Here is a 48,133-nt window from a genome sequence, read left to right on the forward strand (position 1 = left end):
ACAACTTGCCACACGATGTCTTCTTTGAGAATCGTTATAGCGATAAAACACTATATACAATACAAATTGACGTCAGGAGCGTTAAAACTATCAAATATCGACTTACTGCTTAAAACTCAAAAATGAAAACAGTAATGAAATCGCAAAAGCTATAAAACAGAAGAAGGTGCCTTTTTAGACACCTTCTTTTTTTGTACCAGCCTGCTTTTGCTTAAAACCCTTTCAAAGCCCTTTCAAACCCCAATCAAATCCCAATCAAACCCGCTTGGAAGCGGGTTTGTTTGGGATTTGATTGGGGTAGTATTTAGTAGTTAGTATTTAGACCTAGGGCGGGCGAAAGATTTTAAAAAGGATGGGCAGGATCGGACGCCATAGGTCTTTATACTAAATACTAGCTACTAGTTCTGAACCAGGAAAGGAAGGATGCAAGGATTGGCAGGATCGAGTGGACGATATGCCTATATAGTTTGATCGGAATTTATTGGCGCTATATATGACGCCAATGCGTAGAGCCCTTTCACTAAAGGGCTCCGACATACAGGATAGCGGATATTTGTCGTTATGGATTTCTTGCATTAATAGAACCTGTATAATTTGCGCCGGTATAGTTTGAGCACTTTAGTGAAAGGGCTCTACGCAGTTCGTCCTAGTTAATGCCTATATAGCTTGAAACAGTTCCTATAAAAAATACAATCCATCCCTTCATATGTCACAATATCAGATCCTGACAATCCTAAAATCCTTCCTTTCCTGGTTCAAGACAAAACTTCCTGACCACCAAAGGTCTAATGTCTTATATCTAATGTCTTATATCTAATGTCTTATATCTAATGTCTAAAATCTAAACCTACAATTTAAACTCAAACTCCTGTGTTGCGCTTCTTTCGAAAGCTAGGTGTCTCGTTGCGGGGGAAATAGCGAAGAGTGGCGAGAATGTTTTTACTTTAACGGTTTTGCCGTCTGGGAGGAATTCAAGATAACGAAGCCAGCCGTCGCCGCCGTTGCCATGCCATCCGCCACCCATTGCTTGGGCGTTAAATGCCATCTGTACGACCGACTTGCCTGCGGCATTCTTGTCTTCGCGGAAGCCCAAGTGGCCGCCCCAGTTATCTGGTGCGCCGATATGCCCTGAGAATACCATACGAATGTTTTTAGAAGGTTTTACAAGTTTCTCGAAAAGGGCTTCGCCGTAATTTGCATCTTCAATTTTGTAGCCTTCTCTAGGCATATGTTTGCTATCTCTGTTTAGATAGGTGTGGGTCAATAGGAAAACGCTATGGTCGGCGTATTTTGGTTGATCTAAGGTCTTTTTAGCCCATTCAACGACTTCGTTTCGAGGAGCGAACTCTAGGACCATGACCAATAACTTTTGCTGATGTGGGGTCTTAAATTCGTAAACAGCATTCACCCCGGTTGATGCTCCATTAAGATTTGGTCCCACCTCGCGGATTGCGGCTGCATTAAGTGGATTTTGTTCCACGGAGAAATATTTATCGTATTGGGTAGCGCGATATTCGGCGCTTACATGTCCGTAGTCATGATTTCCTGTAGCGAGAACATAAGGTACCAGGCCATTCAAGCGATGGAAGGCAGAGCTGATGCTTGTCCACTGCTGCTTGCTTGTCTGATTTGCTTGCTTGCCGTTAGGGTTCAGCAAATCGTTTTGCTCCACGAGATCACCGGTACATAGGACGAATTGCGTATTCAAAGAATCCTTATTTTCCTTAATCCAGGAAATCATGGTATGAAAGGTTCCGAGGTTTCGTTCAAACTTCATATAGGTTTGTGGATCCGGGATCAAGATAAATGACCAAGAGTCGGGATTTGAAAGCTTCGGTTTTACATAGGCTTGCTGTGCGAAAGTTGGCAATGCAAAGATTAAAAGGCCCAGAATGAGGCCTAGCATAGGTCTAGGTAGTTTATTCATAACAATTCGAGTAATTGATTGTTTAAAGCTAACAATAATTGTATGTTTTTCCGAGTTTAATTGATCTTTCACATGAATTTAACATGGAAAAATCGTAGTTTTTTACTATTTTGAGGGCGATTCCCAAATTAACTATAATAATATTCATGCTTTTTACAATTTTATTTGGTTTAATAACTGCTTTATTTCTTGTGCCGTTTGGCAAAAAAATCAAATCGAAATGGAGTATTATCCTACCAATTGTGCCCGCATGTTTATTTGCATACTACCTAGGATACATTCCAAAAATATCGGCTGGCAGTACATTTATCCAACATTTAGACTGGGTTCCATCCTTAAATATCAATTTTGATTTTCGCCTGGACGGTCTTTCCTTACTTTTTAGCTTATTGATTACCGGAATCGGTACAGGAATCTTTTTTTATGCGCGGACTTATCTGAAGGGGCATCCCTATTTTGATCGCTTCTTTGGTTACTTGTTACTCTTCATGTCGGCGATGTTGGGGCTTGTTCTTTCGGACAACCTCCTGTTGCTATTTATTTTTTGGGAGCTAACGAGCATCAGCTCATTTTTCTTGATCGGTTTTAACAACGAACAGGCAGAATCTAGAAAAAGCGCATTGACCGCCCTCACAATAACCGGTATGGGCGGGTTCTTCTTGGTTGCGGGATTAGTATTGATTGGCAATATTGCAGGTACCTATTCTATTTCTGCTTTGATCAATGAGCGGGATATGATTATACAGCATGAGCTGTATCCATTGATATTAGGTTTTCTTTTTATTGGTGCTTTTACCAAATCTGCACAGTTCCCTTTCCATTTCTGGTTGCCGGGAGCGATGAAGGCACCGACACCGGTATCGGCTTATCTACACTCAGCGACAATGGTGAAAGCGGGTATTTACCTACTTGCTCGCTTCTTCCCTATTTTGGGAGGTACCGAGATGTGGTCTTATCCATTGATGATTGTCGGAGGTTTCACCATGCTGTTTGCAGCCGTACATTCCTTATTCCGCATCGACCTAAAATCTATATTGGCTTATACGACGATATCAGCACTCGGTATATTGGTGTTTCTGCTAGGCGTTGGAACGAAGGAAGCAATTATTGCTGCCAGTGTCTTCATATTGGTGCATGCTTTATACAAAGCGACATTATTCCTTGTTACGGGTATTATTGACCATGAAACCGGGACTCGGGATATTACCGTATTATCGGGACTACGGAAGGTACTCTTACCTGTTGGTATTGCTGCAGGTTTAGCTGCACTTTCCAGCGCTGGTGTGCCGCTGACTTTTGGATTTATCGGAAAGGACTTAATCTATGAGTCTACATTGCATGCCGTGCCTCATTTGAGCATTATATTGACGGGATTAGCCTTAGTGACGAATATTTGTTTGCTTGCTGCAGGTTTTATGGCGGGTTTCAAGCCCTTCTTTGGCGAGCTTCCGGAGAAATATAGTAAACTGCATTTACCTTATCTTTCGATGTGGCTTCCAGCACTGATACTGGGCATCTTGAGTGTACTTTTTGGGGTATTCCCGGGTATTGTAGGCGACTTGCTGAGTTATCAAACCGCTAATGCGATTTTTGGGCAGGATACGGAAATGCATCTGGCGATCTGGCATGATTTCAATACGGTATTATTGTTAAGTGGGATTACCTTAGTCGTTGGTACGATCCTATACCTGATCAATAAACCAAGTGAAGCGAAAGTGAGACTGGTAGAGAAATGGAATACTTTCTCTGCACAAACGTTTTTTACGCGTTACAGCAACGATATATTCAAGTTTTCGACCTGGTATACCAACAGCCTTCATAATGGCTACCTGCGATCGTATCACTTAAAGATTATATTATTCGCGGAGGCTCTTTTGATCTATAGGTTATGGCTCAGCGGACCTATTCAGATCAATTTCGATAATCTTTCTCCACTAACGATATATGAGGTAGCTGTGGCTATTATCCTGCTTGGCGCCCTACTGATCGTCATCATTACCCCATCTAGACTGACTTCCGTTGTTTCCATGAGTGTCATCGGCTATTGTATCTGTTTGATGTTCGTATTCTACAGTGCGCCGGATTTGGCAATGACGCAATTTACTATCGACACCTTGACGACCGTACTTTTTGTATTGGTTCTCTATAAATTACCAACTTTCTTGAGTTTAGCATCCCCACGGCAAAAGATCAGAGATATGTTCGTTGCTCTTGGCTTCGGAACCATACTTTCTATTATCGCTTTGAAGGTGCTTTACGAACCGGTGTCTAAGGATACGACGAATTTCTATGGCGAGAATGCCTATATCCTAGCAAAAGGCAAGAATGTGGTCAATGTAATCTTGGCAGACTTTAGGGGTATCGATACGATGTTCGAAACGGTTGTATTGAGTATTGCCGCAGTTGGAGTGTATAGTTTATTAAAATTAAGATTAAAGTCGTCGGAGAAAGAATAAGTTTATGAAGAGTATTATCTTACAGACCGCTACTCGGTATCTGCTACCGATCTTATTGCTGTTCTCTTTCTTTTTACTGTTAAGAGGGCATTATTTCCCTGGAGGAGGCTTCGTTGGGGGGCTAGTTGCGTCAATTGCCTTTGTGTTACATAGTTTTGCACATGGGACCGAAGAAACGATGAAATTATTAGGCAGAAAGCCTTTATCATTGATTCCTATCGGCCTTGGCGTGGCCTCATTGGCTGTTATTTCGCCTACCTTTTTTGGTCTTCCACCAATGACGGGCTTATGGTTTGAGGAAAAAATCCCTGTTATCGGCTCCATTGGTTCCGCGCTGTTCTTTGACCTGGGGGTTTATCTGGTCGTCGTCGGTGTGGTTCTTACGATATTGTTCACCATTTCATTAACCAAGGACTAAGCATATGGAGTTATTATTAGTCGTTGTTTTAGGCTTTCTATATGCTGCGGGGATCTTTTTGATTCTACGGCGCAGTATGGTGAAATTGCTCTTAGGGATTATGCTCTTAGGCAATGGTACGAACATCCTGATTTTCCTTTTAGGAACCATTACGAAGGGAAAGCCCCCTGTAATCGATCCGAACCACAATGTTTTCGAAGATATTTATGCAGACCCGATTCCACAATCCTTAATCCTGACGGCGATTGTCATCAGTTTCGCTTTAACGGCTTTTGCGATTGTATTGTTGAAAAGGGTGTACGCCTTGGTTGATTCAGACGATTTAGATGATTTAAATACGCCGGAAGAAGAAGATATATGATTGATAACCACATTTTAGCTCCCGTTTTTATCCACTTGTTTACGGCTATTCTGCAGCTTATTGCCTGGCGGAAGACCGTGACGCAGCGCTTTATAAGCGTCGGGGGAGCCTTTATCGGGTTGTTGATTGCAATCCGTCTTTTTGCAAAGGTCTACACAGAAGGAACTTTATCGATGAATGCTTCCAATTGGGAAGCACCATTTGGGATTGTCTTTGTTGCCGACTTATTGGCGGTCAGTATGGTCTTGCTAACCTCTATTGCAGGATTCGCTGTTTCGATATTTTCATCGGTTGGAATTGCTCGTCAAAGGATGCTGTATGGCTACTTCCCTATTTTCCACTTCCTATTAATGGGGTTGAATGGTGCATTTTTAACGGGTGATATCTTCAACCTCTATGTTTGGTTCGAAGTCATCATTATCTCCTCCTTTGTGTTGATGACGCTGGGAGGCCGTAAAGCACAGCTAGAAGGTGCCGTAAAGTATATGGCGATGAATATTCTAGCGTCGACATTCTTTTTAACCGGTATTGGTATTCTCTACGGTATCACGGGTTCATTGAATATGGCTGATCTTTCGATTCGAATTCGTGAATTCCATAATCAGTCATTAATTGATATTGCGGCGATATTCTTTCTATTAGGATTTGGGATTAAGTCGGCAGTGTTCCCGCTTTACTATTGGCTGCCTTCATCTTATCATACGCCGCCTTCCGCAGTTGCAGCAACCTTTGGTGGCTTATTGACGAAAGTCGGGGTCTATGCTATCTTACGGGTGTTCAGTTTGATGTTCATCCCGGATGAGTTTACGAAGAATTTGCTGATGGTGATGGCGGTTTTAACCATCTTGACGGGAGCCTTTGGCGCCCTGATCAAAACCAATATCCGCCGATTGTTTTCCTATTTGATTGTCTGTCATATCGGTTTTATGCTGGGCGGGATTGCGATGTTTACCAAAGCGGCATTAATGGGCGCGGTATTCTACTTGATTCATGATATTATGGTCAAGACGAATATGTTCTTGATTGCCGGATACATCCGCCAAGTGAGAGGAACGATGGACATGAATCGATTAGGGGGATTATATGCTTCCTATCCGCTGATATCATTGATTATCGCTTTGGTGCTCTTCTCCTTAGTTGGGGTGCCTCCATTATCAGGTTTTTGGCCTAAGATCTACCTTTTTCAGGAAGCATTCGTGGGCAAGCACTACTTTTTTGTTGGCGCATTGATTGTGGGTAGTCTAGTGACCATGTACGTCATCGCGAAGATGTGGGCGGACGTATTCTGGAAGAAATGCCCTGATGAGAGCGTGATGGAGGATAAGTTTATGGAGCTTCCTCCTTTTAAGAAAGTATTGCTAGTGATGCCAATCCTACTTTTATGTTCGGTAACTTTATACATCGGGTTAAATGCAGAGAACATTGTCATTGCTGTAGATCGCATTAGTAACGAATTGTTGGATACAAGCTCATACATACGTACCGTATTGGGTGATAAAGTTTTTGAGAAATGATTAAGTTTTTCTTGATGAACTTATTGCTATCCTTTATCTGGGTAGCATTATCGGGCTCCCTTTTATATTCAAACTTTTTGTTTGGCTATTTATTAGGGTTTGGCGTGCTGTGGATCATGAATAGGAATGAGACGGATCAGCGCTACTTCTATCGTGTACCGAAGATTATTTCCTTCTTTTTCTATTTCCTTTACGAGTTGCTCAAAGCGAATATTCAGGTAGCCTATGACGTTGTTACGCCGAAGTATTTCTTCAAGCCTGGCATCGTGCGCTATCCGGTGAATACCAAGACAGATTTTGAGATCAATTTGCTATCTACCTTTATTTCCCTGACGCCAGGGACGTTGATTATCGACATTAGCGATGACAAAAAGGCTATTTATATCCACGTGATGTATCTAAAGGATGAGCAGCAATTTATCCGTCAGTTAAAAACAGGGGTTGAACGAAGATTATTAGAGATCATAAGATGAGTTTAGAAGCGTATTTTGATTTTGTGATTTTACCCATCTTGACCATTTCGGTGTTGCTGGTCTTTATCCGTTTGTTCAAAGGGCCGACGGTGGTAGATCGCGTGATTGCACTGGATCTTATCATCACTATTGGTATTGGTATTATCACGGTTTATAGTATCCGACAAGAGCAGGAAGTGCTGTTGGATGTAGCTATTATTTTGGCGCTTATTGCCTTTTTGGGTACTATCGCCTTTTCGTATTACATAGAAAAACAACGCGATGATTGATATTATTTTAGCAGTATTAAGTACGGTAGGTGCACTATCCATCCTCTTTGCATCCATTGGTGTGCTCCGGATGCCTGATTTTTACCTTCGCCTATCTGTTACGGTCAAAGCATCGACCTTGGGCGTAGGTTTATTATTGATCTGCGCGGCCATTATGTTCCCTGATGATGTTTCGGTAACCACGAAGTCTATTGCCATCATATTCTTTTTAATTCTGACGGCTCCGATCGCCGCACATATGATTGGGCGTGCAGCTTATACAACGGACACGCCACTATGGAAAGGTACCATCATCGATCAACTGCAAGGCATGTATAATCACGAAAAGAATATACTAGAGAGCGACCCTAATAAAGCAGATAAAACGGAAGAGGATAATATTGCCGATACGGAAGATGCTACGGATTAAAAGATAATACAGACCGGTTTGGACAGCACGATTCTTCTACCGTGATCCGTCAGCAAGCCTGTTTTAGCATCTCTCGCAAACACCACGATTTGATCCGTCACTTGATTGGCAACCAAGACAAACTTCCCGTTTGGTGTTAAATTTAAGTTTCTAGGACCTGTCCCTAAGGCAGATACCAATTGCTTTAATTCTAAGGAACCGTCTTTTTTGATTGCAAAGACCGATACCGTATTTGCATCAGCACGATTGGTACTGTAAAGGAATTTGCCATCAGGTGATATTTTCAAGTCTGCAGCGCCATGTTGGCCTTCGAATTCTGCGGTAATCATATTGATGATCTGCGATTGCTTCCAGCCATTCTTTTCCTTGTTAAAAACTACGATATCTCCGGTTAGCTCTTGCAAGGAATACATCGTCTTTCCTTTAGGATGGAATGCAATATGTCTTGGTCCACCTCCCTTTGTAACAGTAATTGATTCTTTTTCTTTGAATTGGTACTTTGTTCCGTCTTTCACGACGTCAAAGACATAAATCATATCGGCACCTAAATCAGAGACATAGATTGATTTATCGGGTCCCATAAACGCCGAGTGGATGTGCGATTTGGTTTGTCGTTTAGGGTCGACGCTGCTTCCGTTAAACTCGCGATAATCGTCCATTTCGGATATATGTCCGTTTTCATCAATACTATATAATGCTAAGGATCCTCCGGAGTAATTGGAAACGACGGCATAGCGCCCATTGTCCCCCAATAGCACATGGCAGGGTGCTCCTCCCTTGGTCGAGACTTTATTTTCGAAGGTCAGGGTTTCATCAGCCAAGTTAAAAGATGAGATAGATTGGTTGCCATCGCCTAACTCGTTTACTGCCACTAAAAACTTATCTGTTCGTGCTAAAAATGATGGACTTGGCGTCTCTACTTCACTTATCAAATCGGAATTCCCAGTGACCTGATCGAACAAATAAGAATAAATTCCTCGGCTTCCGCCCTCGGAAGTATAGGTTCCAACGAACATGGGAACAAGTTGGTTTTGTGCATGTGTTAAATGTGCGGTCATCATCGAAATTAGTATTATCAGGCAAGTCTTTTTCATCTGTTAAATATGGTTAAAACACAGTAAGTTTATCTTCAAATAGGTATTTTAGCGCCAGCGTGAGGATAGCTTTTTTTATTTATATTATTTATTATGGTATAAATGTAGAAAAAAGGCATAATATTTAATAATTTTGCCCCTAGACTATCTCATTTAGATTGACTATAAAAGAATGAAGAACCTTTTTACTATAATAACACTTTTACTGACGTTCTGTTCCATCGGAGTGAATGCTCAGGAAAGGCTTATTGACCGTGTGGTTGCAACTGTGGGCTCGGGGATTATCTTACAATCCGATATTGATAACCAGTACATGCAGTATCTTGCAAACGGCGGAACACCGGACGACGATTTCAAATGTACGGCATTACAACAATTGATTATGACAAAATTACTTGCTCAGCAAGCGGTAATCGACTCAGTTGAAGTAACGGAATCGGAGGTTGATGATCAATTGAACGCTCGTATGCGGGAAATGGTTCGTCGCGCAGGAAGTCAAGAACGCTTAGAAGGATTCTTGAAACGTTCTTTGTTACAGTACAAGGAAGAGATGAGACCTATTCTTTCTGAACAATTGAAGGCTAATAAGCTTCAGGGTACAATCGTTCAGAAAATCACGATTACACCACAAGAAGTAAAACGCTATTTCGAGGCTTTGAATCAGGATAGCTTACCTAGTTTCAATACAGAGGTCGAGATTGGCGAGATCGTGGTTAATCCGGTATTGACAAAAGAAGAGAAAAATGTATTCCGTGAGAAAGCGGAGGGATATAGAAAGCAAGTAATCGACGGAACAGACTTCGGTACTGTTGCGCGTTTCTACTCTGAAGATGGTTCTGCCCCTTACGGTGGTGAGTTAGGTTTCGCAACACGTGATGCCTATGTAAAAGAATTCTCGGCAATGGCTTTCAAATTAAAAGAAGGTGAAGTTTCACCGGTGTTTGAGACACAGTTCGGATTTCACTTCCTACAGGTGCTAGAGCGCCGTGGTGAGGAGGTGAATGTAAGACACGTCTTGATCAAAACTAAGCCAACCGCAGCGAGCTTAGAGCGCACGAAAGCGAAGATCGATAGTATCTATGATAAAGTATCTTCAGGGAAACTTCCATTCCATACAGCTGCTTCGTTATACTCTGATAATAAAGAGACAAAATTTAACGGGGGTATGGTAATCAATGAACAGTCGCAATCCAGAACGACACTTATCCCGGTGGATATGTTAGAGAAGGAATTGTTCGTAGCGATTGATCCATTACAACCTGGAGAATACTCGAAGCCGTTCCAATTTACGGATAGAACAGGACAAGTGGCTTACAAGTTCAATTACTTAAAAACCCGTATTCCCCCACATAAAGCAAGCTTGGAGCAAGATTTTGCCAAGATACAAGAGGCTGCTCAAGAGGATAAGACCCGTAGAAAGCTGAGCGAGTGGTTTGAGAAAAAGACCAAAGCAACTTTTGTACACGTGAGCGATGATTTCCAGCAATGTGAAGAACTAAAAGTATGGCTTACTCCTACCGATAATGATATCGCCGCGAAGTAGACGGCTAATAGATAAAAAGAAAAAGCGAACCGATTGGTTCGCTTTTCTTTTTATGTCTCTTTTGTCAATTATCTCTCGAACATCATTTCTAAGATCACCTTCCACTGGAAGTCTTCTTTCAATTGCCAGATACGCACATAATTAAACTTAACGACATTATCTTTCATGCCGACTGTTGCCGTTCCGTTCGTATAGGCAAATTCACCGCTATACGCTCGTCCTACCCCAGTAGGGTCCGTATCGATCTCAATACGTTCTTTCTTCAGGAATGCTAATATTTTGTCTCTGCCTTCGATTTCTGATTGCCAAGGAAAGTAAAAGCGTGCGTCATCTGCCATAAACTCGTTATAGCCCGTTCTGGTGTCCGCTTTTAAGATTGTGGAGAACAATTCGTCCGTTTGTAGAACGACTTCTTCACGCTGTGCCAATCGCTTATCCGAGCGATGCTTAAGATAAGCCTTATCATCCGGCTCGTAATATTCTAATGGGCTTGCTTTGCCCTTTCCGAAGTTTTCTACTTCCGCACGGATATGCGCTTTCCAGTTTCCTTTTTTATCTCTTCTCCATACGGTTAAGTACTGGCCGTAGCGTTTGATGGCGCCTACTTTTTGAAACTCTAAAGGTCCTGACGTTACGCCCCAATCTAAGCTTCGGGATACCAATACGAAGTTGGGGTTCCAGGTCAATACATCTGGAATATTCGGACGATTATCTAAATAGTTTACCGCGTTTACCGGTGATGGCACGAAGAAAGTAGACTGTTTGTCTACCATGTATTTTAATCCGGTATGTGGATTTTCAGTTTTTGAAAGATTTGCTGCCGTTCTATCTACTGTTAACAGTCCGCCTATCTTGTCTGGTAATTGACCATAACTTGATAAGGCTATTAATGCAGTTGTTAATACAGTAAAGGCCTTTTTTTTAATCATTGTACAAATTTTACCTTACTAATCAAATCTTATTCCAAAGTGTTCCATCCTTGCTGTCCTTCAACTGAATACCGATAGCAGATAGATGTTCGCGGATACGATCTGAGGTAACAAAGTCTTTATTTTTCTTAGCGTCGTTACGCAAGTCAATGATGATTTGCATCAAATCATCGACGTTGTCTGTGTTTTCTAATTGATCATCCTTCAACCCTAGGATGTCGAATACGAAGGCGTGAATAAAGCTTTTTAAGTCTTCCAGATCAGCCTGGTTGATTGTTAGCTTACCATCGTAAATCGAGTTGATGATACGAACCACTTCAAATAACTCCGCAATAAGTACCGGGCTGTTGAAGTCATCGTCCATCGCGGCGTAGCATTTCTCTTTAATTGCTTTTAGATCTGCAAAGTTAGATTTAGCGGATACCGTAATCTTATCGAGCAAGCTGATCGCCGTCATTAGGCGCTTAAATCCTTTATCAGCAGCGTCCAAAGCTTCGTTTGAAAAATCTAAAGTGCTTCTGTAATGGGCTTGCAGCATAAAAAAGCGCACTGCCATCGGCGAATAGCCTCTATTCAATAGAGGATGATCTCCTGTAAACAGCTCGCCCGGCAAGAAGCCATTCCCTGCGGATTTCGACATTCTCGCTCCATTGACAGTAAGCATATTGGTATGCATCCAGTATTTCGCTGGAGTCGTGTGGTTACAAGCTTGCGATTGTGCGATTTCATTGGTATGGTGAGTAGCCGCTAAGTCCATTCCGCCGCCATGGATATCGAACTGATCGCCTAAGTATTTTCTGCTCATGGCGGAACATTCGATATGCCAACCGGGGAACCCTATGCCCCAAGGCGATGGCCAGCGCATAATATGTTCTGGTTTAGCCTTAATCCATAATGCAAAGTCTAGACGACCGCGCTTCTCATCTTGTCCGCCCAACTCGCGCGTGTTATTTAACAGATCTTCTAGATTACGATTCGTTAGGATCGTATAGTTATGTTCTTTAACGTATTTTTCTACATCAAAATAAACTGTGCCATCCACCTCATAAGCATATCCGTTTGCTATGATCTGTTGAACCATTTCGATCTGCTCGGAAATATGTCCCGTTGCCGTTGGTTCAATGCTCGGTGGTATGGTATTGAATAAGCGCAAAACATCATGAAAGCCTATGGTGTACTTTTGTACAATTTCCATGGGTTCCAGCTGCTCTAATTTCGCCTTCTTTGCAAACTTATCATCGCCCTCGTCATTGTCTCCTTCTAAGTGTCCCGCATCTGTGATATTGCGTACATAACGCACCTTATACCCTAGATGAAGCAGGTAGCGAAAGATAAGATCAAACGACACGAAGGTTCTACAGTTCCCTAAATGTACATCACTGTAAACAGTTGGACCACAAACATACATACCAACCAAGTTGGGGTGTATAGGTTCGAATTTCTCCTTTTTACGAGTCAGGGTATTGTACAATACTAAGTTGTGCTGCATACGATTGGCGGTAGCTTATTTTTGTCTAAAGAATATTTGAATAGGAACTCCTGAGAAATCAAAGTTCTCGCGCAGTTTGTTTTCAACGAAACGCTTATATGGATCTTTGATATACTGAGGAAGATTACAGAAGAAAGCAAACATTGGAGATCTGCCTGGCAACTGTGTTACATACTTAATCTTAATATATTTCCCTTTTGTGGATGGTGGAGGAAAGTTTTCAATGATATCCAACATCACGTCGTTTAGTTTCGACGTAGGGATTTTTTTCGTCTTATTATTATACACTTCCATCGCCGTTTCAACAGTCTTGAAGATACGTTGCTTCTCTGTTACGGAAGTAAATAAGATAGGGACGTCGGAGAATGGAGCAATCTTCTTACGGATGGTGTCTTCGAATTGCTTCGCTGTTTTATGATCTTTCTCAATGGTATCCCATTTGTTAACAAGAATCACAATACCTTTTTTGTTTTTCTCTGCCAGGTGAAAGATATTGATATCTTGTGCTTCAATACCGTCCTTGGCATCAATCATCAAGATAACAACATCAGAATCCTCTAAGGCCTTGATTGTACGCATTACGGAGTAGAACTCGATGTTCTCATTCACCTTCGACTTACGGCGAAGACCTGCAGTATCCACTAACAAGAATTCATGTCCGAACTGATTGTAATGGATGCGGATGGCATCACGTGTAGTACCAGCGATTGGCGTAACGATGTTACGCTCCTTACCTAATAGCGCATTTGTTAGCGAGGATTTTCCCACGTTTGGACGACCAACGATTGTAAACTTAGGTAGCGTGGATTCTTCTTCGTCTTCCAATTCGAAATGGCTAACCACCTCGTCTAATAACTCACCCGTTCCGGATCCGGTCATTGATGAGATATCATAAGGTTCGCCAAGTCCGAACGAATAGAACTCTGCCGAGTCATTCGCCTGCTTCGCACTGTCTACTTTGTTAGCGACAATGTATACCGGCTTTTTACTACGGCGTAGGATATCGGCAATCTCATCATCTAAGTCTGTTACACCTGTTGTTACATCAACGACAAACAAGATGACAGAAGCTTCTTCGATAGCGATATGAACCTGCTCACGAATTGCCGCTTCGAATACGTCGTCTGAACCATGTACAAAACCACCAGTATCTATTACTGTAAATTTCTTGCCGATCCACTCGGCTTGTCCATAATGACGATCGCGGGTTACTCCACTGAAGTCATCCACGATAGCCTTACGACTTTCTGTTAATCGATTGTATAAGGTAGATTTACCAACATTCGGTCTTCCAACAATTGCTACGATATTTGCCATATTATTCTATTGATTCGTTACCCTCTCGGCAACTTATTATTTCAGCTTTTTGTAAAGGTACAAAGTTACGATTTAATCGAACATCTTGGTGATACAATACCAAAATCAATGGAATATTTATTCAGAGATGACAGAACGGTAAAAGCATAAAGAAAGAGAGGCTGCTTGTGTGAAAAGCAGCCTCATTTCTCGTTTTGAACATTAATAGTTAGAGATTCTATTGAATAAAAACCGTTGATTTAAAAATTAACCGTTTTTATAGTTTGCATTTTTAAACTCTCCTAAACTAATTGGAACTTTCGTGCAAGTTTTAGCGAGTGATGGTAATAATAGTGTTATTAATTCACTGGAAATTATTTGTTGAAAATATTAAGTGCGGAAAAATGACGCAAGTCATTTTGATAATCCAGCGTAAATCCAGCAACACTAGCATTTTTAAATTTACAAGGTAGTCTTTACTTATTTTTTTAACCTTAAAAAATAACTCTTGTAAATTTTTTGAAAAAGATACAGTGAAATCACTTACCCGACAAGAAGAAAAGATTACGAAATCGATTTCGTAGAGTAAGCGATAGGATATTATTAACTAATTGTAGTATTACATCGACACTTACATTGGTTAAGAAAAATTAAATAATTTAAAAGGCAGTAGAATATATCGGGAGCTCCGGCTTAAATTTTCCGAGCGCATCGCCCTATTTCATCAAAATTCTTGAAAGGATTGGTAAAAATGAAGAGGAATCGACGTTTAGAACTTTAACTTTGTTTTAAGATAAGGATAAATAAACACCGCTACAAGAACAATAATTGCCCCGAAGTAAAACCCAGTACTCATCGCTTCTTTTTGCCCAAAGATCAGTAAAGCAAGAATTATCCCATAAACAGGTTCCATATTGGTGGTTAGTGCTACTGTGAAGGCGGATAGCTCCCTCATCACCGCAACTCCTAGAACATAAGCTATTGCAGTACATCCAACACCAAGGACTAATAGATACATTAAATCTGATTGACTTAAGATCATCTGCTCGTCAAACTGTCCCGATATAAGCAAGATCATGGAAACCCCAATCCATGCGCCAATCATTTCATAAAAAGTAATGGACGTAGGACTCCCCTTTTTTACCATACGCGCATTGAAGATGGAAAATATACTTGCACAAAAGGCACAAGATAGCCCATAGACTATCCCCCAAAAGTATTGGAATTCAAATTTAAAGATGAGGTAGATTCCGAAAATAATAACCAGCCCGATGAGTATATCGGCAATCGATATCTTCTTCCGATTAATGACAGGTTCGAGAATTGCTGTAAAGAGCGTAACGGATGACAAGGTGACCAGCGTGACGGAAACGGTGGAGATCTTTATCGCATGAAAGAACAGCACCCAATGCAGTCCCACAAGCATGCCTACGGCTAGATATTGAATCAATTGTGATTTGGAAACTAGAATAGGCTTCTTCGCTATCAAAAAGTAAACCCATAAGGAGATGGCAGCAATGAGTACCCTGTACCAAACGAGGTGCATCGCGGATACAGAAATCAATTCACCTAGTACACCGGTGAATCCCCAAATCAACACAGTGAAATGCAATATCAGGATATTGCGATTGATTGCCAATTTTGACATGTACGAAGAAACTATTTAGGGGCTTTTTTCAGTAGATAAAAGCTCAATAATAAGAAAATAACGTTTGGTATTAATACGGAAATTAGTGGATCTAGCCCCCCCTTCAAGGAGAACATACTGGAGAAACGCTCTAGAACGATATAAATACAGCTCAACCCGATACCAAGTCCTAAGCTTAGTCCAATACCACCTCTCACCTTCTTTGAAGAAAGGGAAACACCGATAAGTGTAAGAATAAACGCTGAAAAAGGGTTGATAAGTCGTTTATATTTCTCCAACAAGAGGTCGTTCATCATTCCAGTGCCTCGAATCTCTTCTTTGGCGATACGCTCTTCCAAGTCGAGTTGATTCATCGTTGTGAAGATATTTTCATACACTTCGAAATCCTGAGGTCGCATGTCTAATGTGGTATCTCTTTTCTCTCCGGACTCCATCGTTTCCTTAAAGCCATCAATCACACGATTGGTATAAGCATGGACGCTCCATTTGTTAGCAACAGAATCCCAAGATATCCGATCAGCCATCAGTTTCTCAACCATTTTATCACCATCGAATCGTTCGAGCGAGAAGTTATAGCCCACCTTACCCTGCGTATCAAAAGAACCCATATAAACGTAGGTATTTGAATCGATTTGCATGTGGGTCGAGGTAGACGAGGTGCTGACCTTATCAGGCTTGACATAGACATTCTCAAAATTTACTTTGATCGTGTTGGTAAATGGAATAATGTAGATATTGGAGACTAATGTCAGCGCAAAGATTATCCCCGCGCAAAACATGTACGGACGAAGCATGCGGTTAAAGCTCATGCCACCACTTAGGATTGGAACAATCTCTGTTTGATCCGCCATCTTCGATGTAAAGAAGATTACGGCAATGAAATTGAACAGCGGCGTAAGCATATTGATAAAGAAAGGCAAGCTGCCGAGTGCGTAGTATTCAAGAAATACGCGCGACATAGGGGCCTTATACTTGTTGAAATCATCAATCTTCTCTGAAACATCGAAGATCACAATAACCACACAAAAGATGGCTACTGTAAACGCAAATGTTGACAGATACTTTTTTATGATATAACGATCGATGATGTTCATTTCAATATTACAAGCGTTGGCCTAAGATCTTAACCATTTTATTTTTCCAATCATAGAACGTGCCATCAATGATTTTCTCACGCGCTTGATTGACTAACCATAGGTAGAAATGCAAGTTATGAAGCGAAGCAATCTGCGCTCCTAAGATTTCTTGAGAACGGATTAAATGGCGAAGGTATGCTTTGGTATGAATCTGATCGACTAATAAATCACTTTCTGCTTCAATCGGACTAAAATCGTCTTTCCACTTCTCGTTTTTGATATTGATGATACCGTTCTGAGTAAATAACATACCATTACGGGCATTTCTAGTAGGCATAACGCAGTCGAACATGTCAATACCCAACGCAATATTCTCCAGGATATTCACAGGAGTTCCGACGCCCATTAAATATCGTGGTTTTTCTTTAGGTAGGATATTCGTTACGACTTCAGTCATGGCATACATTTCTTCTGCAGGCTCACCTACCGAAAGTCCGCCGATTGCATTTCCTTCTCTATTGAAAGAAGCAATGGTTTCTGCAGACTTCTCACGAAGATCTTTATATACCGAACCTTGAACAATTGGGAAAAGCGTCTGATCATAACCATACAATGGTTCCGTTGAATCAAAGCGATCGCAACAACGTTTCAACCAGCGATGCGTCATATCTAGCGAACGACGAGCATAGCGATAGTCGCATGGATAAGGCGTACATTCATCAAAAGCCATGATGATATCAGCCCCAATTACGCGCTGAGTATCCATCACATTCTCCGGAGTGAATAAATGTTTTGAGCCGTCGATGTGCGATCGGAAAGTAACACCCTCCTCGCGGATTTTACGAACTTCAGTTAATGAGTAAACTTGATAGCCACCAGAATCTGTTAGAATTGGTCTGTCCCAGTTAATGAACTTATGTAAACCTCCTGCCTTATTCAACACATCTAATCCCGGGCGTAAATACAAATGGTAAGTATTCCCCAAGATAATCTGCGCTTGAATATCATTCACGAGCTCATGCTGATGCACGGCTTTGACGGTTCCAGCTGTACCAACTGGCATGAAAATCGGTGTTTTTATTGTTCCATGGGCGGTCTCGATCTCTCCTGCCCTGGCTCTCGAGAGTTTATCTTGTGCTTGAAGCGTAAATTTCATACTAATCCTTAATCAAGCGCAAAAATACTATAAAATTTCGAGCGTGGCGCATTTGCCTCATTTAATTCGCATTTATTAACATACAGTCGACAGAATTGCACGGATATACCGTATCTTTGCCCCAATTCTATGGACACCGAACTGTACATAAACATCATAATGAGCTACTTTCCTTTCGGAATTTTAGCAATCCTTCTATTATTTCAGTTATACTTCATTCTATTTGTCTACAGCAAATTAGCTCGGTATACTGTAAAATCTTATCAAGAGCAAGAAGAATATCCGGCCGTATCGGTCATCATCTGTGCGCATAATGAGCAAGAGAATCTCAAAGAATATCTACCCAGCATTCTGGAGCAAGATTATCCTGATTTTGAGGTCATCGTAGTGAATGATTGCTCTGAAGATGACACCAAATGGGTATTAAAGGATTTATGTGAACAATATCCGCAATTGCGGGTCGTAGAGATCAAAGAACATGTGCAATTGAAACACAGCAAGAAGTTTGCTCTGACGATAGGAATCAAAGGTGCTAAACATGAAACTTTACTCATGTGTGATGCAGATTGCCAGCCGAACAGTCCCAATTGGATAAAAGAGATGGCAGGCGCCTTCAAGAATAAGAAAGAAGTCGTATTGGGCTATTCACCATACTTTAAACATAAAGGTTTCCTGAATAAACTCATTCGTTTTGAAACCACGCATACAGCAATGAGCTATCTTTCTTATGCCTTGAAAAAGGATGCCTATATGGGCGTAGGAAGGAACTTAGCGTATTTGAAAGCTTTATTTTTCAAAGGCAAGGGCTTCAATGCACATATGCATATCAAGTCTGGCGACGATGATTTGTTTGTCAACCAGAATGCGACGAAATCCAACGTAGAAATTGCCATACACCCGGACGCGCATATTTATTCTGCGCCGAAATTAACATGGAAAAGCTATTACAAGCAGAAAGCTAGACACGCAGGCGCGTCGGTACTTTACAAGGGAAGGCATAAGCGTATGCTGGCGACCCAACTGATTACTGCGCTTTTGTTTTATATTGCTCTATTTGTGTGTCTTGCTGTATTTCCGAGTTTATGGTATATCAGTCTAAGTGCATACCTACTTCGTCTGATCTGCCAGTTCCTCGTATTCTATCCTATCTACAAGAAACTAGCCGTATTAGACATCTTGATATGGCTCCCAATACTTGATATATATTATTATTTTTACATATGTTTCAACGGCCTGTTCAATCGTTCAAAGCAACAGGTAAGTTGGAAATAATAACCAAATTGAAATAACGTGAATCCAACAGTCGACATAATCTATCAGCATTTTCCAAACCTTACTGAAACTCAAAAAGAACAATTCGCTAAGCTCGCGGAAGTATACCCATTCTGGAATGATCAAATCAATGTTGTTTCCAGAAAAGATATTGAAAGCTTATATCTAAAGCATGTACTGCATTCACTAGGTATAGCCAAGTTTGTCACTGAATTTACCCCTGGAACGCGCATTCTAGATGTGGGTACAGGCGGAGGCTTCCCAGGGATTCCTTTAGCTATCATGTTTCCGCATGTGCAGTTTCACTTAGTCGATTCGATAGGTAAGAAAATAAAGGTTGTACGTGGCGTGGCTGAAGCTATCGGGTTAACCAATGTGGAAGCTGACCATATGCGCGCTGAACAAATCGATTATAAATATGATTTCGTGGTTTCCAGAGCAGTTACAAGACTTGCTGAGTTTATACCTTGGATCAGAAATAAATTCGAAAAACAGGATAAGAATGGTATTCCGAACGGAATATTATATCTAAAAGGTGGAGACTTGAAAGAAGAGATCAAAGAAGCCAGAGTAAAGGCAGAATTACACCCACTATCTACATATTTTAAAGACGAGTTCTTTGATACAAAGTATGTAGTCTATGTTCCAATGTAAGTTGTTTTAAAACTTCTGATTTTCACAAAGTATAATAAAAGTTTTTTCTTAAAAATTACTTAACGTCTTTTTGTTCAAATTTAAATATGAAGGAAAAGACGTTTGAGATACCTTTAGATATAAACTTAGATATTGTACGAAATGAAAATTAATAAATCCAAGCATAATCAAAATAAGACTCCGCAGCTATTGTCAGGAATCTATATTGAAAAGAAACTTGATTTAATCAAAGACGTTTCCCATAGATCAGGTGTTCCAGAAAGAACAATGGAATTAATAAAAAGCTGCAAGATTGAGCTCAAAAAACTACCCTAAATTTTTGCTAATCGCTGTTCCGATCAGATTAATCTCCTCGTCCATACCAAACATCGGCAATCCTGTCTCTGGGTTTAGCTTCAACCAAGTGGTGTCAGTATCCTTAATAATCTGCACATACTCTTTCCCATCTTTAAAAACCGTATAAGTGTCTTTCTCATCCGGAAAAACCGAGTAAGTAATCTCTCCTACTTCAACATCAAAGGGCTCTTGTAACTCCATAATCAACTATTTAATCCAAAACAAAGTTAACTATAAAATTCAATAAGAGGCTTGCAGAAGGGAACCTGATTAATTATCTTTAACGGAACTAACCGTTTATGAGTGCAATAGAAAAGATTGCTTTGACCAAAATTAAGGGCATAGGCCCTAAATATAGCCGACTATTGTTGGCTTATTTCGGCAATGTAGCAGACCTTTTCGCAAGCTCAACCCAAGAACTTAAATCTATTCCCGGACTTAGTAGTTCTATCATTCAACAAATCCAGTCGAAGGCATGTTTTCAAGAGGCCGAGGAAGAACTTCATCACATTGAAAAACACGGCATTGATTTACTTTGGTTAGAAGACAAAGCCTATCCGCAACGCTTAAGACACTGTGATGATGCCCCGCTCGTGATCTACAGCTATGGAAATGCAGATTACAACAACCAGAAAGTAATCAGCATCGTCGGAACTAGAAATGCCACACACTATGGAAAGCGCATCATAGACGAACTATTAGAGGGTATTAGAGATCTCGATGTTCTGGTCGTAAGCGGACTAGCGATGGGTGTTGATGTCATGGCACATCTAGGCATTGTACAACGCAATATTAGCAATATAGCGGTACTTGGACATGGCTTAAGTCGAATCTACCCCGCACATCACCGCGATGTTTCCCGTGAAATCATCAATAACGGCGCCTTACTAACCGAATTTACCTTCAATACTATTCCCGACAAAAACAACTTCCCCATGCGCAATCGCATTATTGCGGGCATGGCGGATGTGACGGTCGTAGTGGAAGCAGGAGAAAAAGGTGGAGCCCTAATCACTGCAGGCTTGGCAAACGACTACAATCGTGATGTCTGTGCTTATCCGGGAGCCGTAGATCAATTGTATTCCGCAGGATGCAACCTGCTCATCAAAAATAACCAGGCACACCTTATACGAAATAGTCTGGACCTGCTCGATTTAATGCAATGGCATGATATCGACAATGGCAAGAAGGAAAAAGGCATACAGCTTTCTTTAATGCCCGACCTCTCCGACGATCAACGTATCGTTCATGAGTTTCTACGCGAAAGCGATGAAGCAAGTGTCGATGAGATTGGCTTCCACAGCGACTGGCCGCAAAGCAAACTCGCAATCGTGCTACTCGAAATGGAAATGGCCGGACACATCGTCGCTCTCCCCGGAAAAGTCTACAAAAACAACTAACAACGAATAATACCTAATAAACCTAAACTAAAATGCAAGAACAAGTAAGTAAGAAAGGAATCTGGAAAGTCATCGGCGCCTCCTCCTTAGGAACACTCATCGAGTGGTATGACTTTTTCATTTTCGGAAGTTTATCCATCGTCATCTCGACGAAGTTTTTCCCATCAGACAACCCCACAGCAGCGTTCTTATCCACGCTCGCTACCTTTGCCGCCGGATTTGTCGTGCGACCATTTGGTGCACTATTCTTTGGTAGGCTCGGCGATATGATCGGACGTAAATATACCTTTATGGTTACTTTGGTGCTCATGGGCGGTGCCACCTTCCTCATCGGATGTATCCCCAGCTACGACAGCATAGGCTACTTTGCACCCGCCATTGTACTCGTTCTGAGACTATTACAAGGGCTCGCACTAGGCGGAGAGTATGGAGGGGCAGCAACCTATGTTGCAGAGCATGCTCCTAAAGGTGAAAGGGGCTATTGGACCTCATGGATACAAACAACCGCCACTTTCGGACTCTTTATATCCCTCGTCGTAATTCTGGTTACTCGCGCATTCCTTAGTGAGGAGCAGTTTGACACCTGGGGATGGCGTGTTCCATTTTTACTATCCATCCTGATGGTTTATGTGTCTTACCTGATCCGGAAAAACATGGATGAATCTCCCGAATTCCAAAAAGCGAAATCAGAAGGTAAAACATCCAAAAACCCGCTTCAAGAAAGCTTTGGTAACAAATACAACCTTAAATTCGTATTACTCGCTCTATTTGGTGCAGCGATGGGCCAAGGTGTCGTATGGTACACCGGCCAATTCTACTCCATGAGCTATATGAAGACAGTCATGAACTTGGATTCTGACCAAGCAGATATGATACTGGGCATTGCGCTTCTGTTTGCTACACCTTTCTTTGTCGTCTTTGGTAAGCTTTCTGACCGTGTAGGTCGAAAATGGGTCATGCTAACAGGAATGTTGCTCGCCGTCTTGACCTATCGTCCTATTTATGAAGCCATGTATCAGGTCACCAATCTGCAAAACAAAACAGAACTTGCCGCACCGACAAAGTCAGAGCCAGTTGAAGTACCGACGGAAGGAGGATACGATAAAACAACAACAAGCGTAACGACCTATAGCGATGGAACCGTATTAAAATCAACCGAAATAGCGCACTTCTTCGAGGATGGCGTGGAGCGCAAAAACAGCGAAGGCGTCAATACGGTTGTTAAAAACACAGTCCACATCGAAGGGGCAAATTATTTCTATCTGATATTCCTGATCTTTATCCAAGTTATCTACATCACTTTGGTGTATGGACCAATTGCCGCCTTTTTGGTGGAAATATTCCCGGTAAAAATCCGCTATACCTCGATGTCTTTGCCATACCATATCGGAAACGGAATATTTGGTGGCCTGTTGCCGGCGGTTTCAACCTACTTAGCGAGCAACGCCAAACTATCAAATAACCCAACGTTCTATTTAGAAGGCTTGTGGTATCCGATCATAATATCGGCAGTCTGCTTTATTATTGGAGCATTGTATATTAACAAAAACATGGTAGCTAAAGATCTTGATTAACATGGAAGCACTAAAAAAACTATTAGGAATCGTTTGGATCGTCCTTGCAATTCTAACCGCATATTTCTGTATCGCCAAATTTGGTATCCCTAAAATTGTATCCGGACATCAAGAAGATGTTGTTTTCGGCATTATTATTCTGTTTATCCTGACACCGATTATATCCTGTGGCTTGGGAATATTTGGATATTATGCCCTCAAAGGCGAGTATCATAACGATAAAATGTAATTTTTCCTGACTGACAGTCAGCAGGATAAGTCGGCATTGCAAATATGTTTTCGGAAACATTAAAAATTTGTTAATTTTGCCGTGGGTAAGTCCTTTACGACCAGCTCCCATTGACTCCCCCAGGTTGGGAACAAAGCAAGGGTATTTGGTTGAGCGGTGCGATAAAGGGGGCTTACCCATTTTTTATTTATTACCTACCCACACCATCCTTCATTTCGATTTCACCCTCTACATATTAGATATTTTTTGTTTATTTGTAATCCGATTAACAATAGTCTATGAGTTGGTTTAAACGAAACAAAGCAGGAATTCATACTGCTACAGAAAACAAAAAAGAGGCTCCTGATGGCATGTGGAACAAATGTCCCAATTGCAAAAAGCCCCTTTTAAACGTTGAGCAGGTAGAAAACAAGTTTGTCTGCCATTACTGCGATTACCATATCCGTATAGGTTCTACCGCCTATTTCTCTATATTATTTGACAACAACGAGTACACAGAGCTTTTCCCTAATCTTAAAGCTGGTGACCCTTTAAACTTCGTCGATTCAAAACCTTACAAAGACCGTCTTGTTGAAAGCCAAGCGAAAACAGGACTTAACGACGCTTTGCGCTCTGCTGTAGGTAAATTAGACGGACAAGAGATTGTTGTTGCTTGTATGGACTTCTCCTTCATCGGGGGGTCTATGGGATCTGTAGTAGGTGAGAAAATAGCACGCTCTATTGATTATTGTATCGAGCATAAATTACCGTTTATGTTGATTTCGAAATCAGGTGGCGCACGTATGATGGAAGCCGCATTCTCATTGATGCAAATGGCGAAAACATCAGCAAAACTAGCTTTATTAGCGCAGGCTAAACTTCCTTACATCTGTTTATTAACAGACCCAACAACAGGAGGTGTAACCGCATCATACGCCATGTTAGGTGATATCAATATCGCAGAACCTGGCGCATTAATCGGTTTCGCAGGACCACGCGTCATCAAAGAAACCATCAAAAAAGATCTTCCAAAAGGATTCCAAACTTCAGAGTTCGTATTAGAGCACGGATTCTTAGACTTTATTGTTGACAGAAGACAATTGAAAGAAAAAGTATCTACCTTCTTGAAGCTAGTCAAATAAGCAAGAAGCATAAAATATTACAAAGCCGTCTATTCAGACGGCTTTGTTGTTTTAGAAGCTTTTCCTGCACGCCACTTTCCCACACATTGAATCAACTGATTTCCCAATAGCCGTGACCTTAAGAATATCCTGATAGCACAGGATGGCTAATCCCTAACTTTTCTTACTTTTATAACTTAAACCTATATCAAACCCAATGAAACTAAAATCACTAACGCTAGGCTTCATTGCCAGCATTGCCATGTTGCAAACTGCTGTAGCACAACTTCGCTTACCACATTTCCTATCCGACCACATGGTTCTTCAACGTAATACAGAAATCAATTTCTGGGGATGGGGAGGTGCGAATCGACCTGTTAAAGTCATCGGATCATGGTTTAAAGATACTGTATCGACTAAAGTAGATTACAACGGCAAATGGACGGTTAAACTTCCAGCAGGGCAAGCTGGCGGACCATACCAAGTAAAAATAATCTCGAATAATGAGACCATCAGCCTTAACGATATTCTATTGGGTGATGTATTCCTATGTTCAGGACAATCTAATATGGAATGGGGCGGGAATCAAAACCTCAAAGAAATCATGGACGAGCTGCCGACGGCCAATAATCCCAATATCCGTTTATTACAAGTAAGCCGCATCGCAGCAAATTATCCGCAAGAGGATATCAACAATAGCTGGACTACCCTGAGCGCTGAAACATTGAAACCTTTCTCCGCTATCGGATACTTTATCGCCAAGGAACTAAATAAGGAATTAAATGTCCCAATTGGTGTCATCAATGCCAGCTGGGGTGGAACGGGTGCTGAAGTATGGACGCCAAACCACCTGATCGTCAATGACCCTTTTCTACTGAAATATGCGAAAATGCAGGATGTAAACCCCTATCGTCCGCACGAAGGTGGCGTTTTATGGAACAGCATGATCCATCCTTATGCCGGATACAACCTGACTGCAGCGTATTGGTACCAGGGCGAAAGTAACGTCGGGTACTACCCTAGCTATGACAAACTTATGAAAGCTTTAGTAACCGCCTGGAGAAATGCATGGAACAACGACTTCCCTTTCTACTTTGTTCAGATCGCACCATACGCATACAATAGTAAGGGTGAACCAAAAGGTGCACTATTGCGCGAACTGCAATCAAAAACTGCCCTCGAACTCCAAAAAACTGGAATGGTTGTCATCACGGACTTAGTCGACGATGTCAAGAACATTCACCCCAACCAAAAGAAAGAGGTTGCAAAACGCCTATCTGATATGACATTAGCAGAAGTCTACGACAAACCCATCAAAAACTATAAATCACCGATATACAAATCCCACGAAATCAAAGGGAATCAAATCGAGGTATCCTTCTACTACGCCGAAGGCGGTCTTAAATCCAAGGGTGATATCACCGAACTGGAAATCGCCGGCGCCGACAATAAATATTACCCCGCAAAGGGAACCATTAAAGGCGATAAGCTGATTGTACAATCCAAAGAAGTGAAAAACCCAGTGTCTGTCAAGTTCGGATTCTCCGAGACAGCTATGCCAAATTTGTTTAACAGCAGAGGATTGCCGGTTTCGCCGTTTAGGTTTTAGATTTTAGATTAGATATAAGATTAAAGACATTAGATTTAAGACAGTAGAAGGGTGTCAATATTTGAAGGAGTAGTTTGTTTTGAAAGGAAGGATAGTTTGTTTTTAACCAGGAAAAAAAGGATATAAGGATTAGCAGGATCCTGTCAATCTTTGCATCCTTCCTTTCCTGGTTCAAGACAATCCCCCCTTGCCCCCTCCTTTCCTGTAAAAAAAATAAACCATACCGGAAAAGTCTAAAATCTAATGTCTATTCTCTAATATCTAGTGCCAATATGCCAAAAACCCAAATCGCTTCCTTTTCTTCAGGTAGTTCATATCGTGCTGATTGCTATAAGCCTCACGTTCAAAGGAGATATGGAAATACGCAGTATTAAAGTCTCGATGTTGAATATAGCGATATAAGAACTCGCTGAGATACCAGATATAGAAAGGGATGACGAGCAGCTCGAGGGCTTGGATAATATGTATCCTTTCGTGGTTTATAAGGATTTTATCCGCTTTATCGATACGATAGCGCAGAAAGATGAAGGGGAATATCGTAATGGCCTGTGCTTTTCCGAAGGAAAAAAAACGAGTCCAAAAGCTGCTGACAATCACCTTACCTTTCATGCTGTTAAATTTACAAAATAGGTACCAACTTTATAAAAGGCTCGCTTTTTTTGATTTTCAAAACTAGGTTGTATATTTGTTAATATCATCAACGCGGAAACACATGCCTTATAAAGATCGAGAAATTAATAAATTGTATTATACAATGGGAGAGGTAACCGAAATGTTCGGTGTTAATGCTTCACAAATCCGATTCTATGAGCGTGAGTTCGATATCCTACAACCTAAGAAGAACAAAAAAGGAAATCGCCTGTTCACGCAGAATGATATCTCTAATCTCAAGATCATCTTTAACTTAGTAAAAGATAAAGGGTACACCCTTCAAGGTGCGCGCGACTTCTTACGTAGCAACAAGAACGAAGCGAAAGAAAACCAACGTGTGGTAGATTCCCTAGAAAAACTAAAGAGTTTCTTAATTGAAGTCCGCGATAGCTTATAGGTCTAATAACGCGGATTCAGCTCAATCACTTCCAAATTTTCAATCTTATCGCCATTAATGTCAAAGCGCATCAGTGTTCTGACTTGATGCCAGCCTTGTTTCCCGGCAGCACCCGGATTGAGATGCAATAAACCTAGTTTCTGATCAAATTGAACCTTCAGAATATGGGAATGTCCGCATATAAAAAGCTTGGGCGGGTTTTTCTTGATCTCCTCACGAACCAAAGGCGAATATTTCCCTGGATAACCACCGATATGCGTCATCCAAACATCAACACCCTCACAGTGGAAGCGCAAGTTTTCTGGATATTCTAGTCGAATAGCCTTATCGTCTATATTACCAAATACGCCACGCAAGGGCTTAAAATCACGCAGTTGTTCAATGACCTCCATACTTCCGAAATCACCAGCATGCCAAATCTCATCGCAATGCTCAAAGTAGGTAAATACCGCTTGGTCCAAGTAGCTATGTGTATCCGATATCAGTCCTATCTTCATTTCTAAAAAGCTAAAAAGAAGGGTTTTAATAATTGTCTATAGGCATCTGAATGCTCGCCCCGATTCCTGTAGATCACAAAATCTTCCGATGAAATTTCTATTATCTGCGTTTTCGCGAAGCTTAAGATTAAGCGAATGGGCTCTGCGTCGTCGAATGAACGTATTTTAAGCTCCTCTAGCAAATGTAAACCCTGAGTTGCTGCCATGCTGACCAGAAAGTCTTTAAGCTCCACAGGAACGATTATCTGCAGTTTCCCAGTACTCTTTAAATGTAATGCGACGAAGCGTAATAAACCTTCGAAGAACGCAACATCCGTATGTTTGGCCGTTTTACGTCTAGCATCGGGGTTGTGCAGGGAATTGATGTAAAAAGGTGGATTCGAAACAATCAGGTCGTAATTAATTGAGGGATTCCAAAGGAAAATATCGGAGTTTACCAATTCTAAACGATCTACGAATGGAGATGCCGTAAAATTCACTTTGGCGGTATGCGCGGCTAGTTCATCGATCTCTACCCCGGTAACCGTAGCGTCTTCAAAGCGCTGTGCCAACATTAAAGCAATCACACCGGTCCCCGTTCCAATATCCAAAATATGCTGTGGGGAATCTGCAGACGCATAAGCGCCCAGAATCACGCCATCCGTATTGATGCGCATGGGGCAATCCTGTTGATCTACCGCAAACTGCTTAAATTGGAAAATACTTCCCATCGATCGATTCCTTAATTCTTCAGCAAGCGCTGAATCTCATCCAACTTCATCAACGCTTCTACCGGTGTCAGGGTGTTGACATCAAGATTGTTCAGCATATCACGAATCTTCTCCAATACTGGATCATCTATCGCAAACATCTGCAGCTGATACGCCTGCTTCTGAATCTTCCGCATGCTATCCTTGATTTTCTCTCCACCGGTACGCTCCTGCTCCAAACGTTTCAAAATCTCACTCGCACGTCCGATAAGCTTTGGCGGCATACCAGCTAACTTGGCTACGTGGATACCGAAGCTATGCTCCGATCCGCCAGGAACCAACTTACGCAGGAAGATGACCTTATTGTTCACTTCCTTCACGCTGACGTTGTAATTCTTGATACGAGGCATGGAGTTACAAAGCTCATTTAGCTCATGATAATGCGTTGCGAATAAGGTTTTTGCGCGCGCCGCAGGATGCGAATGTAAATATTCTGCAATAGCCCATGCAATGGAGATACCATCGTAAGTACTTGTGCCACGACCAATCTCATCCAATAAGATCAGACTACGATCCGAAAGATTGTTCATGATGCTCGCTGTCTCGTTCATTTCCACCATAAAGGTCGACTCGCCCGAGGACAGGTTGTCAGAAGCACCCACGCGGGTGAAGATTTTATCCACTACCCCTAGCTCTGCTTCTTTGGCAGGCACGAACGATCCAATTTGAGCCATCAGCACAATTAATCCCGTTTGTCTCAACAAGGCAGACTTACCCGCCATGTTCGGACCGGTGATAATGATGATCTGTTGTGTCTCCGGATCCAGGTAGGTATCGTTAGTAATGTAATCCTCACCAATAGGCAGGTTCTTCTCAATAACGGGATGTCTACCGCCCTTAATATCCAAGGCTTTGCTATTATTGACTTCCGGTTTCACGTAGAAATTCTTCTCCGCGATGGTCGCGAAATTCAATAACACATCCAGTTTCGCAATCAATTGCGCATTCAGTTGAATCGGCTTGATATACTCCGCAATTGAAATTAATAGTTCGCGGTATAATCTATTTTCTATTTGCTGAATCTTCTCTTCAGCTCCTAGAATCTGTTCTTCATATTCTTTAAGTTCCTCGGTAATGTATCGCTCCGCATTCACTAAAGTCTGCTTTCTGATCCAACCCTCAGGAACCTTGTCTTTATGTGTATTCGTAACTTCTAAATAATAGCCAAATACATTATTGAAGGCAATTTTCAACGATGGAATGCCCGTCGCTTCCGATTCGCGCTTTTGGATCTCCAAGAGATAATCCTTACCTCCAAAAGCCACCTTACGCAATTTATCTAAGTCCGCATCAACGCCATCAGCAATTACATTACCCTTGTTCAGCGCTACAGGAGGTTCGGCTTGTATGGTCGACTCAATCTTCTCACGTATCAAAACGCAAGGATTCAATTGCTCCGAGATAATGCGTAAAGACTCCGATGCCGGTACATCGCATAATGTCTTTAATTTCTCTACCGCGTACAGGGCCCGCTTCAACTGGCTTATCTCACGTGGGTTTGCTTTCTGCAAGCCTATCTTACTGATCAGACGTTCTAAATCGCCGACCTGCTTGATCTCGCCGATCAATTGCTCGCGCAATTCGCGGTGCTTATGGAAATATTCAACCACCTGCAGACGCTCGTTGATCGACTTTACATCTTTCAGCGGCATCACGATCCAGCGTTTCAGCAAACGCGCCCCCATCGGTGAGGAGGTCTCATCTAAAACGTCCGAAAGCGTAGTTGCATTTTCATTCTGCGAGCCGATCAACTCCAGATTCCGAATCGTAAAGCGATCCAGCCACATATACCGATCCTCCTCGATCCGCGAGATGTTCGATATATGCTGTAGATTACGGTGCTCCGTTTCATTCAAGTAATGTAGGGCTACACCCGCAGCGATGATACCAACTGGCAGTCGATCTATACCAAAGCCTTTCATCGAATTGACTTCGAAATGCTTCAACAAGCATTCCGTTGCATAGTCACCTGTATAAGGCCATTCGTCTAGCGTATAGGTATAATAGGAAGAGCCAAAATGCTCCACAAATTCTTTATATTGTTTTTTCGGAAGAATAATTTCCGTTGGTTTAAAACCTTGAAGCAATTTATCGATATAGCCAAAACTGCCCTGTGCAACCAGATAGTCACCCGTTGAAATATCCAAAAAAGAGATGCCAATGCTCTGCTTATCGATAAACAGGGATGCCAAATAGTTATTCGATTTCTGTTGAACGATATTCTCGTTGTAGGAGACCCCTGGCGTCACCAATTCTGTCACCCCACGCTTCACAATTGTCTTGGTCTGCTTAGGATCCTCCAATTGATCACAAATGGCAACCCGCTGTCCTGCACGCACCAACTTCGGCAAATAGGTCTCCAATGAGTGATGCGGAAATCCCGCCAAAGCAGTCTCCGATTCCGAGCCATTCCCACGCTTCGTTAAAACGATTCCTAATATTTTGGCCGCCTTCATCGCATCCTCTCCAAATGTCTCGTAAAAATCGCCCACTCTAAACAACAATAACGCGCCAGGATACTTCGCCTTAATCGTGTTATATTGCTGCATTAAAGGGGTTTGCTTCTTTTCTTTTGCCAAGGTAGTCTCTTTATTTATCTAAGCTGTAAAAATAGGAGAATTGTGCCGATTTGCCAAAGATTTTAGAGCTGACATTAGATATGAGATTTTAGATGTGAGACATTAGAGGTAAGACTTTAGAATCTAGATTTTACAACTTTGCAGGATTGAGAGTCGTGGGATGTAGATGGAGAGGTGAGCGGCGCAGAGCAGTTCAAAAATGCGGGAAGATTATTGTTTATGACATGGAAATTAAAAAATACCTAGTAGCTTTGCATCAAAATTAGTGCAGATGGCTATTAAGCGTGCTACGAATACAAACAAGAGAAAGCAAAACAAACCAAAATCCAATTCCTCTTTATCCAAGAAGACCCTGAGTTGGGTTCTCAAGGGGATATTAGCTTTTTTTGCAATTACCATACTCTGGGTGATTGCCTTACGCTTTATTAATCCACCAATTACATATTTAATGCTTCAACGCGGTTTTGAACGTAAGGAAGCCGGTAAGGAATGGAAGATTGACAGGAAATGGCTCGCCTATGAAGATATGTCGGATAACCTGAAGCGCGCAGCAATCGCTGGCGAGGATGCGCATTTCATGACGCACAATGGTTTTGACACCGATGCGATAAAAAAGGCTTTTGAAAGAAATCAGGAAGGCAAGAAATTGCGTGGTGGAAGCACCATCAGCCAGCAGACGGCGAAGAACGTATTCCTTTGGCCGGAGCGCTCCTGGCTGCGGAAGGGTTTGGAGACATACTTTACTGGCTTGATTGAGTTATTTTGGAGCAAGAAGCGGATATTGGAGGTGTACTTAAATGTTATCGAGATGGGGCAAGGCGTTTATGGCGCTGAGGCTGCCGCACAATACTACTTCCACAAATCGGGCAAAAGCTTAACGAAAAAGGAAGCAGCGCTTATCATTGCCATTTTGCCAAGTCCACAAAAGTGGGATGCAAGAAGACCATCGGCCTATATCAATCGAAGAGCCAATAGCATTGTTCGCTATATCAATTATTATAAAATCCCTGAGTAAGCAGCTCAGGGATTTCTTTTTCTATTTATAGATCTCTACACTTATCTTTCCATCTTCGGTCACCGTTCCGCGGTACATGCCTTCGGTATTGAATGGCATGGCCACCTGACCTTTATTATCCAAGGCGATCAAACCTCCATCGCCACCCATCTTACCTATACGATCGATGACCTGCTGCGAAGCATCCTTCAAGGAAGCTTTCCCATATTTCATTCGGGCAGCAACATCATAGGCAGCATTTGCACGAATGAAGAACTCACCCCAGCCGGTACATGACACCGCAACACTGTTATTATCAGCATAGGTGCCCGCTCCAATAATCGGAGAATCACCTATGCGCCCAAATTTCTTGTTCGTCATCCCGCCGGTAGAGGTTGCAGCGGCTAGATTACCTTGTTTATCTAATGCGACAGCGCCCACAGTTCCAAATTTCTCATCCTTTACGAATGGAGCAATCGATGTTTGCGGATTTGAATGATCTAATTCCGTCTTTTCTGCATCGCGTTTCAAGATATTCTGCAAAGCATCATAACGTGATTTTGTCCAGAAATACGAAGGATCGACGATGGTCAGGCCCCCACGCTTGGCAAACTCCTCAGCCCCTGCTCCCATCATCATCACGTGTTCTGATTTTTCCATCACAGCACGAGCTGCCGATATCGGATTCTTAATTGTTGTAACCCCCGCAACAGCACCGGCCTTCAACGTTGCTCCTTCCATAATCGATGCATCCATTTCATTCTTCCCCTGATTGGTAAATACAGCACCCTTCCCTGCATTGAACAAAGGGGAATCTTCCATCACATGTACCGTGGCTTCCACGGCGTCTAAACTCGATTTACCCGCCGCCAATTGTTTATATCCGGTCTCCAAAGCCTGCGTCAAAACCGCTATATAGGCCTTTTCAAGCGAATCGGTCATATTTTTCTTCAAGATGGTTCCAGCACCACCATGGATGACCAAAATATATTTCGTGGGTGCTTTTTTCTGTGCAAAACTAGAGGAAGACAGCGTCATAATGCCTAAAATTAAAATCGCCATAACGGCTGAACGTATTTTCATGTGAGGTTTATTTAAGTCCAAATTAGCAGTTTTTTAATATAAATGCGAATAAATAGAAACAGCGACCTAAAAAGAGTCAAAACCTTTTATCGCCCAATATAAACCCAAATCAAAGCCCTTTCAGAAGGGTTCTGAATTGGTTATGTATTGGGAGAGCAATGGGTTTACGAGGGAATTGAGTAATAGTTGGTTTATTAGATATTAGAGGTTAGATATAAGACATTAGACTCGTCTTGAACCAGGAAAGGAAGGATGCAAGGATGGGCAGGATCATGTTGAAAGAAAAAATGGGGTTCGTTTCTGAACCAGGAAAGGAAGGATAAAAGGGTTGTCAGGATCAGATATTTGTGGGATGATGGTGTAAAAAATGTACGTATCAGGAGCCCTTTAGTGAAAGGGCTCTACGCGGTTCGTCATAATTACCACCTATATAGTCCAAAACTGTATAGAAGCCTACAGGACGCCAATGCGTAGAGACGTTTCACTAAACGTCTTCAAAATGAATAGAACGCTGCCCTTCCCATCACCCAACGCCATACACGATCCTGCCAACCCTTGCATCCTTCCTTTCCTGGTTCAAAACAAACGTCTAAATACTAAATACTTACTACTAACCACTACAAAAAAAAGCTGCCCTTTCGGACAGCTTCTTGGTTGGAGAATTAACCCCCGTAGTTTAATATATTACTATTGTTGTTTGTTTACAGTTAACACAGCTTTGTTGTTGCCTTGCGATAGATCGACTTCCAATACATAGGTTGCTCCTGCTTCTAATTGCTTGCCATTGACAATACCTAAGTTCCCAGGGTCGCGTCCATTGCTTCCATTTCCAACGAAGATAATATCGCTCGTCGTAGAAATATCCGCGTCTTTAAATTCTCCGCCCCATCCTTTTTGATGGAAGAATTTAAAGTTGATCGAGTTCGCTCTGATCGACGTTCCGGCAACCACTGTTACGCGATATTTCTTGCCGCCGATCGGTGCTAAGCAAAGTGCTTTATCGGTGTTCCAGCCCACTTCATTGCTCGCCACACTCGGTTTACCAATACCTTCACCAATAATCCAGATTGCTCCTGTACTATCAGCATTCAACGAAGCCAGATTACTTCCATTCATCGCTTCGACGATAAAGTACTTCTTCTTCAGATCTGCGGTGATGCGGTATCTTCCTTTGATGGCGTTGAATAAGAACTTATCACCGTCTTTACGTAAGAAATCGCTGTCAACCCACCAAGTGTCTAAGCCCTGAAGACCTTCGAAAACCAGCTCCTGATCTTTGTCCATATCCATATCGATGCTATAAACATCTTCTGCAACCATCGTCATATCCTCGCCGTTCAATTTGTAAGCAACAAATGGACTTGCTTGATAAGTCATGGTATTGAAGCTGATCGGGTATACGCCCTCAATGATATTCGAGAATGGAATATTAGCCGTCACTCCTTGGGTTATGGCTTCGCCATCCCAACCAAATTGTACGGCGTTGCCGTTCGCCCCAAAGGCAGGTGCTTCGATATATCCGTTCACTTTAGTAGCGAAATTATCAGATACCTCATACTGATTCGCTGCTTTACGCAACATTTTATAGGTTTTACCTTCAACAATTAAGTTCAAGAAAGGGAAATCCGGTCGGGTCAAAGGTAAATCAGCAAGCGCTTCTGTTTTTGTAAGCTCCACGTTCTGCACAGTAAAACGTAAGGTCGCTGTACCGTTTGCAACATTCTTTAAGAATGGAACAAATAGTTTCCCTTGGTATTCTCCGTATTCTTTGGTGCGGATTGTCTGGCTCGCGACAACATCCTCACTGTATAAAAGCTCGACTTTTAAGGTCGATAAATCGACCCCTTGATCCGCGACCTTCACTTTATAGCTAATGCTATCCGCAAAGAATGCAGCATTCGGTTTAGTAACAATCTCAATGGTTGGACTACCACCCCCAGTAGGCACAATGAACTCTTCTTTACATCCTACAAGGATCGAAAAGAGCATCAATAAATAGGAATAATTGATTAATTTTCTCATGGCTTCCAAGTATAAGATACAACAGAACTTGCAGGTGCTTCATAGCTGAAATGGTTCTTACCATCATTCAAGGTTACGCGACTTGCCTCGCCTGTGTCATTCAGCAATACAAAGGCATAACTGCCATCAGTGTTTTTGAACGCTGAGTATACTAGGCCATTAGCCGAATATCCCTCTGTTCCTATTCTAACCGCCCCCGGTTTAACAACTGATGACAGATGCCCTATGATATAGTAGTGTGAATTTTTGCGTATAGTTTTGTAGTCATGCTTGCTGATATCAACAGCGCCATAACAAGTCTGGCAACCGCCTTCGCGATTAGGCCCTTTATCGGTATCAAGCATCAAGTTCCAAACGATTACGCCTTTAGCCCAGTTATTCACTGTGCCTAAAGCAACCTCGCGCATATCCTCTGTCAGACGTTTCGCCAAGTTGTTGCCATCATTCCAAGTACCGATTGACGTTTCTGTAAAGATCAATTCCTTGTTTGGCGCTTTATCGTGGATATCCAATAGTTCTTTTTTATCGCCACCATAGTTGTGGTAAGCCGCTCCCGCAAAGAATGCTGCTGCTACCGCATCTTCATAGATCTTAACCGGATAATCCTGCTGATCGGCCATATCATCATAGTTGTAGTTATGGTCGAATGCATAGATTTTCGTTGTCAATCCTGCCGCCTTTAATTTCGGGCCCAGGGAAGTTTTTACAAAAGCAAGTTGCTCTGGCCAGAACATGACCATTGAAGCGGAGTTCTTATGATTCAAAGGCTCGTTCTGAGGCGTAATCGAATAAATTTTGATACCCTCTGCTGCCATCGCTTGAATCCATTTTACGAAGTATGTACCATAATCTTGATAATATTTCGGATTTAAGTGTCCGCCGGTCCATGATTCATAAGGCGCAAGGTCAGCCAGGTTATTCACCTTCATCCACAATGGAGCTGTCCATGGAGAACCCATGATCTTTAAGCTCGGGTTGATCGCTAAAATTTCTTTTAATACCGGGATTACATATTTTAACTCCTCCTCCTGCAATGCGAAATTCGCGATGCCTGGTTTATCATTCAAGGTGTACTCGCTCAAGGAGAAATCCGAACAACCAATTGCTATACGAATATAACTTTGTCCCATGCCCTCTGTTGGAGAGAAGGTCTCTGTTAAGAACTTCGTACGATCTGCCGCCGTCATTTTCAGGAGGTTGTACGCTGTTGAACCCGTAATCGCCGAGCCAAATCCATCCATCGTTTGGAACTTCGTTCCCTCGACTAATTTGATTGTCTTCGGCGACATATTCGATGTTTTGCTGAAGTCCACAAATGTTTTTTGGAAATCATGGCTTAGCGATGCCGTTGTTGTATAAATTTTTACATCCCCCGATTGTGGGCCTGTTGGCGGCTCTGGCGTAACATTGATGGCATCATTGCCACAAGCGGTCAACACTGAGCTATATATAGTTCCGAATAATAATAGTTTCTTGATATTAAGCATAATTCACAATTTTAATAACCTGGGTTTTGATTGATTTTAGGGTTCTGATCGATAATCGCCTGTGGAATAGGCATCTTATACGAGTTTTCATTGAAAGGGTAGATCTGTGGTTTACGTCCTGAATCTTTCGCAAAAACACTGTTCATCACAGATTCTACTTTGTCTAAGCGTACCAAATCATACCAGCGCTGCCCCTCAAATGCCAATTCTAAACGTCTTTCTTTCAATAGCGCTTCTAACATCGCGTCTTTGCTTCCACGGACGCTGCTGGTCAGCTTAGGAAGTTTAACACGAGCTCTTACCTTATCGATAATTTCCGCCGCCGCTGCTAGGTTAGCCGTATTTCCCATAATTAGGGCCTCCGCTTTTAGCAAGAGAATATCCGCATAACGGTATTTAATGATATTGCTGAATGCAGAACGCGTTTTGTACATAAATGGGTAATTGCTCGATGGATAGTAGTTGCTCCAGCTAGTCTGATAATAGACGATAGACTCGCTATAGCGGATCTGATCGTTCTCAGTTTGGAAAGCTTTGATCAAGTCGCGGGACGGAGTTACCCATTTTGCCCAGGTAAAATTGCTATCCCAGTTTGATAAATCGCGTCCGAACATCCAAGTCACCCAGTTTCCATTACCCTGTGAGTAGTGCGCTTCTAAGATTGCCTCTCTTGTGTTGCGTTTCTTAGGATCTGCAGAACCTTCTACAACGCCAAATAAATCCGTGTAGTCGGCTTCCAAATCGAAACCATCAGCCGCAAGATCATCTGCATATTGAATTACTTTGCTGTAATCACGTACAGGCTTCTCGGCATACACTTTCGCAAGGATCGCTTTCGCAACTGATTTCGAAAGCTTTGTTTTATCGCTGCTATTATTTGATGGCGCGTAAGGAATCGCTTCGGTCAAGTCTTTCACGATTTGCTCGTAGGCTTCTTTCTCTGTTTTTTGTTCCGGGAAGTAGTCATCATAAACTTCTTCCAATGTTTCCTCTGTAATATCGCCACCTACGGTTGTTGTTACTGGGATATTACCCCATAACCTTACCATATCGAACATGATCATCGCGCGGAATATCTTTGCCTCAGCCTTATATTGGTTGCGAAGCGTTGTTGTTAATGACTGATCGGTTACCGAGTCGATATTCACGATCAATACATTCGCCCGACCAATATCCTCCATAAATCTTCTCCAATCACGCTCGATAACGGAATTAGAACCCTCGATGCCATTATTCTCAAAGGGAACGACCTCTGCCCCTGTTGTACCTGCGTAAGCATTATCAGAGTGAGCTTCAGCAATCAGTAACTGATCCATATACCAGTGTTCTTGTCTATCCCGCAATTGGTTATAGATAGTGGTCATCTGGTTATCCACCGCAGCCTTATCTTTGAATACGACTGTTTTTCCTTCCTCATTGATGCCTTCGGTTACATCAGAGAAATCTCCCAAGGGATCTTTATCCAATGAACAGCTAGCCATGAAGCCTACTGCACCTAGCATTAACAATATATATTTGAAATTTCTTTTCATCATTACCAAGTTTAAATCTTAAAACTCCATGCTTAAACCCACAACAAAAGATTTGCTCTGCGGATAAGTTCCCCAGTCAATACCTTGGATTGCGCCGCTATTTCCCCATTGATTTACCTCAGGATCGAATCCTTTGTATTTCGTTAGGGTGAATAAATTGGTCGCCGATACGAAAGGCTGCAATTTGTTGATGCCTGCTCTATTCAATACCTCAGATTTGATATTGTAAGAAAGTGATACGTTTTTCAAACGTAGGTAACTACCATCTTCCACGAAATAAGTAGAGTTCAACATATTGAAATTCGCTTTTGGCACTTCTGTAATCTGTCCAGGCACTCTCCAACGTTGTAAAACCGCTGTTGTTTGATTCTTGCCATCATACATACCTTCCGTTTCCATACGGGAGGCATTGAAGATATCATTGCCCTGAGAACCTTGGATAAATAAACTTAAGTTGAACCCTTTGTAAGATAAGTCGTTCGTTAAACCATAAGTAAACTTCGGATTAGGATCTCCGATGAAAGTACGATCGGATACCGAAAGTCGACCATCGTTGTTTAAATCACGATACTTGAGCTCTCCAGTTTCCGGATCAACGCCATCACTGATATATCCATAGAAATTACTCATGGAGCGTCCCGGTGTATTACGAACAACATTGGCATTGACAACATCTGATGTTCTTGCTGCATCATAAATCTGTTGGAAATCTAGATGCTCAAGTCTGTTTTTATTAAATGAGATGTTAAAGTTGGTATTCCATTTAAAATCGCCAACCAGATTCTTGCTATTCACATTGACCTCAAAACCACGGTTGCTCATCTCTGCTTCGTTACGACGGATCGTATTAGCAAAAGATTGACCTTCGGGAAGGCTGATATAAGTCAACATGTCAGTAGTGTACTTGTAATAGTAATCCATGTTCACTGTCAGACGTTGTTGGAAAGCTGTGAAGTCTAAACCTATGTTGGTTTGTGTCGTGGTCTCCCAAGTTAAGTCGCGTGTTCTTAAGTTCGCCGGACTGATAGTCGCCAAAGCATTTTGTTGGTTCTCTAGCCACCATTCGATACGACGGATATTGTATTGCATCAAGTAGGAATAATCACCGATTCCAGACTGATTACCGGTTTTACCCCATCCTCCGCGGATTTTTAAGTCGTTGATCCAAGATACATCCTGCATAAACTCTTCAGATGACAAGCGCCATGCTGCCGAGAAAGAAGGGAAATATTTCCATCTATTTTCCGGGCTTAACTTTGAAGAGCCATCACCACGGAAGTTCGCTGTCACAAGGTATTTACCGTCGTAGTTGTAAGACAGGCGGCTAAAGTAAGACATGGTTGCCCAATCTGATGCGCCAGACCCTGTATTGTCCCAGATGATCTTGTTAGCAGCGTTTAACGTTTGGATGATATCATCACGGAAGTGTGACGCGTTGATATAGCTATTGGTATAGTCTGAACTTACCCAAGAGCTACCAACCATGGCTTCTAGGTTATGTAAGTTGAATGACTTGTTATACGTCAATACATTATCGAAAGTCAACACGGTATTCATATTGCGGCCGTCGAATGCTAAACCACGGTTCTCTCTACCCCATGCTGTAGAATATGGATCTAAGAACTGCGTATTCAAGCCATTTCTTCTATCTAGGGCGAAAGATGTTCTGAACTGCAATTCCGGCATAAACTTCACCACAGCACTACCAGCAGCTAATAAACGGTTCTCGCGGTCGCGGTTATTCTTGCTTCTAGCCATATTTTCTAATGGGCTCGTGATATTATTGATACCGTAGAATTCGTTGAAATAGCGATTAGGTTCATAAGGATCCCAAATCGGCGCGTAAGTTGGCGTGTTGATCACTGATAATACCGTACCGCCACGGTTAGAACCTAAACCTTCTGACACACCATTGCGGTTATTATCAGTATAAGAGAAGTTTGCATTGACTGTTAACCATTTACGAATATCGTTTTCAATGTTCGCGCGGAAACTATAGCGTCTGAAGAAAGCGGTATTCAAGATCCCTTTCTCATTCAGATAGCCTCCTGATAGGAAATATTTCAGCTTTTCAGTACCATCAGAAACGGAAACTTGATAGTTCTGGGTTACGCCTTTGCGGAAGGCTTCATTAAACCAGTCTGTTTGATCCGTAAGGTTTACAGGAAGATCAACTAAGCCGATCTCGTCCATCAACTCTTTATATTGTGCCGTATTCAACGGATCGATCTTACTGGTGATTCTATTTTGGGTCGTTTGCAGATTCAGTCCAATTTTCGCGTCTCCAACGCGACCTTTTTTTGTCGTGATTAGTACCACGCCATTAGCTCCCATCGAACCGTAAATAGCCGCAGAAGATGCGTCTTTAAGGATCTGCATATCAGCAATGTCGGTTGGTGCTAAGAAGTCAATATTATCAACGGGCACTCCATCAACAACATAGGTTGGGTTGTTATTACCGTTAAAAGAAGTTGTACCGCGAATACGGATTGCTGTCCCGCCTCCGGGAGCACCACTCGGTTGAGTGACTGTAACCCCTGCCGCACGACCTTGGATAGCTTGTGCAGCATTGACGATCGGGCGCTCGTTGATATCTTCTAAAGATACCGAGGCAATTGCGGTCGTGACATCCTTACGTTTTACTGAGCCATAACCAATTACGACTACATCTTCCAACGCATTCGTTGAGGCTGTCATACTGATTGTCATGTCTTCAGATTGTGCGATGACTTCCTTATTGTCGTACCCTAAATAGGATACGCGAAGTCTTGCGTTGTTCGGTACGCCTGTCAATGTGAATCGTCCTTCACCATCTGATGAAGATCTGATTTCCCCTCCAATGACAGCAACCGTTGCCCCAGCGATAGGCTCCTGGGTTGTTGCATCTATTACTCGACCTTGAATCGTATTGCTAGCCTGACCGAAAGCCAAGGAACCTAGCACGGTAAACAAGAACAGGAATAGACCAAATGTTACTTTTGTAAAAAGCCTCATAGGATTTATAATTGTTTGTTGATTTAAAATAACTTAGGTAGAGTCTCCTCTTAGACAAAAGTAGAGAGCAACTATGCAACTTCAATCGATTTCAAGAAGGCTAAACTAAAAAAGTAACCCATCTCAATATTAACCTACTAAAAGACAGATTGTTAACGATAAATTACAATGGATAAAAGTAACCCTATTTTAGGGCTAAAGGTTAAGATTTCCTATGCTTTTGATGCTTTCTTCGAAGTCTTCTTTCGATCCTTCGACTTTATTTCGAACCTTTACGCGGTAGTTATAAACCGTTCGCAAGGAGTATCGAAGGAAGCGAGCAATCTTGGTAGAGTCTGAAATTCCGAGTCGGATTAATGCAAAAATTCGAAGTTCAGAGTTCAATAGTTCGTCTTGCTTCAGCACTATCCGCTCGTCTTCTTTCAGCAACTTATTGAAATCTTGAATAAAGGTTGGATATAGGTTTAGAAAAATAATATCAAAGTTATGGTAAAGGTCTTCCAGCTCGCCTTTAATAAAGTTTGGCGACTTCAGTTCTTTGCTGATTTCTTCATACTGTTTATTCGACAATTTCTTCAGCATACCTTTTCGACTGGAATCGAGTTTATCTATATAGGACGAACATATTTCGAAAAACTGCGCCATATATTCCTCTTTTAGGTGATTTGCTTCCTGCAGATCTCTATTGGTGCCCAATAATTGCTCGTTTAAGCTAAACAGCTCTTCATTAACCTTTTTAAGATCTTTACGGACAACCTTCAGGCGTTTCATTTGTAAGTAGACAATTACAAACACGACGAAGAGCAAGATAGAGAGCACCGAGATGATATAGAGAAGTGTCTTCAATTCATTCTTGCGTTGAGTCTCTTTCTCTTGGAACGCGGAATTGATAATCGGATAGAAGGAGGAATTTTCAACGGTGCGAAACCGAACATTACAGAAAATCGCATCTTCCATGGCCTTTTGGATAAAAATATAGGCCATATCTATATTATCCTTTTCGAAATAAGCCAACGCTAGACTTTGTAATGACGCATTATCACGAATACTATTCTTAATATCGGTGAGCGCGGACAACCCAAAGTAATAGATTTGGCCATCCAGGTCATTCCGCTGTTTATAAATTAATCCAATCAGATAGGCAACGACCGCTCGCTCTCTATTCGTTTCATCCAATTCGGTCAGAAGTTCCTTCAACTGTTTTTCAGCGGTTTCCTCATCATTTCCAAAAAGGTTCTTGGTTGCTGCGGATAGCCTGTATTCGTAAGAATCCTGGTGTAACGTGGTTACTAAAGAATCTCTATACCGACCACTATGGTAAAAGTATTCATGGAAGTTCGTGCTCTGACCATAATGTGAATAAAAATCAGAATATGTTCGAAAATAATTGCTTAACTGGTCTGCAGACAGGGTGGCACGTGGAATGGCTTTAAGAATATCATTTGCCTCGATAAAACGACCTGCATAGGAATACAGTCCTGCTAATTGTATAGAAGATTCATATTGTAACTTCGGATTCTTCAAGCTATTTGCAAGCTGCTCGTTTGCAGAAACATAGCGAATAGCCGAATCGATTTGATAGGACTGGTAAGCATGGAACAAAGCCTTTTGAAGTTCATAGCGCTCGCTATCAGTCTTCGCTTGTTTTAATCGTAATTTAAGTTGATTCAGCTTTCCGACCTTTTCGCTATCGTAAGCGGTCTTCCGGCTTAAGGTTTTGTTGAGTTCTCGCTCGATAGAGTCCAGCGGAAACTTTTGATTATTACCTTGAGAAAAGGCATGGGAGTAGCACATAACTATCAAAAGACAGCTATATAAATAGAATGAGTATGATTTCTTACGTTTAATCCTCATTTTCATTATCCCACCAATCGCTCTTCAGATCATCGATTTCACGACGATCTTTCTTCGTTGGCCTTCCTGTTCCTCGATCACGCTTTAATACTGGGGCATGGAAAGTTGATTTGAATGCATAGGTTTCTTCTACCGGTGTATGGTCTTCGTAGAATTGCACAGCAGTCTTTGCATCTACACGACGTTCTAACAAGCCCGTCACCAAGATGACCTTGCGCTCAATCCCCTTCTGTATTTGGTAGGTTTCGCCGACTTTAACCACATAAGAAGGCTTCACATTTTGTCCATTCAACTTCACACGACCAGCTTTGCAAGCCTCAGTAGCTAAACTACGTGTCTTAAAAATACGAATCGCCCACAAATACTTATCGATCCTTAATTTTTCTGCTTCTGCCATTTAACAAAAATATACATATCTTCTTAATTTTAGCCTGTTTTTGACCGACATATCAGCAAAAATCTCCATATTTGTGATTAACAAAATTTAGTTTACAATAGTTATGATCGACTGCACAATCCTTAAGAAACTAGTTGAAGAAGCTTGGGAAAATAGACAATTATTAGAATATAAAGAATATTATGAAGCTGTTGAATTTGTGATTCAACACTTAGATAAAGGTGAACTTCGCGTTGCTGAGCCCATGGGCGAAACATGGTTCGTTAATGATTGGATCAAGAAAGCAGTGATTTTGTACTTCCCTATCCGCAATATGGAAGTTATCAAGAATGAGCCTTTTGTTTATCACGATAAAATGAAGTTGAAGACTAATTACAAGGAACTAGGTGTTCGTGTAGTTCCTGGTGCTTCTGCTCGTTATGGTGCTTACCTTTCTAAAGGCGTGATTATGATGCCTTCGTATGTAAACATTGGCGCCTATGTAGGCGAAGGAACAATGGTTGATACTTGGGCTACAGTAGGTTCTTGTGCGCAGATTGGTAAGAATGTACACTTAAGTGGTGGTGTTGGTATTGGTGGAGTTTTAGAACCGGTACAGGCGGCACCAGTTATTATTGAAGACAACGTATTTGTAGGTTCGAGAGCAATCGTTGTAGAAGGCGTTCGTGTAGAGGAAGAAGCCGTATTAGGCGCAAACGTAGTTTTGACCGCTTCAACAAAAATTATCGATGTTTCTGGACCGGAGCCTAAGGAGTACAAAGGTTATGTTCCTGCGCGCTCGGTTGTAATTCCAGGTTCTTATACGAAGAAATTCCCTGCAGGTGAATACCAAGTTCCTTGTGCATTAATTATCGGACAGCGTAAAGAATCAACAGATAAGAAAACATCATTGAACGACGCTCTACGTGATCATAACGTAGCGGTTTAATTGATTTGGGGTCATAAGAAATGAGAATTCCGTACGACAAAGATGATATGAAGCAAGCCTTGGACACCTTGAAGGCTGGTGGAATCATCTTATATCCGACTGATACGATCTGGGGTATAGGTTGCGATGCGACGAATCCAGAAGCCGTCGAGAAGATCTTTGCATTGAAAGGTCGCGATAAGGGGAAGAGCATGATTGTTCTTTTAGGGAATGATTATCAGCTCGAGGGCTATGTACAGGAGGTACCCGAAGTCGCTTATCAATTGATTGAAGTTGCGGACAAACCATTGACCATTATTTATAACAAGGCGAAGAACTTAGCGCCAAATGTTGTTGCTGAAGATGGTAGTATTGGAATTCGCGTGGTTCAACATCCATTTTGCGAGGAGTTGATTCAACGTTTCAGAAAGCCAATAGTTTCTACCTCAGCCAATATCTCGGGCGATGCAACCGCGCAGAACTTTGCGGAGATCGCTGATGAGATCAAAGAAGGCGTGGATTACGTTGTGCAATATGGTCAAACGGATATGAGCAAACATCAGGCTTCTACAATTATGAAGATCGATGCGAGCGGCAAGTTTGAATTTATTCGAAAATAGATATGAAAAAGTTAATTACATTGCTAGTTTGTGTATTTGCGTTTATCGGCATGAGCCATTCGCAAAGCAAAATCCAACCGGCTAAAGTTGGAGTAAACTATGGTAAGAAAATCGACAAAAACGGCGCAGTTTCTGTTAAGAAGCTAGAGTCAAACTTAGCGAAAAGCAAGACATTCGACGGTAAAATCGAGGGTCAGGTTGTTCAAGTATGTAAGAAAAAAGGATGTTTCCTAACGCTGAAAAGAGAAGGGGACCAAGAGCCTATCATGGTACGTTTTACTGATTATGCATACTTTGTTCCTGAAGATTTAATCGGAAAAACTGTCGTTGTTGCTGGTAAGGCGAAAGTTAAAGAAACAACTGTTGAATGGCAAAAACACTATGCTGAAGACATGGGAAAAAGCAAAGAAGAGATTGCCAAGATCAATAAACCAAAACAAGATATCTCTGTGGTAGCAGACGGTGTACTTGTCGTAAAATAAGCAGCTCGAATTACTGAGTCTAGTTTTATGAAATGCTTAAGAGCAATTCATAAATTGTTCTAAATACATATTGAGAGCCCTTTTGTTAAAGGGCTCTATACAATTACAGCAAGAAAAGCGCGATTTATTGAATTAACTAATTTCATTATCTCCCCTATCTCCATGCCTATCTTCCAAACATCTCCCGCCCAAAGCATCAATCTCAAGGGTCGTTTAATGACCTTCGATCGTCCGAAAATTATGGGAATATTGAATCTTACTCCCGATAGTTTTTACGATGGTGGAAAATACATTCAAGTCGAGGCTGCATTGATTCGGGCACAACAGATATTGGAGGAAGGTGCTGATATTATCGATATTGGAGCCTATTCTACCCGCCCTGGTGCAAAAACCATTGACGCAGCAGAAGAAATAGATCGTGCGGTGCCTATCATCGAGGCCATTGCTGTAAAGTATCCTGAAGCCATACTTTCCATTGATACTTTTCGTGCTGATGTAGCCGACGCCTGTATTCAGGCTGGTGCACACATCATCAATGATGTGTCGGGAGGCACATTAGATGAGCAAATGTTTGAAACCGTAGCGAGGTTACAGGTGCCCTACATCCTGATGCATATGCGCGGGACACCACAGACAATGCAGAGCCTAACAGAATATGAAGACGTTGTGAATGAGGTAGCCTATTTCCTTGGCGAGCGAGTTGCGACACTCCGTGCTTTAGGCCTTAAAGACATTATTCTAGATCCCGGATATGGATTTGCGAAGACTATCCCTCAGAATTATGAACTATTATTACGTGTTGATGAGCTTCATTACTTTGGATTGCCTATCTTAGGCGGAGTTTCGCGAAAGTCTATGATCTACAAAAAACTAGATACGACAGCAGACCAAGTATTAACGGGTACAACCGCCCTGAACACCTTATTGCTCGAACGTGGCGTCCAGCTACTTCGAGTGCATGACGTGAAGGAAGCAAAACAATTAGTTGATTTATTTTTTACTTAAACCCCTATTTTGAAAAAGACCGGAGATATCATTACCATCGGATTTGCTCTATTTGCCATGTTTTTTGGAGCTGGCAATCTTTTATTACCACCATTTATCGGCTTACAAGTTGGAAACCACGTTTGGATAACCATACTCGCCTTCGGATTAACCGGCATTTTACTACCCTTCTTTGGAATTTTATCCATCGTCAATTCGGGCGATACGTTCAATGATTTAGGAAATAGAATCAATAAGGGCATAGCACCAATCTTAGGAAGTGTGATTATGCTTTGTATTGGTCCAATGATCGCCATTCCACGAACGGCCGCGACGACCTATGAAGTCGGCGTCCTGCCATCGTTTCCCAATAGTAGCCCTATATGGACATCTATCATCTTTTTTGCAGCGACTTGGGTATTAACGATCAAACCGTCAAAGGTGGTTGATATTATCGGTAATATTCTTACACCCGTATTGCTCGTGCTCTTGCTCGGCCTTATCTCTATTGGTGTATTTTCGCCGATAGCAGATTATAATGCTCAATCTTTAAATACAGGCGAATCATTTACTTTGGGATTCACCGAGGGCTATCAAACATTAGACGTATTGGCTTCTGTTATTTTCGCAGGCATTATCATTGCGGCGGCTAGAACGAAGGGCTACAACAGTGTAAAATCTAAAAATCAAGTGGTAATTGCTGCCGGCTTATTGGCGGCGATTTGTCTTTTCCTGATTTATGGTGGACTGATACAGTTGGGCGCGACCTCCGGAATTACAGATCTAAACATGAAGCGTTCGGAGCTATTGATTCATATATCGAAGTCCGTTCTAGGCCATTATGGCATGATCGCGATCGCATTGAGCATCGCATTAGCTTGTCTAACGACAGCCATTGCTCTCACCTCTGCTGTCGGAACCTTCTTTTCCCAATTGACAAAAAACAAGCTTTCCTATAAACTGCTCGTGACGGTGTGTTGTATTTTATCATGCTTGTTGTCCATTACTGGGGTGGATAATATCATCTCTCTCGCGTATCCGATTTTGATTTTTGTTTATCCTATCGTCATTACCTTAGTTCTTTACACCGTAGTTTTTGGACCCTTCATTACGCATAAACTGCCTTTTGTAGGCGCTTTGCTAGCTTCGACAATTATCGCAGCATTCAATCTTTTGAAATACTTAGGCATGCTGAATGACTCAACATTAGCTATTTTGGATAAGATTCCGTTTTTTGCCTACGAATTGGGTTGGGTAGTGCCTTCGGCGATCTTCTTCCTGATATTCCTAGTGATCGATAAAAGCCTATCGAAAGAAGGTTAATCATATAAAAAAATCCTGAGGCGGGGAACCTCAGGATTTTTACCAAACCAATTATTAACCTAAATTATGAAATTTTTACTCTTTTACTTTTGCTTTAATACATAAACGCAATTGCTATGCCTTTCGTGTCTGTAGTAGCTTGAATTAACAAAATTTAACGGTTGTATTTAGATATGAGACATTAGATATGAGATATAAGAGTATGGTTTCGTCTGAAGTATCCGTTTAAATATGGTCTTGAACCAGGAAAACTCTAATGTCTAACATCTAATATCTCACATCTATATCCGCCATAGGTCTAAATACTAAATACTAACTACTAAATACTATCCTCTTCCCTACACCATAA

Annotated in this window: 42 protein-coding genes and 1 other RNA gene; 23 read left to right on the forward strand and 20 right to left on the reverse strand. The window is 41.8% G+C overall.

Going from position 1 to position 48,133, the window contains the following annotated elements; translation table 11 throughout:
* Positions 1–847: 847 nt before the first annotated feature.
* On the reverse strand, positions 848–1,927 hold the full coding sequence (locus B2400_RS07070; protein ID WP_293932143.1) for a metallophosphoesterase: 1,080 nt from the start codon (positions 1,925–1,927) through the stop codon (positions 848–850).
* A 146-nt stretch (positions 1,928–2,073) separates the two neighbouring features.
* On the opposite strand from B2400_RS07070, the gene B2400_RS07075 reads away from it, so the two are divergent.
* Genes B2400_RS07075 through mnhG form a run of 7 tightly spaced genes read left to right on the forward strand, consistent with a single transcriptional unit; the run spans position 2,074 to position 7,827 of the window.
* Complete coding sequence (locus B2400_RS07075; RefSeq protein WP_293932145.1) at positions 2,074–4,383, forward strand: putative monovalent cation/H+ antiporter subunit A; 2,310 nt, start codon at positions 2,074–2,076, stop codon at positions 4,381–4,383.
* Between the two features lie 4 nt (positions 4,384–4,387).
* A complete protein-coding gene (locus B2400_RS07080; RefSeq protein WP_149527147.1) occupies positions 4,388–4,801 on the forward strand; it encodes a Na+/H+ antiporter subunit B in 414 nt (137 codons plus the stop codon).
* A gap of 4 nt (positions 4,802–4,805) precedes the next feature.
* Positions 4,806–5,162: a Na+/H+ antiporter subunit C gene (locus B2400_RS07085; protein ID WP_149527148.1), complete on the forward strand. Its 357-nt coding sequence runs from the start codon at positions 4,806–4,808 to the stop codon at positions 5,160–5,162.
* Entirely contained in the window at positions 5,159–6,676 is a 1,518-nt protein-coding gene (locus B2400_RS07090) for a proton-conducting transporter membrane subunit (RefSeq protein ID WP_149527149.1), read from the forward strand. Before B2400_RS07085 ends, B2400_RS07090 begins: the two co-directional genes overlap by 4 nt.
* Positions 6,673–7,149: a Na+/H+ antiporter subunit E gene (locus B2400_RS07095; RefSeq protein ID WP_149527150.1), complete on the forward strand. Its 477-nt coding sequence runs from the start codon at positions 6,673–6,675 to the stop codon at positions 7,147–7,149. Before B2400_RS07090 ends, B2400_RS07095 begins: the two co-directional genes overlap by 4 nt.
* Positions 7,146–7,418: a monovalent cation/H+ antiporter complex subunit F gene (locus tag B2400_RS07100; RefSeq protein ID WP_149527151.1), complete on the forward strand. Its 273-nt coding sequence runs from the start codon at positions 7,146–7,148 to the stop codon at positions 7,416–7,418. The genes B2400_RS07095 and B2400_RS07100 overlap by 4 nt, the downstream gene beginning before the upstream one ends.
* The gene (mnhG, locus tag B2400_RS07105; protein ID WP_260040603.1) at positions 7,411–7,827 is read left to right on the forward strand and encodes a monovalent cation/H(+) antiporter subunit G; all 417 of its coding nucleotides are present in this window, start codon (positions 7,411–7,413) and stop codon (positions 7,825–7,827) included. The genes B2400_RS07100 and mnhG overlap by 8 nt, the downstream gene beginning before the upstream one ends.
* Here the strand turns inward: mnhG and B2400_RS07110 are convergent.
* On the reverse strand, positions 7,824–8,921 hold the full coding sequence (locus tag B2400_RS07110; protein ID WP_293932150.1) for a lactonase family protein: 1,098 nt from the start codon (positions 8,919–8,921) through the stop codon (positions 7,824–7,826). The two genes, mnhG and B2400_RS07110, sit on opposite strands and share 4 nt — an antisense overlap.
* Before the next feature lie 172 nt (positions 8,922–9,093).
* On the opposite strand from B2400_RS07110, the gene B2400_RS07115 reads away from it, so the two are divergent.
* Positions 9,094–10,464 carry a peptidylprolyl isomerase gene (locus B2400_RS07115; protein ID WP_293932152.1) on the forward strand — a complete coding sequence of 457 codons (1,371 nt, stop codon included), beginning with the start codon at positions 9,094–9,096 and terminating at the stop codon, positions 10,462–10,464.
* 68 nt (positions 10,465–10,532) lie between these two features.
* Here the strand turns inward: B2400_RS07115 and B2400_RS07120 are convergent, their stop codons facing one another.
* The 6 genes from B2400_RS07120 to tgt form a co-directional block, all read right to left on the reverse strand.
* A complete protein-coding gene (locus tag B2400_RS07120; protein WP_293932154.1) occupies positions 10,533–11,393 on the reverse strand; it encodes a nuclear transport factor 2 family protein in 861 nt (286 codons plus the stop codon).
* Between the two features lie 22 nt (positions 11,394–11,415).
* The gene (gene cysS, locus B2400_RS07125) at positions 11,416–12,882 is read right to left on the reverse strand and encodes a cysteine--tRNA ligase (protein WP_293932156.1); all 1,467 of its coding nucleotides are present in this window, start codon (positions 12,880–12,882) and stop codon (positions 11,416–11,418) included.
* Positions 12,883–12,897: 15 nt separating this feature from the next.
* Positions 12,898–14,199, reverse strand: a complete 1,302-nt coding sequence (gene der, locus B2400_RS07130) for a ribosome biogenesis GTPase Der (RefSeq protein ID WP_149527157.1) — start codon at positions 14,197–14,199, stop codon at positions 12,898–12,900.
* Between the two features lie 748 nt (positions 14,200–14,947).
* Positions 14,948–15,826: a DMT family transporter gene (locus tag B2400_RS07135; RefSeq protein ID WP_293932159.1), complete on the reverse strand. Its 879-nt coding sequence runs from the start codon at positions 15,824–15,826 to the stop codon at positions 14,948–14,950.
* Positions 15,827–15,837: 11 nt separating this feature from the next.
* Positions 15,838–16,920 carry an LptF/LptG family permease gene (locus B2400_RS07140; RefSeq protein WP_149527159.1) on the reverse strand — a complete coding sequence of 361 codons (1,083 nt, stop codon included), beginning with the start codon at positions 16,918–16,920 and terminating at the stop codon, positions 15,838–15,840.
* A gap of 7 nt (positions 16,921–16,927) precedes the next feature.
* On the reverse strand, positions 16,928–18,058 hold the full coding sequence (gene tgt, locus B2400_RS07145; RefSeq protein ID WP_260040610.1) for a tRNA guanosine(34) transglycosylase Tgt: 1,131 nt from the start codon (positions 18,056–18,058) through the stop codon (positions 16,928–16,930).
* Between the two features lie 159 nt (positions 18,059–18,217).
* Here tgt and B2400_RS07150 point away from each other — a divergent pair, with 159 nt between their 5' ends.
* Complete coding sequence (locus B2400_RS07150; protein ID WP_149527161.1) at positions 18,218–19,330, forward strand: glycosyltransferase; 1,113 nt, start codon at positions 18,218–18,220, stop codon at positions 19,328–19,330.
* Between the two features lie 18 nt (positions 19,331–19,348).
* Positions 19,349–19,984: a 16S rRNA (guanine(527)-N(7))-methyltransferase RsmG gene (rsmG, locus tag B2400_RS07155; RefSeq protein ID WP_286651876.1), complete on the forward strand. Its 636-nt coding sequence runs from the start codon at positions 19,349–19,351 to the stop codon at positions 19,982–19,984.
* A 306-nt stretch (positions 19,985–20,290) separates the two neighbouring features.
* Here the strand turns inward: rsmG and B2400_RS07160 are convergent, their stop codons facing one another.
* Positions 20,291–20,521, reverse strand: coding sequence for a hypothetical protein (locus tag B2400_RS07160; RefSeq protein WP_286651877.1), 231 nt, complete (start codon positions 20,519–20,521; stop codon positions 20,291–20,293).
* Positions 20,522–20,619: 98 nt separating this feature from the next.
* On the opposite strand from B2400_RS07160, the gene dprA reads away from it, so the two are divergent.
* The 6 genes from dprA to B2400_RS07190 all read left to right on the forward strand — a co-directional run bounded on the left by dprA (position 20,620) and on the right by B2400_RS07190 (position 26,232).
* Positions 20,620–21,720, forward strand: coding sequence for a DNA-processing protein DprA (gene dprA, locus B2400_RS07165; RefSeq protein ID WP_293932165.1), 1,101 nt, complete (start codon positions 20,620–20,622; stop codon positions 21,718–21,720).
* 32 nt (positions 21,721–21,752) lie between these two features.
* Positions 21,753–23,294 carry an MFS transporter gene (locus B2400_RS07170; RefSeq protein ID WP_149527165.1) on the forward strand — a complete coding sequence of 514 codons (1,542 nt, stop codon included), beginning with the start codon at positions 21,753–21,755 and terminating at the stop codon, positions 23,292–23,294.
* A gap of 1 nt (position 23,295) precedes the next feature.
* Positions 23,296–23,523 carry a DUF6814 family protein gene (locus tag B2400_RS07175; RefSeq protein ID WP_149527166.1) on the forward strand — a complete coding sequence of 76 codons (228 nt, stop codon included), beginning with the start codon at positions 23,296–23,298 and terminating at the stop codon, positions 23,521–23,523.
* A gap of 83 nt (positions 23,524–23,606) precedes the next feature.
* Positions 23,607–23,704: signal recognition particle sRNA small type (ffs, locus tag B2400_RS07180), an RNA gene on the forward strand.
* 97 nt (positions 23,705–23,801) lie between these two features.
* Positions 23,802–24,644, forward strand: a complete 843-nt coding sequence (accD, locus tag B2400_RS07185; RefSeq protein WP_149527167.1) for an acetyl-CoA carboxylase, carboxyltransferase subunit beta — start codon at positions 23,802–23,804, stop codon at positions 24,642–24,644.
* A gap of 196 nt (positions 24,645–24,840) precedes the next feature.
* Positions 24,841–26,232, forward strand: coding sequence for a sialate O-acetylesterase (locus B2400_RS07190; protein WP_246172313.1), 1,392 nt, complete (start codon positions 24,841–24,843; stop codon positions 26,230–26,232).
* Positions 26,233–26,493: 261 nt separating this feature from the next.
* Here B2400_RS07190 and B2400_RS07195 read toward each other — a convergent pair whose 3' ends face one another.
* Complete coding sequence (locus B2400_RS07195; RefSeq protein WP_293932173.1) at positions 26,494–26,841, reverse strand: hypothetical protein; 348 nt, start codon at positions 26,839–26,841, stop codon at positions 26,494–26,496.
* Between the two features lie 103 nt (positions 26,842–26,944).
* On the opposite strand from B2400_RS07195, the gene B2400_RS07200 reads away from it, so the two are divergent.
* Positions 26,945–27,280 (forward strand): MerR family transcriptional regulator, encoded by a 336-nt coding sequence (locus tag B2400_RS07200; RefSeq protein ID WP_149527169.1) that lies wholly within the window; start codon positions 26,945–26,947, stop codon positions 27,278–27,280.
* A gap of 2 nt (positions 27,281–27,282) precedes the next feature.
* Here B2400_RS07200 and B2400_RS07205 read toward each other — a convergent pair whose 3' ends face one another.
* The 3 genes from B2400_RS07205 to mutS are packed head-to-tail and all read right to left on the reverse strand — an operon-like array spanning position 27,283 to position 31,075.
* Positions 27,283–27,777 (reverse strand): metallophosphoesterase family protein, encoded by a 495-nt coding sequence (locus B2400_RS07205; RefSeq protein WP_149527170.1) that lies wholly within the window; start codon positions 27,775–27,777, stop codon positions 27,283–27,285.
* Positions 27,778–27,779: 2 nt separating this feature from the next.
* Entirely contained in the window at positions 27,780–28,487 is a 708-nt protein-coding gene (locus B2400_RS07210) for a tRNA1(Val) (adenine(37)-N6)-methyltransferase (RefSeq protein WP_293932175.1), read from the reverse strand.
* 11 nt (positions 28,488–28,498) lie between these two features.
* The gene (mutS, locus tag B2400_RS07215) at positions 28,499–31,075 is read right to left on the reverse strand and encodes a DNA mismatch repair protein MutS (protein ID WP_293932177.1); all 2,577 of its coding nucleotides are present in this window, start codon (positions 31,073–31,075) and stop codon (positions 28,499–28,501) included.
* Between the two features lie 301 nt (positions 31,076–31,376).
* Here mutS and mtgA point away from each other — a divergent pair, with 301 nt between their 5' ends.
* Positions 31,377–32,120: a monofunctional biosynthetic peptidoglycan transglycosylase gene (mtgA, locus tag B2400_RS07220; protein WP_149527173.1), complete on the forward strand. Its 744-nt coding sequence runs from the start codon at positions 31,377–31,379 to the stop codon at positions 32,118–32,120.
* A gap of 21 nt (positions 32,121–32,141) precedes the next feature.
* Here mtgA and B2400_RS07225 read toward each other — a convergent pair whose 3' ends face one another.
* The 7 genes from B2400_RS07225 to B2400_RS07255 form a co-directional block, all read right to left on the reverse strand.
* Entirely contained in the window at positions 32,142–33,182 is a 1,041-nt protein-coding gene (locus B2400_RS07225) for an isoaspartyl peptidase/L-asparaginase family protein (RefSeq protein WP_286651881.1), read from the reverse strand.
* A gap of 687 nt (positions 33,183–33,869) precedes the next feature.
* Complete coding sequence (locus tag B2400_RS07230; protein WP_293932179.1) at positions 33,870–35,204, reverse strand: DUF5125 domain-containing protein; 1,335 nt, start codon at positions 35,202–35,204, stop codon at positions 33,870–33,872.
* Positions 35,201–36,691 carry a glycoside hydrolase family 30 protein gene (locus B2400_RS07235; protein WP_149527176.1) on the reverse strand — a complete coding sequence of 497 codons (1,491 nt, stop codon included), beginning with the start codon at positions 36,689–36,691 and terminating at the stop codon, positions 35,201–35,203. Before B2400_RS07235 ends, B2400_RS07230 begins: the two co-directional genes overlap by 4 nt.
* Before the next feature lie 11 nt (positions 36,692–36,702).
* Positions 36,703–38,226, reverse strand: coding sequence for a RagB/SusD family nutrient uptake outer membrane protein (locus tag B2400_RS07240; protein ID WP_223110831.1), 1,524 nt, complete (start codon positions 38,224–38,226; stop codon positions 36,703–36,705).
* Positions 38,227–38,241: 15 nt separating this feature from the next.
* Entirely contained in the window at positions 38,242–41,217 is a 2,976-nt protein-coding gene (locus B2400_RS07245; protein WP_293932182.1) for a SusC/RagA family TonB-linked outer membrane protein, read from the reverse strand.
* Positions 41,218–41,412: 195 nt separating this feature from the next.
* The gene (locus B2400_RS07250; protein ID WP_286651885.1) at positions 41,413–43,011 is read right to left on the reverse strand and encodes a DUF6377 domain-containing protein; all 1,599 of its coding nucleotides are present in this window, start codon (positions 43,009–43,011) and stop codon (positions 41,413–41,415) included.
* A gap of 49 nt (positions 43,012–43,060) precedes the next feature.
* Positions 43,061–43,468, reverse strand: a complete 408-nt coding sequence (locus B2400_RS07255) for an RNA-binding S4 domain-containing protein (protein ID WP_286651886.1) — start codon at positions 43,466–43,468, stop codon at positions 43,061–43,063.
* A gap of 103 nt (positions 43,469–43,571) precedes the next feature.
* On the opposite strand from B2400_RS07255, the gene B2400_RS07260 reads away from it, so the two are divergent.
* The 5 genes from B2400_RS07260 to brnQ all read left to right on the forward strand — a co-directional run bounded on the left by B2400_RS07260 (position 43,572) and on the right by brnQ (position 47,784).
* The gene (locus tag B2400_RS07260) at positions 43,572–44,396 is read left to right on the forward strand and encodes a 2,3,4,5-tetrahydropyridine-2,6-dicarboxylate N-succinyltransferase (RefSeq protein ID WP_187773893.1); all 825 of its coding nucleotides are present in this window, start codon (positions 43,572–43,574) and stop codon (positions 44,394–44,396) included.
* 20 nt (positions 44,397–44,416) lie between these two features.
* The gene (locus B2400_RS07265; protein WP_149527180.1) at positions 44,417–44,995 is read left to right on the forward strand and encodes an L-threonylcarbamoyladenylate synthase; all 579 of its coding nucleotides are present in this window, start codon (positions 44,417–44,419) and stop codon (positions 44,993–44,995) included.
* Between the two features lie 2 nt (positions 44,996–44,997).
* A complete protein-coding gene (locus tag B2400_RS07270) occupies positions 44,998–45,477 on the forward strand; it encodes a DUF4920 domain-containing protein (protein ID WP_293932185.1) in 480 nt (159 codons plus the stop codon).
* A 240-nt stretch (positions 45,478–45,717) separates the two neighbouring features.
* Positions 45,718–46,482: a dihydropteroate synthase gene (gene folP, locus B2400_RS07275; protein ID WP_394344159.1), complete on the forward strand. Its 765-nt coding sequence runs from the start codon at positions 45,718–45,720 to the stop codon at positions 46,480–46,482.
* 9 nt (positions 46,483–46,491) lie between these two features.
* Positions 46,492–47,784 carry a branched-chain amino acid transport system II carrier protein gene (brnQ, locus tag B2400_RS07280; RefSeq protein ID WP_293932187.1) on the forward strand — a complete coding sequence of 431 codons (1,293 nt, stop codon included), beginning with the start codon at positions 46,492–46,494 and terminating at the stop codon, positions 47,782–47,784.
* Positions 47,785–48,133 lie beyond the last annotated feature (349 nt).

This window comes from Sphingobacterium sp. UBA6645 (assembly GCF_002455685.1).
GTDB classification, from domain to species: Bacteria; Bacteroidota; Bacteroidia; order Sphingobacteriales; family Sphingobacteriaceae; genus Sphingobacterium; species Sphingobacterium hotanense.

Bases quoted from the DNA above. Each gene is read 5' to 3' on its own strand.
- B2400_RS07070 (WP_293932143.1), bottom strand. From the start codon at position 1,927: ATGAATAAACTACCTAGACCTATGCTAGGCCTCATTCTGGGCCTTTTA.
- B2400_RS07075 (WP_293932145.1), top strand. From the start codon at position 2,074: ATGCTTTTTACAATTTTATTTGGTTTAATAACTGCTTTATTTCTTGTG.
- B2400_RS07080 (WP_149527147.1), top strand. From the start codon at position 4,388: ATGAAGAGTATTATCTTACAGACCGCTACTCGGTATCTGCTACCGATC.
- B2400_RS07085 (WP_149527148.1), top strand. From the start codon at position 4,806: ATGGAGTTATTATTAGTCGTTGTTTTAGGCTTTCTATATGCTGCGGGG.
- B2400_RS07090 (WP_149527149.1), top strand. From the start codon at position 5,159: ATGATTGATAACCACATTTTAGCTCCCGTTTTTATCCACTTGTTTACG.
- B2400_RS07095 (WP_149527150.1), top strand. From the start codon at position 6,673: ATGATTAAGTTTTTCTTGATGAACTTATTGCTATCCTTTATCTGGGTA.
- B2400_RS07100 (WP_149527151.1), top strand. From the start codon at position 7,146: ATGAGTTTAGAAGCGTATTTTGATTTTGTGATTTTACCCATCTTGACC.
- mnhG (WP_260040603.1), top strand. From the start codon at position 7,411: ATGATTGATATTATTTTAGCAGTATTAAGTACGGTAGGTGCACTATCC.
- B2400_RS07110 (WP_293932150.1), bottom strand. From the start codon at position 8,921: ATGAAAAAGACTTGCCTGATAATACTAATTTCGATGATGACCGCACAT.
- B2400_RS07115 (WP_293932152.1), top strand. From the start codon at position 9,094: ATGAAGAACCTTTTTACTATAATAACACTTTTACTGACGTTCTGTTCC.
- B2400_RS07120 (WP_293932154.1), bottom strand. From the start codon at position 11,393: ATGATTAAAAAAAAGGCCTTTACTGTATTAACAACTGCATTAATAGCC.
- cysS (WP_293932156.1), bottom strand. From the start codon at position 12,882: ATGCAGCACAACTTAGTATTGTACAATACCCTGACTCGTAAAAAGGAG.
- der (WP_149527157.1), bottom strand. From the start codon at position 14,199: ATGGCAAATATCGTAGCAATTGTTGGAAGACCGAATGTTGGTAAATCT.
- B2400_RS07135 (WP_293932159.1), bottom strand. From the start codon at position 15,826: ATGTCAAAATTGGCAATCAATCGCAATATCCTGATATTGCATTTCACT.
- B2400_RS07140 (WP_149527159.1), bottom strand. From the start codon at position 16,920: ATGAACATCATCGATCGTTATATCATAAAAAAGTATCTGTCAACATTT.
- tgt (WP_260040610.1), bottom strand. From the start codon at position 18,058: ATGAAATTTACGCTTCAAGCACAAGATAAACTCTCGAGAGCCAGGGCA.
- B2400_RS07150 (WP_149527161.1), top strand. From the start codon at position 18,218: ATGAGCTACTTTCCTTTCGGAATTTTAGCAATCCTTCTATTATTTCAG.
- B2400_RS07160 (WP_286651877.1), bottom strand. From the start codon at position 20,521: ATGGAGTTACAAGAGCCCTTTGATGTTGAAGTAGGAGAGATTACTTAC.
- dprA (WP_293932165.1), top strand. From the start codon at position 20,620: ATGAGTGCAATAGAAAAGATTGCTTTGACCAAAATTAAGGGCATAGGC.
- B2400_RS07170 (WP_149527165.1), top strand. From the start codon at position 21,753: ATGCAAGAACAAGTAAGTAAGAAAGGAATCTGGAAAGTCATCGGCGCC.
- B2400_RS07175 (WP_149527166.1), top strand. From the start codon at position 23,296: ATGGAAGCACTAAAAAAACTATTAGGAATCGTTTGGATCGTCCTTGCA.
- accD (WP_149527167.1), top strand. From the start codon at position 23,802: ATGAGTTGGTTTAAACGAAACAAAGCAGGAATTCATACTGCTACAGAA.
- B2400_RS07190 (WP_246172313.1), top strand. From the start codon at position 24,841: ATGAAACTAAAATCACTAACGCTAGGCTTCATTGCCAGCATTGCCATG.
- B2400_RS07195 (WP_293932173.1), bottom strand. From the start codon at position 26,841: ATGAAAGGTAAGGTGATTGTCAGCAGCTTTTGGACTCGTTTTTTTTCC.
- B2400_RS07200 (WP_149527169.1), top strand. From the start codon at position 26,945: ATGCCTTATAAAGATCGAGAAATTAATAAATTGTATTATACAATGGGA.
- B2400_RS07205 (WP_149527170.1), bottom strand. From the start codon at position 27,777: ATGAAGATAGGACTGATATCGGATACACATAGCTACTTGGACCAAGCG.
- B2400_RS07210 (WP_293932175.1), bottom strand. From the start codon at position 28,487: ATGGGAAGTATTTTCCAATTTAAGCAGTTTGCGGTAGATCAACAGGAT.
- mutS (WP_293932177.1), bottom strand. From the start codon at position 31,075: ATGCAGCAATATAACACGATTAAGGCGAAGTATCCTGGCGCGTTATTG.
- mtgA (WP_149527173.1), top strand. From the start codon at position 31,377: ATGGCTATTAAGCGTGCTACGAATACAAACAAGAGAAAGCAAAACAAA.
- B2400_RS07225 (WP_286651881.1), bottom strand. From the start codon at position 33,182: ATGAAAATACGTTCAGCCGTTATGGCGATTTTAATTTTAGGCATTATG.
- B2400_RS07230 (WP_293932179.1), bottom strand. From the start codon at position 35,204: ATGAGAAAATTAATCAATTATTCCTATTTATTGATGCTCTTTTCGATC.
- B2400_RS07235 (WP_149527176.1), bottom strand. From the start codon at position 36,691: ATGCTTAATATCAAGAAACTATTATTATTCGGAACTATATATAGCTCA.
- B2400_RS07240 (WP_223110831.1), bottom strand. From the start codon at position 38,226: ATGATGAAAAGAAATTTCAAATATATATTGTTAATGCTAGGTGCAGTA.
- B2400_RS07245 (WP_293932182.1), bottom strand. From the start codon at position 41,217: ATGAGGCTTTTTACAAAAGTAACATTTGGTCTATTCCTGTTCTTGTTT.
- B2400_RS07250 (WP_286651885.1), bottom strand. From the start codon at position 43,011: ATGTGCTACTCCCATGCCTTTTCTCAAGGTAATAATCAAAAGTTTCCG.
- B2400_RS07255 (WP_286651886.1), bottom strand. From the start codon at position 43,468: ATGGCAGAAGCAGAAAAATTAAGGATCGATAAGTATTTGTGGGCGATT.
- B2400_RS07260 (WP_187773893.1), top strand. From the start codon at position 43,572: ATGATCGACTGCACAATCCTTAAGAAACTAGTTGAAGAAGCTTGGGAA.
- B2400_RS07265 (WP_149527180.1), top strand. From the start codon at position 44,417: ATGAGAATTCCGTACGACAAAGATGATATGAAGCAAGCCTTGGACACC.
- B2400_RS07270 (WP_293932185.1), top strand. From the start codon at position 44,998: ATGAAAAAGTTAATTACATTGCTAGTTTGTGTATTTGCGTTTATCGGC.
- folP (WP_394344159.1), top strand. From the start codon at position 45,718: ATGGGAATATTGAATCTTACTCCCGATAGTTTTTACGATGGTGGAAAA.